Source organism: Pseudomonas sp. B21-040 (genome assembly GCF_024748695.1).
Taxonomy (GTDB): Bacteria; Pseudomonadota; Gammaproteobacteria; order Pseudomonadales; family Pseudomonadaceae; genus Aquipseudomonas.
In genome coordinates this window covers 520,538-578,208 of the sequence record NZ_CP087176.1, presented here as the reverse complement: position 1 = coordinate 578,208, position 57,671 = coordinate 520,538, and the positions used below count along the sequence as shown (strand labels likewise).

General features: G+C 60.2%; 48 protein-coding genes, 1 tRNA gene, 2 pseudogenes and 1 riboswitch (2 of these 52 running past the window's edge). Of the genes and pseudogenes, 18 read left to right on the top strand and 33 right to left on the bottom strand.

The genetic code is table 11. The features are described 5' to 3' along the window. The 3 genes from LOY55_RS02575 to LOY55_RS02565 all read left to right on the top strand — a co-directional run. Positions 1 to 42, top strand: a tRNA-Leu gene (locus tag LOY55_RS02575); it begins 45 nt to the left of the window's first position. 351 nt (positions 43 to 393) lie between these two features. Then, a complete protein-coding gene (locus LOY55_RS02570; protein WP_109785443.1) occupies positions 394 to 1,404 on the top strand; it encodes an extracellular solute-binding protein in 1,011 nt (336 codons plus the stop codon). Further along, positions 1,404 to 2,966 (top strand): iron ABC transporter permease, encoded by a 1,563-nt coding sequence (locus LOY55_RS02565; RefSeq protein ID WP_223525410.1) that lies wholly within the window; start codon positions 1,404 to 1,406, stop codon positions 2,964 to 2,966. The genes LOY55_RS02570 and LOY55_RS02565 overlap by 1 nt, the downstream gene beginning before the upstream one ends. A 118-nt stretch (positions 2,967 to 3,084) precedes the next feature. Here LOY55_RS02565 and LOY55_RS02560 read toward each other — a convergent pair whose 3' ends face one another. From LOY55_RS02560 to LOY55_RS02505, 12 genes are all read right to left on the bottom strand, one after another. Next, positions 3,085 to 5,019: a methyl-accepting chemotaxis protein gene (locus LOY55_RS02560; protein WP_046028410.1), complete on the bottom strand. Its 1,935-nt coding sequence runs from the start codon at positions 5,017 to 5,019 to the stop codon at positions 3,085 to 3,087. Between the two features lie 150 nt (positions 5,020 to 5,169). Then, on the bottom strand, positions 5,170 to 6,462 hold the full coding sequence (locus tag LOY55_RS02555; protein WP_010464193.1) for an adenylosuccinate synthase: 1,293 nt from the start codon (positions 6,460 to 6,462) through the stop codon (positions 5,170 to 5,172). A gap of 53 nt (positions 6,463 to 6,515) precedes the next feature. After that, positions 6,516 to 7,703, bottom strand: a complete 1,188-nt coding sequence (locus LOY55_RS02550; RefSeq protein WP_223525411.1) for an ATP phosphoribosyltransferase regulatory subunit — start codon at positions 7,701 to 7,703, stop codon at positions 6,516 to 6,518. Between the two features lie 314 nt (positions 7,704 to 8,017). Then, entirely contained in the window at positions 8,018 to 8,887 is an 870-nt protein-coding gene (gene hflC / locus LOY55_RS02545) for a protease modulator HflC (RefSeq protein ID WP_046028408.1), read from the bottom strand. Further along, complete coding sequence (gene hflK, locus LOY55_RS02540) at positions 8,887 to 10,056, bottom strand: FtsH protease activity modulator HflK (RefSeq protein ID WP_046028406.1); 1,170 nt, start codon at positions 10,054 to 10,056, stop codon at positions 8,887 to 8,889. Before hflK ends, hflC begins: the two co-directional genes overlap by 1 nt. A 96-nt stretch (positions 10,057 to 10,152) precedes the next feature. Next, positions 10,153 to 11,454 (bottom strand): ribosome rescue GTPase HflX, encoded by a 1,302-nt coding sequence (gene hflX, locus LOY55_RS02535; protein ID WP_077432371.1) that lies wholly within the window; start codon positions 11,452 to 11,454, stop codon positions 10,153 to 10,155. Between the two features lie 12 nt (positions 11,455 to 11,466). After that, positions 11,467 to 11,727 carry an RNA chaperone Hfq gene (gene hfq, locus LOY55_RS02530; protein WP_007902656.1) on the bottom strand — a complete coding sequence of 87 codons (261 nt, stop codon included), beginning with the start codon at positions 11,725 to 11,727 and terminating at the stop codon, positions 11,467 to 11,469. 93 nt (positions 11,728 to 11,820) lie between these two features. Then, positions 11,821 to 12,792 (bottom strand): tRNA (adenosine(37)-N6)-dimethylallyltransferase MiaA, encoded by a 972-nt coding sequence (gene miaA, locus LOY55_RS02525; RefSeq protein WP_109785439.1) that lies wholly within the window; start codon positions 12,790 to 12,792, stop codon positions 11,821 to 11,823. Further along, positions 12,792 to 14,702, bottom strand: coding sequence for a DNA mismatch repair endonuclease MutL (gene mutL, locus LOY55_RS02520; protein WP_263295768.1), 1,911 nt, complete (start codon positions 14,700 to 14,702; stop codon positions 12,792 to 12,794). The genes miaA and mutL overlap by 1 nt, the downstream gene beginning before the upstream one ends. Next, positions 14,699 to 16,141, bottom strand: coding sequence for an N-acetylmuramoyl-L-alanine amidase (locus tag LOY55_RS02515; protein ID WP_109785437.1), 1,443 nt, complete (start codon positions 16,139 to 16,141; stop codon positions 14,699 to 14,701). Before LOY55_RS02515 ends, mutL begins: the two co-directional genes overlap by 4 nt. After that, positions 16,142 to 16,612, bottom strand: coding sequence for a tRNA (adenosine(37)-N6)-threonylcarbamoyltransferase complex ATPase subunit type 1 TsaE (tsaE, locus tag LOY55_RS02510; RefSeq protein ID WP_109785436.1), 471 nt, complete (start codon positions 16,610 to 16,612; stop codon positions 16,142 to 16,144). It lies immediately after the preceding gene. Further along, positions 16,600 to 18,099, bottom strand: a complete 1,500-nt coding sequence (locus tag LOY55_RS02505; RefSeq protein ID WP_223525412.1) for an NAD(P)H-hydrate dehydratase — start codon at positions 18,097 to 18,099, stop codon at positions 16,600 to 16,602. Before LOY55_RS02505 ends, tsaE begins: the two co-directional genes overlap by 13 nt. A 63-nt stretch (positions 18,100 to 18,162) precedes the next feature. Between LOY55_RS02505 and queG the strand changes: the two genes are divergently transcribed. After that, positions 18,163 to 19,227 (top strand): tRNA epoxyqueuosine(34) reductase QueG, encoded by a 1,065-nt coding sequence (queG, locus tag LOY55_RS02500; RefSeq protein WP_258667592.1) that lies wholly within the window; start codon positions 18,163 to 18,165, stop codon positions 19,225 to 19,227. Positions 19,228 to 19,334: 107 nt separating this feature from the next. Here queG and LOY55_RS02495 read toward each other — a convergent pair whose 3' ends face one another. Both LOY55_RS02495 and orn read right to left on the bottom strand, forming a co-directional pair. Then, entirely contained in the window at positions 19,335 to 19,946 is a 612-nt protein-coding gene (locus LOY55_RS02495) for a trimeric intracellular cation channel family protein (protein ID WP_027921991.1), read from the bottom strand. A gap of 181 nt (positions 19,947 to 20,127) precedes the next feature. Then, positions 20,128 to 20,670, bottom strand: a complete 543-nt coding sequence (orn, locus tag LOY55_RS02490) for an oligoribonuclease (RefSeq protein ID WP_046028395.1) — start codon at positions 20,668 to 20,670, stop codon at positions 20,128 to 20,130. A 108-nt stretch (positions 20,671 to 20,778) separates the two neighbouring features. Between orn and rsgA the strand changes: the two genes are divergently transcribed. From rsgA to LOY55_RS02470, 4 genes are all read left to right on the top strand, one after another. Further along, on the top strand, positions 20,779 to 21,810 hold the full coding sequence (gene rsgA, locus LOY55_RS02485; protein WP_046028394.1) for a small ribosomal subunit biogenesis GTPase RsgA: 1,032 nt from the start codon (positions 20,779 to 20,781) through the stop codon (positions 21,808 to 21,810). 212 nt (positions 21,811 to 22,022) lie between these two features. Further along, on the top strand, positions 22,023 to 22,430 hold the full coding sequence (locus tag LOY55_RS02480; RefSeq protein WP_223525413.1) for a TIR domain-containing protein: 408 nt from the start codon (positions 22,023 to 22,025) through the stop codon (positions 22,428 to 22,430). A 2-nt stretch (positions 22,431 to 22,432) separates the two neighbouring features. Beyond that, positions 22,433 to 23,392, top strand: a complete 960-nt coding sequence (locus tag LOY55_RS02475; RefSeq protein WP_046028392.1) for a caspase family protein — start codon at positions 22,433 to 22,435, stop codon at positions 23,390 to 23,392. Beyond that, positions 23,392 to 23,877, top strand: coding sequence for a toll/interleukin-1 receptor domain-containing protein (locus LOY55_RS02470; RefSeq protein ID WP_223525414.1), 486 nt, complete (start codon positions 23,392 to 23,394; stop codon positions 23,875 to 23,877). Before LOY55_RS02475 ends, LOY55_RS02470 begins: the two co-directional genes overlap by 1 nt. Positions 23,878 to 23,919: 42 nt before the next feature. On the opposite strand, the gene motB is transcribed toward LOY55_RS02470, so the two are convergent. Both motB and motA read right to left on the bottom strand, forming a co-directional pair. Then, a complete protein-coding gene (gene motB, locus LOY55_RS02465; protein WP_223525415.1) occupies positions 23,920 to 24,954 on the bottom strand; it encodes a flagellar motor protein MotB in 1,035 nt (344 codons plus the stop codon). 3 nt (positions 24,955 to 24,957) lie between these two features. After that, on the bottom strand, positions 24,958 to 25,809 hold the full coding sequence (motA, locus tag LOY55_RS02460; protein WP_046028389.1) for a flagellar motor stator protein MotA: 852 nt from the start codon (positions 25,807 to 25,809) through the stop codon (positions 24,958 to 24,960). A gap of 166 nt (positions 25,810 to 25,975) precedes the next feature. Between motA and LOY55_RS02455 the strand changes: the two genes are divergently transcribed. The 3 genes from LOY55_RS02455 to asd are packed head-to-tail and all read left to right on the top strand — an operon-like array spanning position 25,976 to position 29,250. Then, the gene (locus LOY55_RS02455; protein ID WP_046028388.1) at positions 25,976 to 27,514 is read left to right on the top strand and encodes an HDOD domain-containing protein; all 1,539 of its coding nucleotides are present in this window, start codon (positions 25,976 to 25,978) and stop codon (positions 27,512 to 27,514) included. A 42-nt stretch (positions 27,515 to 27,556) separates the two neighbouring features. Further along, a complete protein-coding gene (locus LOY55_RS02450; protein WP_046028386.1) occupies positions 27,557 to 28,372 on the top strand; it encodes a rhodanese-like domain-containing protein in 816 nt (271 codons plus the stop codon). A 17-nt stretch (positions 28,373 to 28,389) separates the two neighbouring features. Then, positions 28,390 to 29,250, top strand: coding sequence for an archaetidylserine decarboxylase (gene asd / locus LOY55_RS02445; protein WP_046028385.1), 861 nt, complete (start codon positions 28,390 to 28,392; stop codon positions 29,248 to 29,250). Positions 29,251 to 29,401: 151 nt separating this feature from the next. Here asd and serB read toward each other — a convergent pair whose 3' ends face one another. Next, entirely contained in the window at positions 29,402 to 30,616 is a 1,215-nt protein-coding gene (gene serB / locus LOY55_RS02440; protein WP_046028383.1) for a phosphoserine phosphatase SerB, read from the bottom strand. 135 nt (positions 30,617 to 30,751) lie between these two features. On the opposite strand from serB, the gene LOY55_RS02435 reads away from it, so the two are divergent. After that, on the top strand, positions 30,752 to 32,287 hold the full coding sequence (locus LOY55_RS02435; protein WP_223525416.1) for an AhpA/YtjB family protein: 1,536 nt from the start codon (positions 30,752 to 30,754) through the stop codon (positions 32,285 to 32,287). Positions 32,288 to 32,598: 311 nt separating this feature from the next. Here the strand turns inward: LOY55_RS02435 and LOY55_RS02430 are convergent, their stop codons facing one another. The 10 genes and pseudogenes from LOY55_RS02430 to LOY55_RS02385 form a co-directional block, all read right to left on the bottom strand. Then, positions 32,599 to 33,312 (bottom strand): membrane integrity-associated transporter subunit PqiC, encoded by a 714-nt coding sequence (locus tag LOY55_RS02430; RefSeq protein WP_046028381.1) that lies wholly within the window; start codon positions 33,310 to 33,312, stop codon positions 32,599 to 32,601. Positions 33,313 to 33,488: 176 nt separating this feature from the next. Continuing rightward, a complete protein-coding gene (gene parC / locus LOY55_RS02425; protein WP_258667581.1) occupies positions 33,489 to 35,756 on the bottom strand; it encodes a DNA topoisomerase IV subunit A in 2,268 nt (755 codons plus the stop codon). A 7-nt stretch (positions 35,757 to 35,763) separates the two neighbouring features. After that, a pseudogene (locus LOY55_RS02420) lies at positions 35,764 to 36,289 on the bottom strand (TIGR02281 family clan AA aspartic protease). Next, complete coding sequence (locus LOY55_RS02415; RefSeq protein ID WP_223525417.1) at positions 36,286 to 37,275, bottom strand: esterase-like activity of phytase family protein; 990 nt, start codon at positions 37,273 to 37,275, stop codon at positions 36,286 to 36,288. The pseudogene LOY55_RS02420 and the gene LOY55_RS02415 overlap by 4 nt, the downstream one beginning before the upstream one ends. Next, complete coding sequence (gene parE, locus LOY55_RS02410; protein ID WP_109785429.1) at positions 37,275 to 39,179, bottom strand: DNA topoisomerase IV subunit B; 1,905 nt, start codon at positions 39,177 to 39,179, stop codon at positions 37,275 to 37,277. The genes LOY55_RS02415 and parE overlap by 1 nt, the downstream gene beginning before the upstream one ends. A 41-nt stretch (positions 39,180 to 39,220) precedes the next feature. After that, a complete protein-coding gene (locus LOY55_RS02405) occupies positions 39,221 to 39,829 on the bottom strand; it encodes a YqiA/YcfP family alpha/beta fold hydrolase (protein WP_046028375.1) in 609 nt (202 codons plus the stop codon). A gap of 187 nt (positions 39,830 to 40,016) precedes the next feature. Then, positions 40,017 to 40,238: pseudogene (locus LOY55_RS02400) on the bottom strand (DUF6124 family protein); the annotation flags it as partial. A gap of 965 nt (positions 40,239 to 41,203) precedes the next feature. Next, complete coding sequence (cpdA, locus tag LOY55_RS02395; protein ID WP_223525418.1) at positions 41,204 to 42,019, bottom strand: 3',5'-cyclic-AMP phosphodiesterase; 816 nt, start codon at positions 42,017 to 42,019, stop codon at positions 41,204 to 41,206. 99 nt (positions 42,020 to 42,118) lie between these two features. After that, a complete protein-coding gene (locus LOY55_RS02390) occupies positions 42,119 to 42,571 on the bottom strand; it encodes a DUF1249 domain-containing protein (RefSeq protein WP_046028368.1) in 453 nt (150 codons plus the stop codon). Next, a complete protein-coding gene (locus LOY55_RS02385) occupies positions 42,562 to 43,179 on the bottom strand; it encodes an NUDIX domain-containing protein (RefSeq protein ID WP_109785427.1) in 618 nt (205 codons plus the stop codon). The genes LOY55_RS02390 and LOY55_RS02385 overlap by 10 nt, the downstream gene beginning before the upstream one ends. A gap of 228 nt (positions 43,180 to 43,407) precedes the next feature. Between LOY55_RS02385 and LOY55_RS02380 the strand changes: the two genes are divergently transcribed. Next, positions 43,408 to 44,154, top strand: coding sequence for an RsiV family protein (locus LOY55_RS02380; protein ID WP_046028364.1), 747 nt, complete (start codon positions 43,408 to 43,410; stop codon positions 44,152 to 44,154). Here the strand turns inward: LOY55_RS02380 and cytX are convergent. Both cytX and thiC read right to left on the bottom strand, forming a co-directional pair. Beyond that, on the bottom strand, positions 44,123 to 45,415 hold the full coding sequence (gene cytX / locus LOY55_RS02375; RefSeq protein WP_223525419.1) for a putative hydroxymethylpyrimidine transporter CytX: 1,293 nt from the start codon (positions 45,413 to 45,415) through the stop codon (positions 44,123 to 44,125). The genes LOY55_RS02380 and cytX overlap by 32 nt on opposite strands. Positions 45,416 to 45,574: 159 nt before the next feature. After that, positions 45,575 to 47,464 carry a phosphomethylpyrimidine synthase ThiC gene (thiC, locus tag LOY55_RS02370; protein ID WP_046028360.1) on the bottom strand — a complete coding sequence of 630 codons (1,890 nt, stop codon included), beginning with the start codon at positions 47,462 to 47,464 and terminating at the stop codon, positions 45,575 to 45,577. Positions 47,465 to 47,627: 163 nt separating this feature from the next. Further along, positions 47,628 to 47,733, bottom strand: a riboswitch (TPP riboswitch). A 193-nt stretch (positions 47,734 to 47,926) separates the two neighbouring features. Here thiC and LOY55_RS02365 point away from each other — a divergent pair. Further along, complete coding sequence (locus LOY55_RS02365) at positions 47,927 to 49,369, top strand: TolC family outer membrane protein (RefSeq protein ID WP_046028358.1); 1,443 nt, start codon at positions 47,927 to 47,929, stop codon at positions 49,367 to 49,369. Positions 49,370 to 49,405: 36 nt separating this feature from the next. On the opposite strand, the gene waaA is transcribed toward LOY55_RS02365, so the two are convergent. Together waaA and LOY55_RS02355 are read right to left on the bottom strand one after the other, a co-directional pair. Beyond that, a complete protein-coding gene (gene waaA, locus LOY55_RS02360) occupies positions 49,406 to 50,683 on the bottom strand; it encodes a lipid IV(A) 3-deoxy-D-manno-octulosonic acid transferase (RefSeq protein WP_223525420.1) in 1,278 nt (425 codons plus the stop codon). Between the two features lie 11 nt (positions 50,684 to 50,694). Next, the gene (locus tag LOY55_RS02355) at positions 50,695 to 51,591 is read right to left on the bottom strand and encodes a LysR family transcriptional regulator (protein ID WP_046028353.1); all 897 of its coding nucleotides are present in this window, start codon (positions 51,589 to 51,591) and stop codon (positions 50,695 to 50,697) included. A gap of 103 nt (positions 51,592 to 51,694) precedes the next feature. Here LOY55_RS02355 and LOY55_RS02350 point away from each other — a divergent pair, with 103 nt between their 5' ends. The 4 genes from LOY55_RS02350 (at position 51,695) to LOY55_RS02335 (ending at position 55,185) form a co-directional block, all read left to right on the top strand. Then, entirely contained in the window at positions 51,695 to 52,027 is a 333-nt protein-coding gene (locus tag LOY55_RS02350) for a multidrug efflux SMR transporter (protein WP_008027887.1), read from the top strand. A gap of 171 nt (positions 52,028 to 52,198) precedes the next feature. Then, a complete protein-coding gene (locus LOY55_RS02345; RefSeq protein ID WP_223525421.1) occupies positions 52,199 to 53,374 on the top strand; it encodes an FAD-binding oxidoreductase in 1,176 nt (391 codons plus the stop codon). Further along, the gene (locus LOY55_RS02340) at positions 53,371 to 54,183 is read left to right on the top strand and encodes an aldo/keto reductase (protein WP_223525422.1); all 813 of its coding nucleotides are present in this window, start codon (positions 53,371 to 53,373) and stop codon (positions 54,181 to 54,183) included. Before LOY55_RS02345 ends, LOY55_RS02340 begins: the two co-directional genes overlap by 4 nt. A 33-nt stretch (positions 54,184 to 54,216) precedes the next feature. Continuing rightward, positions 54,217 to 55,185 (top strand): metal ABC transporter ATPase, encoded by a 969-nt coding sequence (locus LOY55_RS02335; protein WP_077432358.1) that lies wholly within the window; start codon positions 54,217 to 54,219, stop codon positions 55,183 to 55,185. 37 nt (positions 55,186 to 55,222) lie between these two features. Here the strand turns inward: LOY55_RS02335 and hldE are convergent, their stop codons facing one another. Further along, positions 55,223 to 56,644 carry a bifunctional D-glycero-beta-D-manno-heptose-7-phosphate kinase/D-glycero-beta-D-manno-heptose 1-phosphate adenylyltransferase HldE gene (gene hldE, locus LOY55_RS02330; RefSeq protein WP_046028345.1) on the bottom strand — a complete coding sequence of 474 codons (1,422 nt, stop codon included), beginning with the start codon at positions 56,642 to 56,644 and terminating at the stop codon, positions 55,223 to 55,225. A 296-nt stretch (positions 56,645 to 56,940) separates the two neighbouring features. Next, positions 56,941 to 57,671, bottom strand: partial view of a lipid A export permease/ATP-binding protein MsbA gene (gene msbA, locus LOY55_RS02325; RefSeq protein ID WP_109785422.1) — the 3' end only. 1,072 nt of this gene lie beyond the right edge of the window; the window shows 731 of its 1,803 coding nt (coding positions 1,073-1,803); its start codon lies beyond the right edge, outside the window — the gene reads right to left on this strand; its stop codon occupies positions 56,941 to 56,943.

The window sequence follows — 57,671 nt, the reverse complement described above, 5'->3', positions numbered from 1 at the left end:
GACCGCAAGGTCGTGGAAGTTCGAGTCTTCTTCTGGGCACCAATTCAAATTCAAGGTTACGACCTTGGATTTCACAAAAACCCGCGAAAGCGGGTTTTTGCGTTTCTGGCCTTTGAAAACCAACACTTCAAACCGCGTCAGGCCTGTAGCAGCTGGCGAAGCCTGCGTCCGACTGCGAAGCGGTCGTCAAAGCTGAGCTCACGTTATTTCTGGTGCACCGCATCGATTGATTTCACGACTGCTTCGCAGCCGGACGCAGGCTTCGCCAGCTGCTACAAGTGCTGAGACAGCCGCTCTAGCAGCCACTTCCCAGCACCGCAAGGCGCACTTGAGAAACAATATCGTTTATCATTGTTGCAAGATTTTGCAATGCGACAGTGAGGAACCCTGCGAATGATGTTTCAAAATACCCTGCGCCGCGGCCTGACCTTCACGCTTCTCGGCCTGGTACTCGCCTCTCCTCTCACCCAGGCTGCCGACCCGGTTTCCCTGACACTCTATAACGGCCAACACAAGGAAGTCGGTGACGCCATAGCCAAAGCGTTCGAAGCCAAGACCGGTATCCACGTCAATGTGCGCAAAGGCAGCAGCAACCAGCTCGCCAGCCAGATCATGGAAGAAGGCGATCGTTCCCCCGCCGACGTGATCTATACCGAAGAATCGCCGCCGCTGAACAAACTGGGCGAACAAGGCGTGCTCGCCAAGGCCGACGACGCCACGCTGGCGGTTTTACCCAAAGACTACGTCGCCGGCAATGGCACCTGGATTGGCATTACGGCCAGAGTCCGGGTCGTTGCCTACAACCCCAAGCTGATTGAAGAGAAGGACCTGCCAAAGTCGGTAATGGAATTCTCCAACCCGAAATGGCAAGGCAAAGTCGGCTTCGTGCCTACCAGCGGCGCCTTTCAGGAACAGGCCGTCGCGATCATCAAAGTGCACGGCATGGATGCAGCCGAAGAATGGCTGACCGGCCTGCGCGCATTTGGCAAGACCTACAGCAACAACATGGTCGCCCTGAAGGCCGTGGAGAATGGCGAAGTCGCCACCGTACTAGTGAATAACTATTACTGGTTCGCGCTGCAACGCGAGAAGGGTCAGCTCGATTCGAAACTGTATTACTTCACCGGCGGCGACGTCGGCGGGCTGATCACTGTTTCCAGCGCTGCCGTATTGAAATCCAGTAAACACCCCAAAGAAGCCCAGCAACTCCTTGCTTATATGGCCAGCGAAGAAGGTCAGCGCGTGATCACCCAGACCACCGCCGAATACCCGCTGCACAAAGGCATGGAATCGGATCGCGGCCTCAAGCCCTTCAGCGAACTGCAAGCGCCCGACGTCACGCCAGCCGACCTCGGCAACGCCGAACAGGCGCTGGACCTGGAACGTGATGTTGGCTTGAACTGATGAGCGCATCGCTATCCAGCCCCACCTCCGAGGGCTACGTACCCCGGCGCAAACGGCCGTCGATCTGGCTGCTGCTACCGGTTCTGCTGCTGGTAGCGCTGAGCCTGCTGCCGCTGATGTACGTGGGACTCAAGGCCTGGCAAGCCGGTTGGGCCGAGGCGTTACATTTGCTGTGGCGGCCCTATGTGTTCGGACTGTTGCGCAATACGCTGGCACTGATGGCTGGGGTGACGCTGTCATGTGGCGTGATCGGTTTGTCACTGGCCTGGTTGCTGGAACGCAGCAATCTACGCGGGCGGCGAGTGTGGGGCGTGATTCTCTGCTTGCCGTTCGCCGTGCCGGCGTTTGTCAGCAGCTTTACCTGGGTCTCGCTGAGCGCTCACTTCGAAGGGCTGGGCGGGGCAATCCTGGTGATGACCCTGTCCAAGTATCCATTGGTATTTTTGCCGGTGGCGGCAACCTTGCGCAATCTCGACCCCGCTCTGGAGGAGTCCGCACGAACCCTGGGACAGAATCGCTGGGGGGTGTTTTTCAGAATCACCCTGCCACTGCTCTGGCCCTCGCTACTGGCGGGGGCCTTGTTGATTGCGCTGCACATGCTGGTGGAGTTCGGCGCCCTTTCAATCATTGGCCTGCAAACCTTTACCACGGCGATTTATCAGCAATTCGAGCTGGAGTTCAGCAATGCCAATGCCGCCATGCTCTCCGCCGTATTGCTGGCGCTGTGCCTGGTCTTGCTGTGGCTCGAACTGCGAGTGCGCGGCAAAGGTCGTCACGTGCGCACCGGTCAAGGCGCGGCGCGGCATGCGGAACAGGTCCGACTGGGGCGCTGGGCAGGTGCTGGACAGCTTTATTGCTTGACGCTGGCGATCATCGGCAGTGGCATTCCGCTGGGAATGCTTGCGTATTGGCTGGCGGTCGGCTCATCGGCCGCATTCCCGGTGGCGGCGATCGGCGAAGCCCTGCTCTCATCCCTGGCACTCTCTCTCGGTGGCGCCGCACTGTGCCTGATGCTGGCAGTACCGGTCGGACTGCTGGTGGTGCGCCATAAAGGGCAATTGGCAATCTGGGCCGAGCGCTTGCCGTACTTGCTGCATGCGCTGCCAGGGCTGGTGATTGCGCTGACGCTGGTGTATTTCGCCCTGCACTATGTGCCGGCGCTGTACCAGACATCGGCATTGTTGCTGATCGCTTATGCGCTGCTGTTTCTACCACTGGCTCAAGCGCCGATCCGCACGGCACTAAACAAGGCCGCACCACAACTGGAAGAAGCGGCACGCACCTTGGGGGCGTCGTCCTTCAGTGCGTTTTGTCGGGTGACCTTGCCGATTATCTTCCCGGCGCTGGGCGCGGCATTTGCGCTGGTGTTTCTGGACGCCATGAAGGAGCTGACGGCGACGCTGCTGCTCAGCCCGACCGGGCTTAATACGCTGGCGACAGAGGTTTGGGCGCATACCGCGAACGTGGAGTTTGCGGCAGCGGCGCCTTATGCGGTGCTGTTGATTGTTGTGTCGGGATTGCCGGTTTATCTATTAACAACCCGGATGTATCTGAGCCGCTGAAATCGTTATCGCGGGCAAGCCCACTCCCACAGGTACTTCTGAGAACACACATGTTGTGCACAACAGATGACACCGCGGGAGCGGGCTTGCCCGCGACGGGGTCAGCCCAGACAACCCATCACGCCCTGAACTGCCCCAGGCTCGCCTTCAACTGTGCCGCCAGCCCATCCAGCACTTTGCCACTGGCCGTGGTTTCAACCACCGCTTGAGCCGCTTTCTCAGCCTGCGCATGGATGGTTTCAACTCGACCACGCACGGCCTGCGCCCCTTGCGCTTGATGGGCCGCGGCCTGAGTGGCCAGGCCAATCGCGGCATGCACCTGTTCGACTGACGCCTGCACCGACTGCTGCAACCGCGCACTGTCGCGCAACACCAGCAACCCTTCGCTGGCCTGACGCCCCGCCTGGCCAATCGCAGCCACCGCCTCACGCGCCCCCTGCTGCAAGGCAACGATGTGCGCCTGAATGTCGCCAGTCGAGCTCTGCGTTTTGCTTGCCAGCGCCCGTACTTCGTCTGCCACCACAGCAAACCCGCGACCGGTCTCGCCCGCACGCGCCGCTTCGATGGCGGCGTTCAGTGCCAGCAAATTGGTTTGCTCGGCGATCCCGTGGATCACCGTCAACACCACTTCAATCTGCTCACTCTGCTGCGCCAGCCGCTCGATGACTTTCGCACCGGTGTCGACCTGCCCGGCCAGCGCCTCGATCAGACTGCCGACTTTCGCCGAGGTCCGGGTGTTTTCATCAGTGGCCGAACGGATGTCCACCACCTGCTGCAAAGCGGCCTGCATGGCGTGACTTTCAGACTGGGCTTCATCAGCCATTTGCGACAGCGCCCGCAGGCTCTCGGCCACTTCATCGCGCTGCATGCCTGCGGCCTTGTCCGCCCCGGCGTTACGCAGGGTCATGGCGCCGATTTCCACACCGGTACGCTGAGCGACATCACCCGCCTCGCGCACAATCGGCTGCAACTTATCCACAAAGCGATTGACCGCCGAAGCCATGTCACCGATTTCATCTTTGCTGTTGATCTGCACACGCTTGGTCAGGTCACCCTCGCCCGCCGCCAGGTCATCCATGGCACTGATCAGCATCTTCAAGCGGTTGACCACCCGACGCCCGAGCACCACGGCCAGTAACAGCAGCACACCGCAACCGACCAGCGCCAGGAACATGCCGATGCGCCAGCGCAAGGTCGCTGCCGCTTCCTGCACCGTATTGGTGGTATTGGCTTTCATTTCGGAGGCGGTGGACTGAGCCGACTGCAATCGTGCACGCATGGCCGCCGCACTGTCTGCGGCCGCACCTTTGAGGCTGTCGCCGACCAGTTGATCACTGCTGGCAATCAACGCCGAGAAGCGCTTGTCCAGGGCTGTCAGGTCGGTTTCCACCGAGGCGGTCGAAACCCCCATCACAACCTTGCCGATTTCCACGCCATTGGGATTGATCGAGGCTTCGAGGTAGTAAACCGAAGGATCGTTCTTCGCCGCATCCAGCACCTTGTCCAGCGCCCGCTCGCCCTGCCCCTTTTCCAGCAAGGCCTTGTTGATCGGGTTTTCACGGTTGAGGTAGCGCGTCAGGTGCTGCCCCGTTGCATCGTCGTAAACCACGAACAACACATTGGGATTACGCTGGGCCCGGCGGGCGAATTCAGACAGGGTTGGAACGTCGCTGTCCCACATTGCGCGGGGAGCGACCGAGGCCAGAAGCTGCGCCATGTCATTGGCGGAGTCCTTCAGATCCTTTTCCAGCGTCGCGCGCAACTGCGCCTGCTCCTCCTCCAAACGCGAGGACAAACCGGCCGTGAGACGCTGACGTGTGCTGGTCGAGAGGCTGTCGAGGCTCGACGTGACTTCACGCCCCGCCTGCTCGAGCTCGCCAGAAAGTTTTTGACTGTCGGCCCCCAGACGCACACCCAAATCGGCTTCCAGCGCGGTCACTGTGCTCCGGGTCAGGGCAACAGCCACCAGCACCTGCACCAAAAGGGCGATACCAAGGGTAACGAACACGGGCCGCAACAAACGGCTTTGTAACAGTGAGAGAACGGCTGACACTTATAATCCCTCTGCTTTGGCGCCATTAAATTGATGGCGCGCTGGAAGCGATGCTTTTAATCAACATCACAGCAAAGGTCATGCCGTCCCACAGGCAGAAACGACAAAGGGTCCTATTAAGGACCCTTTGTGTTTCACTTCAATGACTTATCAAGCAAACGGATGACGCAGAACGATGGTTTCGTTGCGGTCCGGGCCCGTCGAAATAATGTCAATCGGCGCACCGACCAACTCTTCAACGCGCTTGATGTAGTTACGAGCGGCTTGCGGCAGCTCTTCCAGCGTCTTGGCACCGACGGTGGATTCGGTCCAGCCCGGCATCTCTTCGTACACCGGCTCCAGGCCGATGTAGCTGTCGGCGTCAGTCGGTGCGTCGATCACTGCACCATCCTGGTTCTTGTAGCCAACGCAGATGTTGATGGTTTCCAGACCGTCCAGCACGTCCAGCTTGGTCAGGCACAGGCCCGAGATGCTGTTGACGTCGATAGCGCGACGCAGGATGACGGCGTCGAACCAGCCGCAACGACGGGCACGGCCGGTAGTCGCGCCGAACTCGTGACCACGCTTGGCCAGGAAAGCACCCACGTCGTCGAACAGCTCAGTCGGGAACGGACCCGAACCCACGCGAGTGGTGTAGGCCTTGGTGATGCCCAGGATGTAATCCAGGTACATCGGACCAAAACCCGAACCGGTGGCGATGCCACCTGCGGTGGTGTTGGAGCTGGTGACGTACGGGTAGGTACCGTGGTCGATGTCCAGCAGGGAGCCTTGGGCGCCTTCGAACATGATGTCTTTGCCAGCACGACGCAGTTCGTGCAGCTCAGCGGTGACGTCGAGCATCATCGGCTTGAGCAGCTCGGCGTATTCCATGCACTCGTCCAGCGTCTTCTGGAAGTCGATGGCCGGCTCTTTGTAGTAATTGACCAGTACGAAGTTGTGGTAATCCAGCAACTCGCCCAGCTTGGCGGCGAAACGCTCACGGTGGAACAAGTCACCGATGCGCAGACCGCGACGTGCCACCTTGTCTTCGTATGCCGGGCCGATGCCGCGACCGGTGGTGCCGATCTTCAGCTCGCCACGGGCCTTTTCACGGGCCTGGTCCAGCGCTACGTGGTAGGACAGGATCAGCGGGCAGGAAGGGCTGATACGCAGGCGCTCGCGCACCGGCACGCCTTTCTCTTCCAGCTTGATGATTTCCCGCAGCAGAGCGTCGGGTGCAACCACCACGCCGTTACCGATCAGGCACTGCACGCCTTCGCGCAGCACGCCCGAGGGGATCAGGTGCAAGACGGTTTTCTCGCCGTCGATCACCAAGGTGTGACCAGCGTTGTGGCCACCTTGGTAGCGCACTACGGCGGCAGCATGTTCGGTCAGCAGATCAACGATCTTGCCTTTGCCCTCATCACCCCATTGGGTGCCCAGGACTACGACATTCTTACCCATAACACTTGTCCTCATTCGCGCAAACTTGGTGCCGGCAGCGCCGGCGGGAAAACTCAAGAGGCCAGTGGCGATACTTGCCAAAGCCCGTTCTGCAGAATCAATTGCCGGTCGCAGTCCGCTTCACGGGCGGCGGCCAAAGGTTGTCCAGGCAACGCCTGAACGACACGCTGACCCTCACTGCGCAACTGACAAACCTGCTGCCAGAGTGCCGCATCCGTACTGTCAGGCATCCAGATACCGCCAGACGGTAGCTCGATTTCAGCACGCCCCAGGGTCACCAGGGTTTTCAAATCAGTAGAGAAGCCGGTTGCCGGACGAGCGCGACCGAAGTCGGCGCCGATGTCGTCGTAACGACCGCCCTGGGCAATGGACTGGCCAACACCCGGTACAAATACCGCGAACACCACACCGGTGTGGTAGTGGTAACCGCGCAACTCGCCCAGGTCGAAGTACAGCGGCAGTTCCGGGAAACGCACGGACAGACGCTCGGCAATCGCCAGCAGGTCGTCCAGAGCAGCCAGAACTGGAGCCGGCGCATGCGCCAGACGCTCGCGGGCAGCGCTCAACACTTCACGGCCGCCACACAAATCAACCAGTGCACGCAGCATGCCCGACAAATCGGCAGGCAGGCCTTCGGTCAAGGTAATGACCTCATCGATGGCCTTGCGTTGCAACGCATCGAACAACTGCTGCTCGACTTCACCGGACAAACCGGCGGCGCGGGCCAGGCCACGGTAGATACCGACATGACCGAGGTCCATGTGCACATCCGGCACGTCGGCCAGTTGCAGCATAGCCAGCATCAGACTGATGACTTCCACATCGCTGCTCGGGCTGCCATCACCATACAACTCGGCACCCAACTGAATCGGGCTGCGAGAGGACGACAAGGCGCGAGGCTGAGCATGCAGCACGCTACCGGCGTAGCACAGACGACTCGGGCCTTCACGACGCAAGGTATGCGCATCAATGCGTGCCACTTGCGGCGTGATGTCGGCACGGAAACCCATCTGCCGGCCCGATTGCGGGTCGATGACCTTGAAGGTACGCAGATCGAGGTCCGAGCCCGCGCCGGTCAGCAGGGATTCCAGGTACTCGATATGGGGAGTCACGACAAACTCGTAACCCCAGCTCTGGAACAGATCCAACACCTGACGACGCGCTACTTCAATGCGCGCCGCTTCTGGTGGCAGTACTTCTTCGATGCCATCTGGCAGCAGCCAGCGGTCTACCGTCGCCATTACGCCATTCCCCTATGATCCGGGCGGCCAGCCCTCGGCCGAGCCTTGAGTGAAGCAGAAAATGATTGGCTCGTTGCACAAACCACGCGCATGAACAACGAAGCGAAAAGCCTTTTACCGGCTTCGCTAACCACTTTCCTCGAAAAACTGTCGAGCCATTCGACTCGGCGCCTGCCTAAAAACAGCAATCAAACGTGCAGACGCAAAAAAGCCGGGAATTTCCCGGCTGCCGCATCATACACACGTTTTCCCAAAGGATCACCCCGCCAGAGGCTTTAGCCGCCAGGCGGGGGACGATTCAGGTCAACGCGGTATCAAGGCTTGGCTTTTTCCAGGTAACGGAAGAAGTCGCTGCTTGGGTCCAGGACCATGACGTCGGATTTGTTCGCGAAACTTTCACGGTAGGCACGCAGGCTACGATAGAAACCGTAGAACTCCTGATCCTGGCCGTAGGCCTTGGAGTAGATCGCAGCGGCCTGGGCATCACCGTCACCGCGAACCTCTTCAGATTCACGATAGGCTTCAGCCAGCAGCACGCGGCGCTGACGATCGGCGTCGGCACGAATGCCTTCTGCCAGCTCGTTACCCTTGGCGCGATGCTCGCGAGCTTCACGCTCACGCTCGGTGCTCATACGCTCGAACACGCTGCGGTTCACTTCTTTCGGCAGATCGATGGCCTTGACCCGAACATCGACGACTTCGATACCCAGTTCTTTTTCCGCCATCTTGTTCAGCGAAGCAGTGATGTCAGCCATCAGCGCGTCACGCTCACCAGAAACCACTTCATGCAGCGTGCGCTTACCGAACTGGTCACGCAGGCCCGATTCCAGACGACGGGACAGACGCTCGTCGGCGATCTGCTTGAGGCCGGATGTTGCAGTGTAGAAGCGCTCGGCATCTTTCACGCGCCACTTGGCGAAGGCATCCACCATGACGGCTTTCTTTTCCAGCGTCAGGAAGCGTTGCGTCGGTGCATCCAGCGTCATCAGGCGTGCGTCGAATTTGCGCACCTGGTTAACGTAAGGCACTTTCACATGCAGGCCCGGCTGAACATCAGCCTGGACCACGCGACCGAACTGCAGCAACACCGCACGCTCGGTCTGAGCCACGATGTAGAAGCAGTTCCAGGCAGCGATTGCCACGACGACGCCAACAATAAGGGCGATCAGCGATTTATTGCTCATCAGCGGGTCTCCCTTGTGCGCGTTTGCGGCAGGTCAGTGACATGCGGCGTGACATCCGTGTTGCTGGAGGCTGCGGCCGAACCGGTTACCGGCGCATTACCGCCCGAACTGTTTTGAATCATCTTGTCCAGCGGCAAGTACAGCAGATTGCTTTGGCCATTCTTGTTGCCGGTCACGAGAACCTTGCTGGTGTTGCTGAAGACTTCCTGCATGGTGTCCAGGTACAGACGCTCGCGGGTGACTTCAGGGGCCTTGCGATACTCGGCAACCAGTTTGGTAAAGCGATCAGCCTCACCCTTGGCACGCGAGACGGTTTCGTCACGGTAACCATTGGCATCCTCGAGGATACGCTGGGCCTGGCCACGGGCTTCCGGCACGACGCCGTTGGCATAGGTTTCAGCCTGGTTACGCGAACGCTGCTCGTCTTCACGGGCACGGATCACGTCATCGAAGGCTTCCTGGACTTCACGCGGTGCCGCTGCGTTCTGAACGTTGACCTGCGTTACGGTGATACCGGTGCGATAGGTATCCATGAAGCGTTGCAGACGCTCCTTGATCTCGCTGGCCATCAACTCACGACCTTCAGTCAGTACCTGGTCCATGGCGGTAGAACCCACCACGTGGCGCAAGGCACTATCTGTCGCTTGCTGCAGGCTGACTTCCGGTTGATCCACATCCAGCACGAAATCCTGCAGGTTGCTGATCTTGTATTGCACGGTCAGCGGCACTTCGACGATGTTCTCGTCTTCGGTCAGCATCTGCCCCTGCTTGGTGTACGAACGCTCTCGCGTAACGTTTTCCAGGTACTTCTTGTCGATCGGCGGGAAATAGATATTCAGGCCCGGGCCGACGGTTTCGTAGTACTTGCCGAAGCGCAGCACCACGGCTTGCTCCTGCTCGTCGACGACGTAAACAGCGCTGTACAGCCACACGGCCGCTAGCACGACAAGGCCGATGCCGAGCAGGCCGCCAAAGCCGCCACTCTTGCCCGGACCACCGCCGTCATCACCACGTTTTTTACCACCACCGAACAACCCGTTCAGGCTTTCCTGCAGCTTTCGGAAGGCCTCGTCGAGATCCGGTGGTCCCTTGCGGTCGCCGTTATTACGACGCTTGCCACCCCAAGGATCCTGATTATTCGAGTTGCCACCCGGCTCATTCCAAGCCATAGCGCTCTCCATCTGATAAAGCAAAGACGCACCCACGGCGCGCCGACCAATGCTACAGAATGCCTGTCACCACGACACAACCGCTTTCTCAGGCTTTTATTGCAAAGTGTGTTGCTCGATGAAGTCATTGGGCTGCAAACCTTCGCGGCTCACCAGTCGATTCAACTCGGCTCGTGGCAAACGAACGGCCAGCAAACTGATGCCTTCGTCATCGTGTTCTTCTTTCTGTACCGCACCGAGTTCGAAAAACTGTGCCCGCAGTCGAGCAAAGCGGCTCGGCAAGCGCAAGGTACCGATAAACAATTCACTGCCGAGTAACTCGGCAATGGCTTGTTCAAGCAATTCCAGACCAGTGCCATCACGCGCCGACAGCCAGACCCGCTGGGGTTTGCCGTTTTCGTCGCGCTGGATTTGTGGCTCAACGCCTTCAAGCAAATCGAGTTTGTTATAGACCTCGAGTATCGGCAAGTCCTGGGCACCAATCTCACCCAGCACCACCATCACCTGCTCGATCTGCAACATGCGATCTGGTTCGGCCGCATCGATCACGTGCAACAACAGGTCGGAGTTGCTCGACTCTTCGAGGGTAGACCGAAATGCCTCGACCAGCTTGTGGGGCAAGTGGCGAATGAAACCTACAGTGTCCGCCAGGACAATCGGCCCCAGATCGTCTAAATCCAGACGGCGCAGGGTCGGGTCCAGCGTGGCAAACAATTGGTCAGCCGCGTAGACGTCGGATTTCGTCACGTTATTGAAGAGCGTGGATTTACCGGCGTTGGTATACCCCACCAGTGACACGGTAGGGATATCCGCACGCATGCGGCCACGTCGAGACTGTTCACGCTGGCTGCGCACTTTCTCCAGCCGGCCCTTGATCTGTCGCAGGCGAACCCGCAGCAAACGGCGGTCGGTTTCCAGTTGCGTTTCACCCGGGCCACGCATGCCGATACCGCCACCTTGGCGTTCAAGGTGGGTCCAGCCACGAACCAGCCGGGTACTCATGTGGTCAAGCTGGGCCAGTTCTACCTGGAGCTTGCCTTCATGGGTACGGGCGCGTTGGGCGAAAATATCGAGAATCAGACCGGTACGGTCGATCACGCGACACTCGAAAACACGTTCGAGGTTACGTTCCTGACTGGGCGTGAGGACGTGATTGAAAATCACCAGATCGGCCTCTTCGGCCTTGACCAGGTCGCGTAGCTCCTCGACCTTGCCGCTGCCAATCAGGAATTTGGCGGTTGGCCGATGACGCGGCACGTTAAAAAACGCAACGGTCTCGGCGCCCGCCGAATTAGCCAATTCCTGAAACTCCTGCGGATCTTCGCGCGCCTCAGGGTCCTGTCCATCCAAGTGAACGAGGATTACTCGCTCACCACCACCGTGGCGCTCAAAGAACAAAGGAGACTCCTATCAGGCGTTACCTGGCTCAGCGTCACCCGCTTCGGATTCGGTTGCGCTTGGCAGACGAATTGGACGAACCGGTACCACTGTCGAGATAGCGTGTTTGTAAACCATTTGGCTAACGGTGTTTTTCAGCAGGATAACGAACTGGTCGAAAGACTCGATCGTGCCTTGCAGTTTGATCCCGTTGACCAGGTAGATGGACACCCCAACTTTCTCTTTACGTAAAGTATTCAAGTAAGGGTCTTGTAGCGAATGCCCTTTTGACATGTGCCGCACTCCTTTAAGGATTCAATATAAAAAATAGGTAAACAGATGGCTTTAGCCGTCACACCCCCAAGGATAGACGGCAATTGCAAGGACTCAGCTCAATATGGAGATGGTCCCCAAGTATTTCAAGGCGCGCGGCAGATTGTCGCAATCGAGGCTGTCCAACCAATGTAAATCAGCCCAACTGCGCAGCCAGGTGAACTGACGCTTTGCCAATTGGCGCGTGGCAATGATTCCACGCTCCTGCATCTCGGCTTGTGTCAGCTTGCCATCCAGGTAATCCCAGACTTGTCGGTAGCCTACCGCACGTATAGACGGCAACCCTGAATGCAGGTCACTTCTCTTACGCAGGGCTACGACCTCGTCAATGAATCCCTGTTCCAACATTAAAGTGAATCTTTGTTTAATTCGCTCGTGCAATACCTGACGATTTGCCGGTGCAATGGCCAAGTTCGCGACAGTATAGGGCAATTGTTGCAGTCCCGAGGCGGCTGCTTCAGTACTTTGCACAGATTGTCGCAACCTGAGCTCAGTCATGCTCTGACCACTGACGCGATAAACTTCCAGTGCGCGACTGAGTCGCTGCGGATCGTTTGGATGAATACGCGCAGCGGACTCGGGGTCGATGACTGCCAATTGCTCATGCAGCGCTTGCCAGCCAAGGCGTGCAGCCTCTTCTTCGATTTGCGCACGGACGTCCGGATCGGCAGCGGGCATGTCCGCAAGACCTTCCACCAACGCCTTGTAATAGAGCATGGTGCCGCCCACCAGCAGCGGAATTTTTCCGCGCGCGGTGATCTCGGCCATGGCTTGCAGGGCATCCCGGCGGAAATCAGCCGCCGAATAGCTCTCAGCCGGGTCAAGAATGTCGATCAGGCGGTGTGGGAATTCGCTCAGGATTTCTTTCGACGGTTTAGCCGTGCCAATGTCCATGCCACGGTAAACCAGCGCCGAATCGACACTGATCAACTCGCAAGGCAGGACTTTGGTCAGTTCGATGGCCAGGTCGGTCTTGCCCGCTGCGGTCGGGCCCATCAGGAAAATCGCAGGAGGGAGCTGGCTCATCAACGACCGCGCAAGAACAGTTTGTCCAGATCGTCCAGGCCCAATTGGGTCCAGGTCGGTCGGCCATGGTTGCATTGACCGCTGCGCTCGGTGTTTTCCATGTCGCGCAGCAGGCCGTTCATTTCCGGGATCGCCAGGCGTCGATTCGCCCGAACCGCGCCGTGACAGGCCATCGTCCCGAGCAGCTCGTTCAGATGCGCCTGAATCCGGTCGCTGGTGCCGTATTCCATCAGATCAGCCAAGACATCACTGACCAAGCGATTGGCTTGCGCTTGCTTGAGCAAAGCAGGAATCTGCCGGATGGCCAGGGATTCCGGCCCCAGACGCTGCAATTCGAAGCCCAGGCGCTGGAACCACGCGATGTGCTCTTCGGCACAATCGGCCTCACGCTGGCTGACGGCCAGCGATTCCGGCACCAGCAGCGGCTGGCCGCTCAGGCCTTCGCTGGCCATGGCTATTTTCAAGCGCTCGTACATGATCCGTTCATGGGCCGCGTGCATGTCCACCAGCACCAGCCCTTGAGCGTTTTCCGAAAGAATGTAGATCCCTTTGAGCTGCGCCAGTGCATAACCCAGCGGCGGAATATCGTCTTGCCCGGCCGGCAGGGCGACCGCATTGGCCTCGGGCAATGGCGCGAAAAATTCACGATAGGCAGCCTGGGCTTCCGCGACCGGCACGCCGGACTGAGTCCGTGGCGTGTATTGGTACTGATAACCGGCGCCGGCGCCCGAGCCCGCCGGGGGATTGAACGATGGCTGCGCCTGCGGCTGCTCCAGCAGCGCATTGGCGGCCAGACGCATTTCACCCTGCGGGCCGAACTCGCCGGCGTCGAGGCCGGTAGGTCGAACGATGGCCGTTTCAACCGGTGCGGCCAGATGGTCTTCCGGCCGCACATCGCCCAAGGCGCGGTGCAAAGTGCCATAGAGGAAGTCGTGAACCATGCGCCCGTCACGAAAGCGAACTTCGTGTTTGGTCGGGTGCACGTTGACGTCGACGCCCGCCGGATCCACTTCAAAAAACAGCACAAATGTCGGATGCCGGCCATTGAACAGCACGTCGCGATAGGCCTGGCGCACTGCGTGAGCCACCAGTTTATCGCGCACTGCGCGGCCATTCACAAAGAAGTACTGCAAGTCGGCCTGGCTGCGGTTGAACGTCGGCAGACCGACCCAGCCCCACAAATGCAGGCCGTTGCGCTCGATTTCGATCGGTAATGCCTGCTCCAGGAAACCCGAGCCACAAATGGCTGCCACACGCCGGGCACGGGCCGCATCGTCGTGGGCTTCGTGCAGACTGAGAATGGTCTTGCCGTTATGGCGCAGATGAAAGGCAACATCGAAACGCGCCAACGCCAGACGCTTGATCACTTCTTGCAGATGATCGAATTCGGTTTTTTCGGTCTTGAGGAATTTGCGCCGCGCCGGGGTGTTGAAGAACAGATCGCGCACTTCCACGGACGTGCCCACCGGATGGGCTGCCGGCTGCACGCGAGGCGCCATGTCCCGGCCTTCGGTTTCGACCTGCCAGGCCTGATCGGCGTCGCGGGTGCGGGACGTCAGTGTCAGGCGCGCCACGGAGCTGATCGAGGCCAGTGCTTCACCGCGAAAGCCCAGGCTCATGACCTGTTCAAGGTCTTCCAGGTTACGGATCTTGCTGGTGGCGTGTCGGGCCAGTGCCAGCGGCAGGTCATCGGCAGAAATGCCGCTACCGTCATCGCGCACCCGCAGCAGCTTGACGCCGCCCTGCTCGACATCGACATCGATGCGCTTGGCGCCGGAGTCGAGGCTGTTTTCCAGCAATTCCTTGATCACCGAAGCCGGGCGCTCAACCACTTCACCGGCGGCAATCTGGTTCGCCAGTCGCGGGCTGAGCAGTTCGATGCGAGCGCTGTTGATCACGACCTGATTCATTCTTTGGCCGCCAACTCAGTGCCAGGAATGGTCAGGTGCTGACCGATCTTGAGCTCATCACTGGACAGGTTGTTGGCGCTGCGCAGCGTGGCCGGCGAGACCTGATAGCGTACGGCGATCATCGCCAGGGTCTCACCCGGACTCACCCGGTGATCACGGGGGCCCTGGGCGATTTTGCCGGAGTCACGCAGCCAGGCAATGTAGGTGCCCGGTGGCGGATTCTGCTGGAAGAACTGGCGCACGCCGCTGCTGATCGAACGCGCCAGCGCCTGCTGATGATTCGAGGAGGCCAGTTTGGAAGCTTCGTTGGAGTTGGAGATGAACCCGGTTTCCACCAGGATCGACGGGATGTCTGGCGACTTCAGCACCATAAACCCGGCTTGTTCCACACGCTGCTTGTGCAGTGGCGTGACCCGCCCGATGTTGCTCAGGACTTTCTGGCCGACGTTCAGGCTGGACGTCAGGGACGCGGTCATCGACAGGTCAAGCAGAACGCCTGCGAGCATGCGGTCCTTGTCATCGAGGCTGACGTTGCCGGCACCGCCGATCAAGTCGGAGCGGTTTTCACTGTCCGCCAGCCAGCGGGCCGTTTCCGAAGTAGCGCCACGATCAGACAGGGCAAACACCGACGCACCGAAGGCGGCGGCCGACGGCGCGGCGTCGGCGTGGATCGAAACGAACAGGTCGGCGCCTTTCTTGCGGGCAATTTCAGTACGTCCGCGCAACGGGATGAAGTAGTCGCCGGTACGGGTCAGTTCGGCACGGAAGCCTTTCATGCCATTGACCTGACGCTGCAACTCACGGGCGATGGCCAATACCACGTCTTTTTCCTTCTGGCCGCGAGAGCCTGAAGCGCCCGGGTCTTCACCACCGTGGCCGGCGTCAATCACCACAAGGATGTCGCGCTTGCCAGCCGGTGCCGGTGGAAGCTTGATCGCAGGCTCAACCGGCGTGACTGGCACTGCCGGCATCGTGGCGACCGAAGGGGTTGGAGTCGGTGTCGGCGTGGGAGACGGCGCGGCATCGCCGGCGCTATCAAACAGATCCACCACCAGTCGGTTGCCGTACTGAGCGTTCGGTGCCAGGGAGAAGCTTTTCGGGGTCACGGCCTTTTTCAGGTCGATGACCACCCGCAAGTCGGTCGGCGTGCGTTGAGCCGAGCGCATGGCAGTGATCGGAGTATTGGAGGTGTTGACGTTCAGCGGCGCGCCGAGTGTCGCACCATTGATGTCGATTACCAGTCGATCCGGGGCAGTCAGCGTGAACACGCTGTGTTGCACGGGCCCTGTCAGGTCGAACACCAGCCGTGTGTTGTCTGGCGCCCGCCACAGGCGAACACTGTTGACCTTCGCATCGGCCAAAGCGTCGACGGTCACCGCCAAAAACAACAATCCTACGGCAGCTACCATCGCGCGAAAGCGCATACCTGACCCCATCATTTAATTGGATTCCAATGCCAAAGCGGCACACCAAATCTCGCCACGCGAGCCTTGGGATAAAATTTTCAGCGAACGCCCGCTGTCTTGCGGGCTAATGGTAATGGTCAGGTCGGGCTTTGGCAAAAAGCCTGCACCTTTATCGGGCCATTCGATCAGGCACAGGGCGTCGTCGTCGAAATAGTCGCGAATACCGAGGTACTCCAGCTCTTCCGGATCGACCAAACGGTACAAGTCGAAATGGAAGGCACGAATGTCGCCGATCTCATAGGGTTCAACCAGGGTAAAGGTCGGACTTTTCACGGCGCCTTCATGCCCCAAACCGCGAATGATGCCCCGTGACAGCGTGGTTTTCCCCGCCCCCAGGTCCCCTTCCAGAAAAATCAGACCGTGCCCTTCGGTGGTTTTTGCGATACGTGCGCCAAATGCAGTCATCGCCTCTTCATCAGCCAGGTACAGGGTTACTTCAGACACGGTGCTTGCTCCTCCAACAACTGACGAATGGCCGGGATCAGATCACTGGCCGCCAGCCCACGGCCGAATTTACCTTGTTGCTCACCCGCATTGGCATGCAACCAAACCGCCAGACAGGCGGCATCGAACGCCTGCATGCCTTGAGCCAGCAACGCGCCCACCAGACCGGCCAGCACATCGCCCAACCCGGCGGCGGCCATCGCCGGATGCCCCTGATGACACAACGCCAAACGCCCATCGGGGCTGGCGATCAGACTGCCGGCGCCCTTGAGCACCACGACAGCTGTATATTTTTTGCTCAACGCATGCGCCGCCGCCGGGCGATCAGCCTGCACCTGGGCGGTGCTGATCCCCAGCAATCGCGCCGCTTCGCCCGGATGCGGGGTGATCACGCAATCCTTGGGCAGTCTCACGTGCTCTTCGGCCAGAAGGTTCAACGCATCGGCGTCCCAGACTTGCGGCAACGGCGCATTGGCGGCCGCCGACAGCAAACTGCGCCCCCAGGCAACCTGCCCCAAGCCCGGACCGACCACCAGCACGGACACTTTTTGCAGCAGTTCCATCAACTGATTGGCCGACGAAGTGCCCAACACCATGGCTTCCGGAATTCTCGCCAGCGCGGCTGGCACATGTTCACTGCGGGTTGCCACCGAGACCATGCCGGCACCGCTGCGCAGCGCGGACTGCGCGCTCAGCAGGATCGCGCCACCCAAACCGCGATCACCACCGATCAGCAACACATGGCCGAATTTACCTTTATGAGAAGTCGGGGATCGGGGCGCAGGACGCGGCAGGTTACCGGCCGTCAGACGACGAGCGCTGATCGCCGCAACTTCAATGAGCTGTGGATCGGCGTGCAAATCATTGAAAACCAGGTCGCCGACCACATCCGCGGCATCGCCGGTGAACAGCCCCAGCTTTAATCCAATGAAGGTGACGGTGAGCTCGGCTTGTACTGCAATACCGAGGACGCGACCGGTATCGGCGCACAGACCGGAAGGGATATCCACCGCTGCCACCGGCAACCCACAGGCATTGATCGCCGCGATGGCGTCGGCGTAAGGCGCTCGCACCTCACCCGTCAGACCGGTGCCCAGCAATGCGTCCAGCACGATGCCGCTCAGTTGGGCTTGTGCCGACCAGGCGTCGATAGAGACGCTCTCGGACACTGCCTCGGCATGCGCCAACGCCGCATCACCCTGCAATCGCTGGGGATCACCCACCGCCAGGATGCGAACCAACCAACCCGCACGCTTGGCCAGCACCGCGACCAGATAACCATCGCCAGCGTTATTGCCGTGACCGGCCAGCACAGTGAGTTCATTGGCCGACGGCCATTGACGGACCAGCGCACGCCAGGTCGCCCGTGCGGCGCGCTGCATCAATTCGAAGCCCGGTGTGCCGGCCGCGATCAGGCTCGCATCGAGCCCTCGGACCTGCGCTGCGCTGTACAGCGCGTCGGGTAAATCATCTTTAGTGTGCGGCATGCGTCTTCAGGCTCCGATGTCTGGCAGAATTATACGCACCTCAGCTCCGGTTTCTCTCGCCTCATGCCCGCAATTACTACAGACCTGCCCGCCCTCGCCCAATCCATCAAGGACTGGGGCCGCGAGCTGGGCTTCCAGCAAGTCGGCATCAGCGGCCTCGACCTGGCCGAGCATGAGCAGCACCTGGAGCGCTGGCTCGCCGCCGGCTACCACGGCGAAATGGACTACATGGGCGCCCATGGCAGCAAACGCTCGCACCCGGAAGAGCTCGTCCCTGGCACCTTGCGCGTGGTTTCCCTGCGCATGGACTACCTGCCGGGTGACACCCAGATGGCGCAATTGCTGGGAAAACCGGAAAAAGCCTATGTGTCGCGTTATGCCTTGGGCCGCGATTACCACAAGTTGATCCGTAAACGCGTGCAACAACTGGCCGATAAAATTCAGGCCCAGATCGGCCCGTTTGGTTTCCGCGCCTTCGTCGACAGCGCCCCGGTGCTGGAAAAAGCCATCGCCGAACAGGCCGGTCTTGGCTGGATCGGCAAAAACACCCTGGTCTTGAATCGAAAAGCCGGCAGTTACTTCTTCCTCAGCGAACTCTTTGTCGATCTGCCGCTGCCGGTCGATCCGCCCCATGCCACCGAACATTGCGGCCGCTGCACCGCGTGTCTCGACATCTGTCCGACCAATGCGTTCGTCGGCCCCTACGTGCTGGACGCCCGGCGCTGCATTTCCTACCTGACCATCGAACTGAAAAGCGCGATCCCGGAAGATTTACGCCCCTTGATCGGCAACCGCGTGTTCGGTTGCGATGACTGCCAGATCGTCTGCCCGTGGAACCGCTTCGCCCGCTCCTCCGGCGAAAGCGACTTCAAGCCACGGCACAACCTGGACAACGCCGAACTGGCCGAACTGTTCATGTGGGACGAAGACAAATTCCTCAGCAGCACCGAAGGCTCGCCTTTACGCCGGGCCGGTTACGAGCGCTGGCTGCGTAACCTGGCGGTGGGGTTGGGCAATGCGCCGTCGAGCATTCCGGTGCTGGAGGCACTGAAGGCGCGCAGGGATTACCCATCGGAGTTAGTGCGCGAACATGTCGAGTGGGCGCTCAAGCAACACGGACTCCTGTAGCAGCTGCCGAAGGCTGCGTCCGGCTGCGTAGCAGTCGCCTTCCCGGAAAGCGAGTCCTGCGGCCTCGGACGCAGCCTTCGGCAGCGGCTACAGGGACCGTGTAGGCCTTAAGCCTCGTCGTTGTAGACGAACTTCGGCATTTCCCAATGAAAACGAATCGCCAGCAATCGCAGCAGGAAGCCACCAAACAGCGTGATCAAAATCGCCTGCTCACCGGGTAATTGCAGGTAGATGCAGAGCATGTAGCACCACGCTGCCGCGAACGAGACGCTGGCGTAGAGCTCGCGGCGAAAGATCAGCGGGATGTCGTTGCAGAAGATGTCGCGCAGGATGCCGCCGAACACCCCGGTAATCACGCCGCTGACCGAAGCCACCAGCATGCCGTGGCCCATTTCCAGCGCGGTCATGCAGCCGATCAGGGTGAACGCCACCAGGCCCACGGCGTCGAGCACCAGGAACAGGGAACGCAGGTGGCGCATCCAGCGCGCGGTGAACACCGTGACCATGGCCGCGACCGAGGTCAGCACCAGGTATTCCGGGTGCTTGACCCAAGTCAGCGGGTAGTGCCCGAGCAATACGTCACGCACCGAACCACCGCCCAGCGCCGTGATGCAAGCGATCAACACCACACCAAACCAGTCCATACCGCGACGGCCGGCAGACAGCGCGCCCGTCATGGCTTCGGCGGTGATGGCGATCAGGTAAAGCATCAGCAACATGGCGGCGGTCCTTGCAGAAAGGCGCGCAGTCTAGCCATTTCGTGGCAGCACCAAAAGAGGGCAATCATGGCGTTGGACCGCGTCGCCTGCATCGCGGGCAAGCCTTGCTCCTACAAAATCAGCGCGGACGACGCACTTGTAGGAGCAAGGCTTGCCCGCGATGGCGTCACCCGAGACTCAATCAGAACTTGATGAAGTTCTTGCGGTAGTGCTGCAACTCGGCAATCGATTCGCGGATGTCGTCCAGCGCCAAATGAGTGCTACCTTTTTTGAAGCTGTCGCGCACGTCCGGCGCCCAGCGTGCGGCCAGCTCTTTGAGGGTCGATACGTCGAGGTTGCGGTAGTGGAAGTAGCTTTCCAGGGATTTCATGTGCGTATAAAGGAAGCGGCGGTCCTGGCAGATGCTGTTGCCGCAAATCGGCGACTTGCCTTTCGGCACCCACTGTTCCAGGAAGGCGATGGTCTGGGCTTCGGCTTCGGCCATGCTGATCCGGCTGTCACGAACGCGCTGGGTCAAGCCCGAGCCGCCGTGTTGGCGGGTGTTCCACTCGTCCATGCCGGCGAGGATTTCGTCGCTGTGGTGAATGGCGATCACCGGACCTTCGGCCAAGGTGTTCAGGTCACTGTCGGTGACGATGGTGGCCATTTCGATGATGACGTCGGTATCAGGGTTCAGACCGGTCATTTCCAGGTCGATCCAGATCAGATTTTGCGAGTTTTGCATGTGTCGGCTCCTAGGCAATGCTGCGCAGTTTAGCCTAGGCAACCGGCGGGGCGTGCTAAACTCGCGGCCGTTTTACCTAATCGCTGCATTCTTTGATACGGAACACCCATGGCCAAACGCCAACTCAATCGTCGTCAAAACTGGCGCATCGAAAAGATTCAGGGCGAACGCGCTGCCCGCGCCGCCAAACGCGAGTCCTCGGCTGTCGAGGCACTTGAGGGTGGCGACCTGGGTCCGGAACAGACCGGCCTTGTGATCGCGCACTTCGGTGTGCAGGTCGAAGTCGAGGCGCTGGATGGCGAACTGGCTGGCCAGGTGTTCCGCTGTCACTTGCGTGCCAACCTCCCGGCTCTGGTAACCGGCGATCAAGTGGTCTGGCGCGCCGGCAACCAAGGGATCGGCGTGATCGTGGCGCAACTGCCGCGTAAAACCGAACTCTGCCGCCCGGACAGCCGTGGCCAGCTCAAGCCTGTTGCCGCGAACGTCGACATGATCGTCATCGTTTTCGCCCCGCTGCCCGAGCCTCACGCCAACCTGATCGACCGGTACCTGGTCGCCGCCGAGCACGCCGGTATCCGGCCGTTGCTGCTGCTGAACAAATTCGACCTGATCGACGAGCAGAACGCCCCGGCGCTGAATGCCTTGCTGGCGGTCTACCGCACGCTCGGTTACCCGGTGCTGGAAGTATCGGCGCACCACGGCAATGGCATGGAGCAACTGCAGGAACAACTGGACGGACGCATCAGCGTGTTCGTCGGCCAGTCCGGTGTCGGCAAGTCGTCGCTGGTCAACAGCCTGCTGCCGGAAGTCGAAGCCCGTGTCGGCCCGCTGTCCGAGTTGTCCGGCCAAGGCACCCACACCACGACCACCGCGCGGTTGTTCCACTTCCCCGGTGGCGGTGAGTTGATCGACTCCCCGGGTATTCGTGAATTCGGCCTGGGCCACGTCAGCCGTGCCGATGTCGAAGCCGGTTTCATCGAGTTCAACGACCTGATCGGCACCTGCCGCTTCCGCGACTGCAAGCACGACCGCGAACCGGGTTGCGCCCTGCTCAAGGCCCTCGAAGAAGGCCGCGTGCAGCAACAACGGATGAACAGCTACCGCTCGATCATCGCCAGTTTGCCTGAAACCAGTTACTAAACAGACGTATCGGCAGCCTCACGCCTGAGAGGCTGTCGATTACAAATCCTCGCCCTACAAAACTCCCCGCGTTTTAAACGTCAGACCTTTCGGTCAGCCTGGCGCCTACCTGCTTGCAGGATGTTTCTCTTTATCCGCGCAGGTCTTGCGGGGGCAATTCAGACGCCTAAATTCGGTTCCTCTTCGCACTGTCGCGATACCGAGGGACAACCATGCAAACCTACCATTTGTTCATCAGCCATTCGTGGAACTACTCTGACGCGCACGACAATCTGGTGCGACTGCTCACTGCGCAACCATCGTTCCAATTCAAAAATTTCTCAGTTCCGCCGCACAACCCGATTGTCGGCGCACAAACCGACAAACAACTTGAAGAAGCCATCGAGAACAAGATCCGCCCCTGCTCGGTGGTGCTGATCATGGCCGGCATGTATTCCACCTATAGCCAGTGGATCAACAAAGAAATCGAGATCGCCAAGCGCATGGGCAAGGTGATTATCGCGATCAAACCATTTGGTGCCGAGCGGATCTCCACGGTGGTGCGGGACGCAGCACATGCTGAATGCGCGTGGAACACCAACAGCATCGTCAGTGCGATTCGCCTGCATACGGCGGGGTGATCATGCGCAAGGGACTGTTTATCGGCATCAATCATTACACGCATGTCGCGCCGCTCACCGGCTGTAACAATGACGCCATCGCCATGGCCTCGATATTGGAGCGGCATGCGACGGGCAAACCCAACTTCAAAAACCTGGTGCTGACATCTGCCGAGGAGTACCTGAGTCGCCAGATGCTGGAAGAGAACATCAAGCAATTGTTTTCCGGCGACTGCAATGTGGCACTGCTGTACTTCGCCGGACATGGCCACTTCGAAAGCGGTATCGATGAAGGCATGCTGATTCCCCAGGATTATCGCTGCAGCAACGATGGGATTCGCATCAGCGACATCCTTCAGTGGGCGAACGCCGCCGACAAGATCAAAAACAAAGTCATCATTCTCGATTGCTGTGAAGCGGGTGCTGCGGGCGAAATGCGCAGTCTGCGCGGGGGCGCCAGCATGATCGGCGAAGGCATGACGATATTGACCGCCTGCAAGAAAGCCCAATCAGCCCTGGAAGAATCCGGCCACGGCGTGTTCACCGGCCTGCTGCTGCAAGCGCTTCACGGCGGTGCCGCCAACGTATTGGGCCAGATTACGCCCGGCAGCCTGTATTCGTTCGTAGACAACGCGCTGGGCGCCTGGGATCAACGTCCGGTGTTTAAAACCAACGTGTCGCAATTCATCGCCCTGCGCGACGTCCCGCCGCTGATCCTGGAAGAAATACTGAGCCAGTTACCCGAATGGTTTCCCGAGGCCCAGTCTGTGTACGCCCTCGACCCCAGCTACGAGCCCACCGAAGCCACGTATGACCCGGACCACGGTCACATCTTTAAGCAGCTGCAAAAGTGCAATCGCCATAGCCTGATCGAACCGGTGGATGCCGAACACATGTACTACGCGGCCATCAACGCCACCGGATGCCGCCTCACCGCCCTCGGTGCCTATTACCGCGAACTCGCGCTCAAAGGACATTTCTGATGCCCGTGTTTATCAGCTACCGCCACACCGACCGCGCCTATGCGATGGCCATTAACACGCGCCTGACACAAGCGACCATCAAGACCTACCTCGACGTGCTGGACCCGGAGTCGCAGACCACTGAAGACATCACCACTGTGATCACACGCAATATCACCGAATGCACGCACCTGATGGCCGTGGTCTCGGAGCAGACTGCACAGTCGTGGTGGGTGCCGTTCGAAATCGGCGAGGCCACCATCAGCAATCGAAGAATCTGCTCGTACAAGATCGGCCCCAGCGCACTGCCGCAGTACCTCGATAAATGGCCGAAATTGAGCGGCGAGAACGACATCAACTTCTTTATCGATGCCTATCGCGAGGAGTTGCTCTCCAAGCGCTCGATGGGGATGGAGTCGTTCAGCGAATCCGTTCGCGGCACCTACCGGCGCGATGCCGAGCTGTTCCATGACCAGCTCAAGAACCGCATTCGACGGGGTTTTTGACTGGCACAAAAAAGCCGACATCGCTGTCGGCTTTTTTGTGGGTCACTGCTTCGGCGGTTCCGCCGGTTTCGGTGGCGGGTTTTCGAAGAGATTCAAACGTTCGCGAAGCTCATGGGCCGGCAGCGGTTCTTTATCCGCCGGCAATGCGATTGGATCGACCGGTTTGGCCGGCACTTCGCCCGGGCCGCCCTGCCCTTGGGCTGGCGCCTGCTCTGGCGCAGGTTCTGCACCTTGCGAACCTTCAATGGCCTTTTGGGCTTTCTTGGTCAGCACCACGATGTCGATCCGGCGGTTGACCGGATTGAACGGGTTTTCGCGATCGAACAGCGCCGACGAGGCATAACCGACTACCCGCGCCACTTGCTGATCGGGATAGCTGCCGGCCACCAGCGCACGGCGAGCGGCGTTGGCACGGTTGGCCGAGAGTTCCCAGTTACCGAAATCACCGGTGCCCGAGTACGGTTTGGCATCGGTGTGGCCGCTGATGCTGATCTTGTTCGGCACCGCTTTGATGGTGTCGGCCATGGCCAGCAGGATGTCTTCGAAATACGGCTTCAGGCGCGCACTGCCGGAATCAAACATCGGCCGGTTTTCGGCGTCCATGATCTGGATGCGCAAACCGTCCGGTGTGATCTCGAACAGGATCTGGTCCTTGAATTTCTGCAGCTGCGGATTTTCATCGACCTTGTTCTGCAATTCTTGCAGCAACAGTTCCAGGCGCTCCTTTTCAACCATCTCGGCCATCCCTTCGATCTGCTCGGTGTCGACGGTGACTCTGTCTGGCTGAGGCTGGGACTTCACCTCAGGGTTGAGGGTCTTCTCCGGCGCCAGGGTGGGCGAACCACCCAGATCAATGATGAACGGGGTGCCACTTTCGGTGAAGCCGACCGGGTCCTTGAAGTAACCGGCGATGGCAATCTTCTGTTCTGGTGTTGCGGTGGAGAGCAGCCACAGCACCAGGAAGAACGCCATCATCGCCGTCGCGAAGTCCGCGAAAGCGATTTTCCAGGAACCCCCGTGATGCCCGCTCGCGTATTTCTTGACGCGCTTGATGATGATCGGCTGGTTATTTTCCATGACTTAGCGACCGCGAACCGCTTGTTCCAGCTCAGCGAAGCTAGGACGGTGCGCCGGATACAGAACCTTGCGACCGAATTCCACGGCCAGCGATGGCGGCATGCCGGATGCCGAAGCCACCAGCGACGCCTTGATGGCCTCGTAGACGTTCAGCTCTTCCTTGGCATCGTGGGCCAGGGCGTGGGCCAACGGGCCAAAGAAACCGTACGCGGCGAGAATACCGAAGAAGGTACCGACGAGTGCCGCACCGACGTGCACACCGATCATTTTCTGATCGCTTTCGCCCAGGGAGGCCATTGTCACCACGATACCCAGTACCGCCGCCACGATACCGAAACCCGGCATGGCGTCGGCAATGCCGTTTACCGCGTGGGAAGGGTGATCCAGGTCTTCCTTGAGGCTGGTCAGTTCCATGTCGAACAGGCCTTCCAGCTCATGGGGCGCCATGTTGCCGGACGACATGATGCGCAGGTAGTCGCAGATGTACGCCGTCATGCGGTCATCTTTGAGCACCGCCGGGTACTTGGCGAAGATCGGGCTCGCCGCGGCATCTTCGATGTCGCCTTCGATGGCCATCATGCCTTCGCGGCGGCTTTTGTTGAGGATCTCGTAAATCAGCCCCAGCACTTCAAGGTAGAAGGTGTGGTTGAAACGCGAGCTGAACATCCCGAAAGCTTTCTTGAGGACGTGCTTGACCATATGGCCCGGGTTGGCCTGCAGGAATGCGCCAAGTGCCGCACCACCGATAATCATTACCTCGAAAGGCTGAATAAGGGCGGCAATCTTGCCGTGGGAGAGCACGTATCCGCCGAGCACGCTCGCGAATACGACAATGATGCCGAGAATTTTAGCCATAGGTAGGAGAGCACTTACTGAGTCGGGTTCAAGGTCATATTCGGAGGTCGAAAAATCTCTTCTTCTCCTTATCGGCAAAACTGCGCCAGACTATAGCCCGTTCAAGCGAAAAGCTAATTTAGCCTACTCCGGGCATAGGTAATGCAGACGAAGATTGCGTCCAACCATGGCTAACCAAACGAACATTCCAACGCAAAAACCGACCACGCTTGAAGGCTGGGTCAAGCTGCTCGATGGCGTGCGACTGCCGGTTCCGCAGGACAGTCACGACCGTGTGTGCAGGGCCATAACTGACAGCCGCAGCTCGCTTCGCGACATTGCGGAATTGATGCAAGACAGCCCGGCCCTGGCCTTGAGCATCATTCGTGAAGCCAATCGGCACACCCACGGCAGCATGACCGAGCCTGCGGAAAACCTTGAAGTGGCGATCAATCGCCTCGGCTTGAAACGCACCGAAGAACTGCTCGCCCGCCTGCCCGCGGAGCCGCAATCGCAGATTCCGGTTGCCTTGCGCCAACTGCAATTGATCAGCCAGCACGCGACGCAGCAGGCCAATGGTTTTTTTGCCGGTCGACTGGCGCGGCTGTGGCAGGACATTCACTGGGGCAGTCTGCTGTTTCTCTCGCCGCTGTGGCCGATGGCACTGACCCATCCGCAGTTGCTTGAAGAGTGGGAACTGCGGGTCATCCATCAAGGTGAATCGGCGCGAAAAGTCGAGAAGCAGTTGTTCGGCGTGCGTTTGCTGGAGATTTGCCAGGCACTGGTGAGCATCTGGCGCCTGCCGATCTGGGTGGAACAAGGTTATCGCCTGCTGCTGACCGAGCAGCGCGAACTGGTCCAGGTCTTGCGCATTGCCCGCGACAGCGATCATCCGTTGCGCCAGCAAAACCGCCTGGATGACGATCCGACGCTGCGCCGCTGGCTCAATCAGCCGGCCAATACCGTGCTGCTGGCCAACGGCCTGGCACTGTCGGCGCAACAGGCGTGGGACAGCCCTCACAGCGAGCGCTGGCAGTACCTGACCAGCCTTTATCTGCAAATGCCGATGGCCGAGGTGCAGCAGCAATTGCACCAACAAGCCGCCAACAGCGCCCGACTGCATGCCATGCCGGACCTGTGGCACCCCGCCGCCTCGCTGCTCTGGCCAACAGGCACGAATCGTGTCCACGCCAGGTTGCTTCCGGCAGCGGCACCGACCACCGAAGACCTGGCGAAGTGGCGCAGCCAATGTGCCGAGTTGCTGGTAGAACCCAGCCCCTTCACCAACGCCATGCACTTGACCACCTCTGCTCGGGACGCCCTCGTCGCGTGCGGGATGCGCCGAGTGATGATTTTGATGGCCGACCGCACGCACGCCAATCTGCGGGCGCATCAGATCGCCGGGTTGCCAACAGAAACGGCCGGCCTGAACCTGATGGTCAGCCAAAGCTCGGTGCTGCAACGGCTGCTCTCGCAACAGGCTCAGGTGCGCCTGACACCCGCCAATAACGCCCAGTTTTCGGCCTTGTTGCCGGCCAGCCTGCGTGCGCAATTCCGTGGCGAACACCTGTTGCTGCGCTCGCTGGTCAACAATGGGCGGGTGATCATGGTGGTGGTGGCGGATCAGGGCGGCGGGCCGTTCTCGGAAATCACCGTGCAAGCCTTCGGCAAAACCGCGCAATGCATCGAGAAAGCCTTGAACACCTTTAGCCACCGCGGCCAATGACGCTGCGCTACAATCCACACTTTTGTGCTCTGGAGACCTCACATGTCTGACTTCTCTGGCTTGCCGCTGGTGATCGAGCCGAGCGACTTGCTCCCTCGCCTCGAGGCCCGCGACCTGATTCTGGTGGACCTGACCAGCAGCGCTCGCTATGGCGAAGGGCACCTTCCCGGCGCGCGCTTTGTCGACCCCAAGCGCACGCAACTCGGCCAGGCGCCTGCGCCGGGGCTGATGCCTGCGCAAGCGGCACTCGAAGCGTTGTTTGGTGAGTTGGGACACAACCCCAATGCGGTCTACGTCGTTTATGACGACGAAGGCGGCGGCTGGGCCGGGCGTTTTATCTGGCTGCTGGATGTCATTGGCCACCGCAACTACCACTATCTGGACGGCGGACTGCCGGCCTGGCTGGCTGAAGGTTTGCCGATGTCGATCCAAATCCCGCCTTCGGTTGGCGGCCCGGTGGCATTGACCCTGCACGACGAACCTACGGCCACCCGCGAATACCTGCAAAGCCGTCTCGGCGCCGCCGACCTGGCGATCTGGGATGCGCGCGGACCGCTGGAGTACTCCGGCGAGAAAGTGCTGGCGGCCAAGGGCGGGCATATTCCCGGCGCGGTCAATTTCGAATGGACTGCGGGCATGGATAAGTCGCGCAACTTGCGCATTCGCACGGACATGCCGCAGATCCTCGAACAGCTCGGCATCACCAAAGACAAAGAAGTGATTACCCACTGCCAGACTCACCACCGTTCTGGCTTCACCTATCTGGTGGCCAAATCCCTCGGTTATCCGCGGGTCAAAGGCTACGCCGGTTCCTGGGGCGAATGGGGCAACCATCCCGACACCCCCGTAGAGATTTAAGGTTTTAAGGACAGTTAATGAATAAGCGTCTGTTTATCCTCAGCCAATACCTGCTGCCCCATCACTTGCTCTCGCGACTGGCCGGCTGCATTGCCGAATGCCGCGTGCGCTGGTTCAAAAACGCCTTTACCGCCTGGTTCGCCAAGCGTTACCAGGTGGACATGTCCCAGGCGCTGGTCGAAGACCTGACCGCCTACGAACACTTCAATGCGTTCTTCACCCGTGCCTTGAAAGACGGGGCGCGTCCACTGGACGAAACACCGGGCGCGATCCTCAGCCCGGCCGACGGTGCGGTCAGCCAACTTGGCCCGATCGAACACGGCCGCGTGTTCCAGGCCAAGGGTCACAGCTTCAGCGTGCTGGAACTGCTGGGTGGCGATGCGGCGAATGCCGCGCCGTTCATGGGCGGTGATTTCGCGACCATTTACCTGTCGCCGAAGGACTACCACCGCGTGCACATGCCGCTGGCCGGCACCTTGCGCGAGATGGTCTACATCCCGGGCCGCCTGTTCTCAGTGAATCAGACCACTGCTGAAAACGTCCCGGAACTGTTCGCCCGCAACGAGCGCGTCGCGTGCATTTTCGACACCGAGCGCGGGCCGATGGCCGTGGTACTGGTGGGCGCGATGATTGTCGCGTCGATTGAAACCGTCTGGGCAGGATTGGTCACGCCGCCGAAACGCGAGCTGAAAACCTTCCGCTACGACGAAGCCGCCCGCGCACCGATCCACCTGGAAAAAGGTGCGGAGCTGGGTCGCTTCAAACTGGGTTCGACCGCTGTTGTGCTGTTCGGGCCGGATCAAGTGCAATGGTCGGAAGAAATGACCGCTGGCGTCTCGGTGCAGATGGGCCAGGGCATGGGCCAGCCAAAGGCCTAAAGGCCAAACTGCATCCCTGTGGGAGCGGCGGTGCGGCGATCCGACTTGCCCGCGAAAGCGTCGGCACAGACAACATAGATGTTGGATGTTCCGGCCTCTTCGCGGGCAAGTCGGATCGCCGCACCGCCGCTCCCACATTTATTTGCGCTGCCTAGAGCTGACCGTCGCGATCGCGAAAACCCAACAGGTACAGCACGCCATCCAGCCCCAGGGTGGAAATCGCCTGCTTCGCCGACTGTTTCACCAGTGGCTTGGCACGGAACGCTACGCCCAACCCGGCAATCGCCAGCATCGGCAGATCGTTGGCGCCATCGCCGACCGCAATGGTCTGCTCCAGACGCAAACCTTCCTTGTGCGCCAGCTCACGCAGCAAGTCGGCCTTGCGCTGTGCATCGACAATCGGCTCGACCGCGACACCGGTGACCTTGCCGTCAACCACTTCCAGTTCGTTGGCAAACACGTAATCGATCCCCAGCTTGGCCTGCAATTGCTTGGCGAAGTAGGTGAAGCCGCCCGACAGGATTGCCGTTTTGTAGCCTAGGCGCTTGAGTTCGGCAAACAGGGTTTCGGCGCCTTCGGTCAGACGCAGTGAGGCGCCGATCGAATCCAGCACGCTGACGTCCAGGCCTTGCAGCAATGCCAGACGCTCCTTGAAGCTGGCGCGAAAATCCAGTTCGCCGGCCATGGCCCGCTCAGTGATGGCTGAAACCTGTTCACCCACGCCAGCGGCCTTGGCCAGCTCGTCGATCACTTCGGCTTCGATCAGGGTCGAGTCCATGTCGAACACCGCCAAGCGACGGTTGCGCCGGAACAGCGAATCCTCCTGGAAGGCGATATCGACGTTCAGCTCCTGAGCAACGCTCAGGAACTCGGCACGCAGTGCCTGTGGATCAGCCGCTTCGCCGCGCACCGAAAACTCGATGCAGCCCTTGCCCTTGTCGGCCGGAGTGTCCAGCGGCATGCGCCCGGACAGGCGATCAATGTGATCGATGTTCAGGCCATATTTGGCCGTGATCGAACTCACGGCCTGCAACTGTTCGGCGGTCACTTTGCGGGTCAATAGCGTCACGATGTGGCGTTTCTTGCCCTGATTGCCGACCCACTGCTGGTAATCCTCTTCGGACACCGGCGTGAAACGGACCTGTTGATCGAGCTCGTACCCCTTGAACAGGATGTCCTTGAGCACCGACTTGCCTTGCTCGGTACCCGGAATTTCAACCAGGATGCCGAACGACAGAGTGTCGTGGATCACCGCCTGACCGATGTCGAGAATGTTCACACCACCCTGGGCCAGAACGCCGGTAATGGCAGCAGTCAGACCCGGACGGTCGACTCCCGTGATGTTTATCAGGACGATTTCGCGCAAGGCGCACCCCCGCAAGTGGAAAAAAACCGCATTCTACCCACTTTCAGTGACCATCGGGCACCGTGAGCGCTTTGACGGCCTAGGGCCTGTCGCTATACTGCGCGTCAACTTCACGGACAAAAGAGCCGAGCGCAAGTGAACCGGCCCACGCCAGTAAAAACCGATAACTTCTTTCTGCTGATCTTCCGTGCACTGCGCCACCGCCGTGTACCGATTGCATTGCGCATCGCCAGCCATAACGTGATCCTGGTCGCCTTGGCCCTGGTGATCTACGCCTGTGTGATGGGTTTGCAGTTCAAGCAGGCCATGCATGAGCAGGCCGATGCGCTGGGCGAAAGCCTGACCACGCAGACGGCCACGTCCGCCACGGAGCTGTTGGTGTCCAACGACATCCTCAGCCTCAACGTGCTGCTCAACAACCTGACCAAAAACAAGCTGGTGGCCCACGCGGCCATTTATAGCGTGGATAACCGCATCCTCGCCGAAGCCGGTCAGCGTCCCAAGCACAGCCTGCTGGGCGAAGCCGAGGGCATGTACCAGAGCAAGATCACCTTCCAGGACGTGACCGCCGGGCAACTGCGCATCAGCCTGGACATGGATCAGTTCCAGCAGCCGATGACCATCAGCCTGCAAAGCATGGGCATTTTGAGTGCGATCCTGCTGGCATTGTCCCTGGCCCTTAGCCTGCGTTTGGGTCGGCACATTTCCACACCACTGCTGCAATTGCGCGTGTGGCTGCGCAACATCGACGAATACACCCCGGCCACCGAGCGTCAGGATGAGATCGGCGATCTGGCCCGTCAGCTGCACGCCAATTTCGCTCCGGAGCCCGCCGAGCCGGAACCGCAGCCCGAGCCTGAAGACGACAGCGATTACGAAGACGCGGACGACAACGAGCCGACCTTCGAAGTACGCAACCTGCGTGATCCGAGTTTCGATGAAACCAAACCGGTAGCCAGCCTCAAACCGGCGCCACGACACATTGTCAGCACCGTTGAAGACGACGATGACGATGACGATGACGCGTTCGCAGACCTGCGTGATGAGTCGGTCGCCAGCGCGCCGAAGCCGGCAGCAAAACCGGTAATTTTCAATGTGCCGCAACACAGCGCCGTCCTGGCCGTGCAACTGGGCGCTCAGGATCAACTGCGTCGCCTGCCACGCACTCGTCTGGAAGAGCTGCTCAAACGCTATCGCGACTGTCTCGACCAGGCCGCTTCGCTCTATCAGAGCGAACTGCACACCCTGAACGATGGCAGCACGCTGATGCTGTTCCACACCGAAGACAGCGGCGATGACTACCTGACCAACGCGATCTGCTGCGGCGAGCTGCTGCGGGCGCTGGGCCATCAGTTGCAAATCGAGGTCGCGGACAGCGGCATTACCCTGCAATTGCAGCTCGGGCTGACGCTGGGCGAGGAATTGTTCGGAATGAGTCAGATCGACCTGCTGCTGACCGAATCCGCCCAGGATGCCCTGGCCCTGTCGCAACACAGCCGCAACCTGCTGCTGGTGGAGCGCAAGATCAGTGACGACGTGCTGATTCGTCAACGCGCGCGGATTCGTCCGATTGCCAGCCCCGAGGGTGCTTGCTGCGTGGAGCGACTGATGGAACCTTATCCATCGATGCTGGAGCGACAACTGGCGCGGATGCATGAGCGCCGGGCGTAAGCCTTAGCCTGTAACAATGAAGCCCGCAGATGAGTGATCATCTGCGGGTTTTTTGTGGGTGCCATGTAGCAGCTGCCGAGCCTGCGAGGTTGCGTTCGCCTCGACCCGCGCTCGGGCTTGGGCTTGGGCTTGGGCTTGGGCTTGGGCCCAACAGGCGTAAGGGCAATGGGCTTATTCAGTCAGACTGTACTCACAGGATTTGCGAGGACTTCGTCCTCGAACGCAGCCTCGCAGGCTCGACAGCTGCTACACGCTCATTCAGAAACAACAAAGCCCGCACAGGGCGGGCTTTGCTTTGGATCAATCCAGGCTTAGAACCTGAACACTTCCATATCGGTCCGGATTGGCGATGCCATCGGGATTTTCGGCTGTTTCTCTTGCTCGGCCGCTGGAGCCACAGGCTTGGCAGCCGGTTTTTTTGGTGCTTCAGCGATTGGCGGCTGATTGGCCAATGGTTTGAGCGCCACCGACAATTGCTCGGCCAGGCGCTGCAACAACACGCCTTGGGCCTGTACCTGCGCTGCCGTACCACCCGCGTGCTGCTCTTGCAGGTGAATGATGCGGTTATCGCGAACCTGACCACGACGGTCGATCAAACGCCATTGCGCATCCAGGATGGCCGGTTGCGACGCGCCCGAATCCAGGCGAGTAATCGTCAGCAGTACCTGGACATCTGGCGTGAAACCGGTTGTGGCGGGCGCCAGCACAACACGCTGACTGTCCAGATGACCGGCGACCTGACGCAGCAACAGCTGATCAATGTCAGAGGACAAGCTACCCGCCCAACGACCATCCGTCGACGCTTGCAGACTGCCATCGGGCTGACGCTGCAACAAGGTTTCACGTTGCAGGTAATCGGCGACCGTTACCGGGCCCAACAATACCGCCATACCCGCGCTTTGCGCAGGTGCAACCGGGCTTCCGCTGTCCAGTTGATACAGCGACACCGGCTGGTGAACGCTGCAACCCGCCAGGCCAAGAACGCCGGCGAGCATCAAAATAAAAGGAAGGCGCAGAGCAGTCATCGTCCCATCCAGGTGATTGCCACAAGGCTAACCACAGTGAAAATACTCAATAAATATGAAGAACGCTCGACCACGCCGGCGCTTGAAAGGCCATATCATCCGTGAATATGCGTTCCGACTCCAGCGCCAAAGCGTCGATCTACGCGTTAAATCGTAGATCGAGGCCTCTAGGACGCTTAATTGAGGTTTTCGACGAGCAGCGCATCTACCCTCTGAAAGCCCCGTGGCAACTTGTTACCACGACGCCCACGCTCACCTTTGTAGTGTTCGAGGTCGTCCGCTTTCAGTGACAAGGTACGTTTTCCAGCCTGCAGCACCAAAGTGGCACCCTCCGGCAGAACGGCGATGTCCGTCACATATTCTTCGCGATTGGCCACACGCTCACCGGTGATCCCGATGATCTTGTTGCCTTTGCCCTTCCCTAATTGTGGCAGGTCGCTGATCTTGAAGATCAGCAGGCGACCTTCGGTCGTCACCGAAGCCAGCCAGTTGTTCTCGCGATCGGCCACCGGGCGCGGAAGAATGACCTTCGAGTTGCTCGGCAGGCTCAAGAGTGCCTTGCCGGCCTTGTTCTTGGCCTGGAAGTCTTCACCTTTGACCACGAAGCCATAACCGGCGTCGGAGGCAATCACGTACAGCGAATCATCTTCCGGCATCAGCACGCATTCGAAGCTTGCGCCTGGCGGTGGCGTCAGACGACCGGTCAGCGGTTCGCCCTGGCCGCGAGCCGACGGCAGGGTGTGCGCCGCCACTGAATAACTGCGCCCGGTGGAGTCGATAAACACCGCAAACTGGTTGGAGCGACCGGCCGCCAGCGCCTTGAACCCGTCCCCGGCCTTGTAGGAAAGCCCCGTGGCGTCGATTTCGTGCCCCTTGGCCGAGCGAACCCAGCCTTTTTCCGACAGCACGACGGTCACTTTCTCGTTCGGCAGCAGATCGTGCTCGGTCAGGGCCTTGGCCTCGGTCCGCTCGATGATCGGTGAACGACGGTCGTCGCCATAGGTTTCGGCGTCCTTGATCAGCTCGGTGCGCACCAGCTTTTTCAGCTTGGTTTCGCTGCCCAGCAGGGCTTGCAGCTTGGCTTGCTCCTTGAGCAACTCATCCTGCTCGTCACGCAGCTTCATCTCTTCCAGTCGTGCCAACTGACGCAAACGGGTGTCGAGGATGTAGTCGGCCTGGATTTCGCTCAGGGCGAAACGCGCGATCAGGGCGGCTTTTGGATGCTCCTCGGTCCGGATAATGTGAATCACTTCATCCAGGTTGAGGTAGGCAATCAACAAACCGTCCAACAGGTGCAGGCGACGTTCGACCTTGTCGAGGCGGAATTGCAGGCGACGACGCACGGTCTGAACCCGGAACTCCAGCCACTCGACCAGCAGCGCGCGCAGGTTTTTCAGCTGCGGCTTGCCGTCCAGGCCGATGATGTTGATGTTGACCCGGTAGCTCGACTCCAGCTCGGTGCTGGCGAACAGGTGCTGCATCAGTGCGTCGTGGTCAAAGTTTTTGCGTGCGCCCGGAATGATCACGATCCGGCACGGGTTTTCGTGGTCGGATTCGTCGCGCAGGTCAGCGATCTGCGGCGCCTTGGACGGCTTGGCCTGCATCATCGCGGCGATCTGTTCCAGCACCTTGGCACCGGAGACCTGATGCGGCAGCGCGGTCACGATGATGTCGCCATCTTCGATGTGGTACACGGCGCGCATACGCACCGAGCCCTTGCCGGTTTCGTACATTTTCAGCAGGTCGGCGCGCGGGGTGATGATTTCCGCTTCGGTCGGGTAATCCGGGCCCTGGATGTGTTCACAGAGCTGTTCGACCGTGGCTTTGGGCTCATCGAGCAAACGCACGCAGGCTGTCGCGACTTCGCGCAGATTATGCGGCGGCACGTCAGTGGCCATGCCCACGGCGATGCCGGTGGTGCCATTGAGCAGGATGTTCGGCAAACGTGCTGGCAACACCAGCGGCTCGTCGAGGGTGCCGTCGAAGTTCGGGCCCCAGTCCGCAGTGCCCTGGCCCAGTTCGCTGAGCAGCACTTCGGAGTAACGGGACAGGCGCGCCTCGGTGTAACGCATGGCCGCGAACGACTTGGGATCATCCGGCGCACCCCAGTTACCCTGACCGTCGACCAGCGTGTAGCGGTAGCTGAACGGCTGGGCCATCAGGACCATGGCTTCGTAGCAGGCCGAGTCGCCGTGCGGGTGGAACTTGCCGAGCACGTCACCGACGGTACGCGCCGATTTCTTGTGTTTGGAATCGGCGTCCAGCCCCAACTCGCTCATCGCGTAGATGATGCGCCGCTGTACCGGTTTCAGGCCGTCGCCGATATGCGGCAAGGCACGGTCCATGATCACGTACATGGAATAATTGAGGTAGGCATTTTCGGTGAAGTCAGCCAGTGACCGGCGTTCTACACCGTCCAGGCTGAGATCAAGGGAGTCGCTCATGCGGGCCTCATCGGTTCGTTGTCTGGCGCAGCAACATGGTGCCACCGCGCTGGGTAAATTCAAGTTTGTTCAGTGCACTCATGCCGAGCAGCACCTGTTTGCCTTCCAGTCCTGGCGCGACCAGCGCGCGAACATCACGCAGCACAATATCGCCCAGTTGCAGCCGGTCGATGCGGGTGCGGTAGCCCTCGCTCAGACCATTGGCCGTGCTCAGGGTCACCCCGAAGCCTTGTTCCAGTTTCAGCCCTTCGGCCACGCTGGCCGGAATCGACACATCCGTCGCCCCGGTATCGAGCATGAAATCCACCGGGTGGCCGTTGATTGCGCCGCTGGCCACAAAATGCCCTTGGCTATTGCTGACCAGCTTTACTTCGATAAAACCTTCACCCTGTTCCGAGCTGACCACCACATTGGGGTTTTGCTGGCGCTCCTCCCATTGCCCGAAAAAACCGTGTCGCCAGAAACAGCGCGGCACACCAGGCCAGCACCAACATGACCCGGCCGGCGCGTTTGCCCGGTGTTTGCTGGCTCACGGCTTGGCGCTCCAACCACCTTCAGGCGCGGCGAAGCGCCAGACCACCGGGCGACTTTCGCCATCGGCGCGAGCACCGTTGTTGTTGTCGACACCGATCCAGACACCGTCAGCGTCCACGACCAACGCTTCTTCCAGCCCATAGTTCTGTGGATAACGACGGTTGGCCTGCAGCAGTTCTGCCGCATACGACCAGCAACGCTCGACTTTCACCGTTTGCAGATCGCGGCGGCAAATCTGGTACGCGTTGCGCTCAAGGGTGAACAGTTTGCCGTTGAACAACGATATATCGGAAAAATCCCGAGATACCGGTTTGGCATTGGGAAATTGCGGCGGCTGCATTTCCATGCCCGCCTCGCTCAGCAGCACACAGCCACCGTCGCAGTCCCATACCGTTTGTTTGCGCTTGATCGTCAACAATCCGCGGCTTTGGCGCTCGGCAGCGAACCACATCTGTTCACCCGCCGGATTGATCGCCAAACCCTCGAACAGTGCATTGAATTGCAACAGCATGCCACTGGCCCGCGCTTCGCGAACCAGCATCGGCGAAATGTTCAGCCAGGTCGCCGGCCCCGTGAGCGGCACTTGCAGGACGGCCGCATGGCTTTCGCTGACAATGTAGCGATTGCCGGCGCCGTCACAGGTAATGGCTTCGAAATCCAGGTCGCCGCCACGTACGAAAGACGCCGCCCAGGCCCGCGAACGCAAGCCCCAGGGCAAACCGCTGTCCGGCACCGGCGGCACACCGATGCGCACGGTTTCAGCCTGCCAGACCGTGTCGCGGGTATCGAGACGGTAGATTTGATCGTCGTCGCGATCGGAAACTGTCCACAGGTCTTTGCCGCACTGAGCCAGCCCCGACAGGTTGCCGCCGGGCATGCCGTCAATCGGATGCTCGGCGACCACGCGCAACTCTGGTGCCGGTTCGGCAGAAGCCAAAACCGGGGTCAGCAGTAACGCACACGCCAGGGCAAAGCCAAGCCGCATCAACCAAGAACCTCGGCCAGGTTGCCCTTGGATTCGAGCCAGGACTTGCGGTCACCGGCGCGTTTCTTCGCCAGCAGCATGTCCATCATTTCCGAGGTCGCCTCGAAGTCTTCCAGCGTCAGTTGCACCAGGCGCCGAGTGTTCGGGTCCATGGTGGTTTCGCGCAACTGCGGCGGGTTCATTTCACCCAGGCCTTTGAATCGGGTGACCTGCGGCTTGCCGCGTTTCTTCTCGGCGACCAGACGATCAAGAATGCCATCGCGCTCGGCTTCGTCCAGGGCGTAGTAAATCTCTTTGCCCAAGTCGATACGGTACAGCGGCGGCATGGCGACGTAGACATGGCCGGCATCGACCAGCGGGCGGAAATGCTGGACGAACAAGGCACACAGCAACGTGGCGATGTGCAGACCGTCGGAGTCGGCGTCGGCGAGAATGCAGATTTTGCCGTAACGCAGCTGGCTAATGTCTGCGGCGCCCGGATCGACGCCAATGGCCACGGCGATGTTGTGCACTTCCTGGCTGGCCAGCACTTCGCTGCCGTCGACTTCCCAGGTGTTCAGAATCTTGCCGCGCAACGGCAGGATCGCCTGAAACTCTTTGTCCCGTGCTTGCTTGGCAGAACCGCCGGCGGAGTCACCTTCCACCAGGAACAGCTCGGAACGCATCGGGTCCTGCCCAGCGCAATCGGCCAGTTTTCCCGGCAGCGCCGGCCCTGCGGTGATGCGCTTGCGTTCGACCTTCTTGCTCGCCTTGAGACGACGGCCGGCGTTGTTGATCGCCAGTTCGGCCAGCAGCATGCCGGTTTCCGGGTTGGCGTTGAGCCACAGGCTGAAGGCGTCCTTGACCACACCGGAAACGAACGCCGCCGCTTCACGGGACGACAGGCGTTCTTTGGTCTGGCCGGAAAATTGCGGTTCCTGCATTTTCATCGACAGAACGAAGGCGATGCGCTCCCACACGTCTTCCGGCGCCAGCTTCACGCCGCGCGGCAGCAGGCTGCGGAATTCGCAGAACTCACGCATCGCATCGAGCAAGCCCTGACGCAAACCGTTGACGTGGGTGCCGCCCTGGGCCGTCGGAATCAGGTTGACGTAGCTTTCCTGAACCGCGTCGCCACCTTCCGGCAGCCACAACAGCGCCCAGTCGACCGCTTCTTTATTACCGGCCAGGCTGCCGCAGAACGGTTCGTCCGGCAGGCGTTCGAATTCGCTGACGGCGTCTACCAGGTAGGAGCGCAGGCCATCTTCGTAATGCCATTCGACTTTTTCACCGGTGGCTTTGTCTTCAAAACTGACCAGCAACCCCGGGCACAGAACAGCCTTGGCCTTGAGCACGTGCTTGAGGCGGCTGATGGAGAATTTCGGCGAATCGAAGTATTTCGGGTCCGGTGCGAAGAACACGCTGGTCCCGGTGTTGCGTTTACCGACCGTGCCGATCACTTCCAGCTCGGTTTTCTTGTAACCATCGGCGAACGTCATCTGGTATTCGTTGCCGTCACGCTTCACGCGTACCCGGACTTCGGTCGACAAGGCGTTGACCACCGAAATACCCACCCCGTGCAGACCGCCGGAGAACTGGTAGTTCTTGTTGGAAAACTTGCCGCCCGCGTGCAGCTTGGTGAGGATCAGCTCGACCCCGGAAACACCCTCTTCAGGGTGAATGTCCACCGGCATGCCACGGCCGTCGTCACTGACTTCCAGGGAATGATCGGCGTGCAGGATGACTTGCACCGAGCTCGCATGCCCGGCCAAGGCTTCGTCGACGCTGTTGTCGATGACTTCCTGGGCGAGGTGGTTCGGCCGACTGGTGTCGGTGTACATGCCGGGGCGTTTGCGCACCGGGTCGAGGCCCGAGAGGACTTCGATGGCGTCTGCGTTATAAGAGCTAGCGCTGGGAGTGGCCATGGGGTCTCGTCGTCAAATGTTCGTGAAATAGAGGCGACGGTTCACAGTGCTGTGAAATCGATCGCCTGATACAAATCTGCGCCGATACCGGCAAAACTCAACATTGCCGGCAGTTGTGCGGCAAAGCCCTGGAAACTATGGTCGCCGCCGGCCTGAATGCGCAAGGCACAGGCTCGGTAATACTGTTGGGCCAGGCGATAGTCCAGCGTTTCGTCGCCGGTCTGCAACCACACCTGATACCGCTGCGGGTCTTGGGGCGCCGGCACTTCCAGCTCGGCCAGGGCCGTCACGTGGTCGTGGGTCATTTCCCAAGTCTCATCGGTATACAGGTTTTTCTGCGTTCCCAGGAACCCGTCGAACATCCGGTGCGGACTGACGGCAGGGTTGATCAGCAAAGCCTTGAGGCCATGGCGCTCGGCCAAGTGAGTGGCATAGTAGCCGCCGAGTGAGCTGCCGACCAGCAGTGGCCGCCCCAGCTCTTCAATCGCCTGCTCCAGCTGACCGATGGCTTCGCGTGGGTGGTGGTGCAAGGCCGGGACACGCAGTTGATCGCTCAAGCCCAGCCGGTCCATCACTTGCATCAACTGCGTAGCCTTTTTTGAGGCCGGCGCGCTGTTGAAACCGTGGATATAAAGGATCGAACCGGACATTTGAGCTCCCTGTGCGTCGGGTAAAGAGGCGCAGTTTACAGGGAGATGGGGGGATGGGGGATATCCTCGGATTCGAGGTGTTTGTACTGACGCCTTCGCGAGCAAGCCCACTTCCACATTGGATTGGTGTCGTAGACAAATCCCCTGCGGGATCCTGCTCGCGAAGAACGATGACTCGGTCCAACAGTTACGTCGGATCGACGTTATCCAGCGCCCGATTCACCGCCAGTTCGGCCAGCATGACCAACTGCTGAATTGCCATCGCCGTATGCCGGTCAGGCCCAAGCAGACGCGCCGCAAAATCGCCGGCCATCACACTCGCCGAAGCCAGTGATTCACAGGAATGGGCCAAAAGACTTTCTGTGTCCATGTCGGGGACGATCATGTACATCGTGCTGGGTTTGCGGGTGGGGGATTGGGAGTTGGTTTGAACATAGCAGTACTCCAGAGGAAGAGTGGAGCCACTTACAAATTACCGCGAAGCCATTTGGGTGGCAGCTGTACGCAGGTTCGCGGACCGATCCTCTGGCAACTCGGCATACCCGAAGGTATCCCGCGCACAGCCGCCATGACACGAAACGACAGACAGCCAAAAGCGCTGTCGTTAGGCGGGGGCGAATATGCCTGAGAAACGGGCCGCGAAGCCCGATCGCTGAATATGCCAGCGACAGGCAAAAGGCTAGAGATGCCACGTCCGACGGGCACCTGAAAACTTCGTGGGAAGGTTCTGAAATTTTTGCTGACCATTAAACAGCGCCGCCAGTGAGCCCGCCTTCGCGAACAGGCTCGCTCCTACAGGGAATGATGTACATCGGCTAGAAATTGGTCGGCTGTCAGGCCGCCATCGCTGGCAAGCCAAGCTCCCACAGGGGATTGGTGTACATCAGCAAGATATCGGTCGGCTGTCAGGCCGCCATCGCTGGCAAGCCCGGCTCCTACAGAGAATGGGTACATCTGCAAATGACTGGTCGGCTGTCAAGCCGCCATCGCTGGCAAGCCATGCTCCTACAGGAATGAGTACACCGGCCGCTTCTCACCACTCATCAGGCCGAGCGTTAGCTCGCCTACAGCTCTTGATCTTGATCCACCCGCCCCTTCGGGAGGCTGAGTGGAGGTGTTCATCCGGGGAGTGGCGCGCAGCGCCGTTCGACGCAGTCGAACACGCTGCATGTAGGTCGAAGCGAAGCCGACCGGAGGGCAGTGTCCCCGGATGGATACCGGAGCGAAGGAACGCCGAGCCCTAGCGAGGGGCCGGACGCTCGGGGCGAGCCTTTTTTTGCTTACTTTTTTTTGGCGTTTGAAAAAAAAGTGAGTCGCCGTAAGGGCGAAACCATAAGCCGCCGTTACCGCAGCAACGGATATGCACCCAAAAACTCAGTAGCCGTTGGAGCCGTAATCAACCTGAAAATCAAACCCGGTGACTCGTTCGACACCGGTTTCGATCCGCCCATCGGGCAACAACCGCAACCAGCGATACCCCGGCGCCTGCTCCCCGACCTTGAAATCATCGCTCCCCGGCTCGAACTGAATGCAGGTCGAAGGCGAGGCGATCAGCCGAACACCGTTACGCAGTTGATCGATCTCTTGATGCACATGCCCCCACAAAACCGCCCGCACCTGCGGAAAACGATCGAGCACCGCAAACAACGCCTCAGGGTTGCGCAACCCGATCGGCTCCATCCAGGCACATCCGATCGACACCGGATGATGGTGGAAGCAGACCAGATGATGCCGATCCGGCGCCTCACTCAGTGATCGAACCAGCAACTGCAACTGCTCATCCTGCAAATACCCCGGCACTGAACCCGGCACGGCGGAATCCAGCAGCGTGACCCGCCAACTGGCGACGTCCACCACCGGCTCCAGCAATGCGCTCTGCACTGCGGCCTCGGCCATGATCATCGGTTCATCGTGATTGCCGGGAATCCAGCGCGCCGGGGCGTCGAGTTGCCGTGTCAGGTCGCGAAATAGCTGATAAGACTCCAGCGTTCCGTCCTGGGAGAGATCGCCACTGGCAATGATCAAGTCGATATGCGACTGCTGAAGCTGCACCAATTCGATCACTTTTTGCAGGCTGTCCCGGGTGTTCATGCCCAGCAATGTCCCGTCCGCTTCGGCGAACAAATGGCTGTCGGAGAGTTGCACCAGCAACGCCGGATCGGCGGTGGTCAATGTGGATACGCTCGGCAAGGCGTTCTCCCAGGGCTGAATCACGGGGGTGGATAGGTGCCGCAATTATGCTGGGGGACGCTCAAAAGGGGAAACTTGTGAACCTGACGCAGTTCACAACTACCGCACAACAGCGTACTCGTGCCCACAGGCCAGGCAATGGCTCAGCCATTCGCCCAGAAACATATTCAACTGGGCTTTTTCGTCCGGCTGATGCATCGAGGCGTTCGGGTAAGGATAGACACCACGAAATCGCCGGGCATGCTCGGCGCTGACCACTTCGGCCATGCAGGCATCGTGATAGACCTGCACTTCCAGTTGCGGTACCGGCAGCCAGGGCAGGCTGTGTTCCTGGCGCACTTGCAGGGTCGTGGTGTACGGACAGACCTGCACCACTTCCAGCGCCAGCACGCCGAGCATCTGTTCACCGTGAGTCACGGCAATGCGCCGCGCCGCCGGCTCGTCGCGCATGTCTGGCAACAGTCGCATCAAGCGTGCGTAGTTGGCCTCGCAGGAAGCTTGCAGCCCCGCAAGGTCCACCCGATAACGATCGCGCAGCTTGTTTACGACCATAACCCCCTCACTTCAGCGCGGTTTAAAGCTAACCATTGCAAGGCAATGATGCTGGCCGCGTTGGCAATTCGTCCGTCACGCACGGCTTGCAGGGCATCTTCGAACGCCCAGACCGTGACGCGGATATCTTCAGCTTCTTCCTCCAGCCCATGCAGGCCGCCGACCCCGGTGGTTTCGCAGCGCCCCAGGAACAGGTGCACAAACTCGTTACTGCCGCCCGGCGACGGGAAATAGTTGAGCATCGGCCAGAGCGCCCCGAACACAAGCCCAGCTTCCTCCTGCCCCTCACGGTGAGCAACTTCTTCCGGCACTTCTTCCTTATCGATCAGACCAGCGACCAGTTCGATCAGCCACGGGTTGTCGGTCTTGCCCATGGCGCCGACGCGAAACTGCTCGATCAGCACCACTTCGTCGCGCTGCGGATCGTACGGCAGTACGCATACCGCATCGTGGCGAACAAACACTTCACGATCGATTTCGCGACTCATGCCACCGGCGAATAGTTCGTGGCGCAAATGCACACGGTCGAGCTTATAAAAGCCTTCGTAGCATTTTTCGCGCCGCACGATATCCACGGCGGTCGGAATGGCGTTGGCAAAATCAGTCATGACAATCCTCTTTACTGCAAATCCGTTACGAGGTTCCTTTTTGTTACTTGCAACCTCGACTTCGCGCCATCCTAACGCGCCCGCGACATTTGATGCAGCCCCTTTCCCGTCAGCGGGATAGACGGTGAGGGCGAAACCAACTCTAATTAGCTTAGTGGCGAACTGACTGCTTCGTTGATAGTCGAAGCGGATAACTTTTTGCCTTCCCCTGTTTTACAAAGGACGCCCATGTCGCTTTTTAAAATCGCCTCCGTGGCCGCAATCGCCCTGACGCTGGGCGCCTGCCAGAGTCTGTTTCAGCCCAACTACCGGGCGCCGCTGGAAACGACCCGCGATGCCGCCGAAACCCTGAAACCGGGTTGCACTACCCCCGATTGCCCGCTGGTGAACATCGATACCGTGCACTTTCCCGCCGAACCGCAATTGGACGGCATCGTCGAAAAACGCTTGCTGCTATTGACGCGCACCTCACCGGACGCCCCGGTGGCACCGACGCTGGCAGCCTATCGCGATGAGTTTTTGCGCACGGCCAGCCCGCGCACCAGCAGTTACTTGCAAGCCAAGGTACGTGAGCAGCATGACGGCTTGGTGATCGTCGAGTTTTCCAGCTACCTGGACACCGGCGGCGCACATGGCACGCCGGGCCGCAGCTTTATCAACTATTCACGCCAGCAGCACAAAGTGCTGACGCTGTCGGACATGCTGGTTCCGGGTCAGGAAGAGGCGTTCTGGAAGGCGGCACAAGTCGCGCATAACAGCTGGTTGATCAGCACCAAGCTCGATCAGGAACCGGAGTTCGTGAAGAGCTGGCCGTTCCAGAAAACCCAGAACGTGGCGCTGACCTACGGCGGGGTGATCCTCAAGTACGAAACCAGCACCATTGCGCCTTACGCGCTGGGCCATATCGAACTGAAGATCCCTTACCCACGCCTGAACGGCATCATCAAGCCCGAGCTGTTTCCCGGCCGTAACTGAAGGCCCGGCCCAATACCAGTTGCAGCAGCCCTGCCAGAATCAATGACGGCAGGGTTGCGCCGATGTCCGGATACAGATTGGCCAGCAAATGATAGGTGCTCACCCCGCCCAGCCAGGCGAGCAACGCCGGCCAGCGCAATGCGGCTGACGCGACTTGGGCACTGCGTTTGCGCAGGATGAAGTGATCCACCAACACCACGCCGAACAGCGGCGCAAACACCGAACCGATCAACAGCAGGAAATTCTGGTACTGGGCCAGCGGCGCCAGGCAGGCGATCAGCGTGCAGATCACGCCGATGGCCAGCGCCAGATGCTCGACTTTCAAGCGCAACAGAATCCCGCTGGAAACGGCCGCCGAGTGAATATCGGCGAAGGCGTTTTCCGACTCGTCCAACAGGATAAGCAGCAGCGGAATACCCAGGCCGGCACCGGCCAACGCCAACAGCAAGGCATTCACTTCACCACTCGGCGCGAACGCCAGGGTGTAAGCCACGCCCAGGCTCATCAGCCAGAAATTACCAATAAAGAAGCCAATGGCCGTGCCACCGAACACGTTTTTCGCACGCTTGCCGAAACGCGAGTAGTCGGCAATCAGCGGTAGCCACGACAGCGGCATCGCGATAGCGATGTCGAAGCCCACGGCGAACGGCATCGAACCATCGCCGGCCTGCGCCCACAAAGCGGCCAGATCGGCTTTGGCGAACAGGTTCCAGGTCAGCCAGATGCACGCCGCCAGCAACAGCCAGATACCCCACTTGCGCAGGATTTGCCGTACGAATGTGAGTGGCCCGCTGACCGCCAGCAAGGTCGCCAAGGCGCCGAAGAACAAAGTCCAGAGCAGTGGATTCGACAGCAGGCTGCCTTCGCTGAACGCCCGCGCACCCAACAGGCTGGCGGCGTCGCGCATGACGATGATTTCGAACGAGCCCCAACCGATCAGTTGCAGCAGGTTCAGCACGGCCGGCAGGCTCGCGCCACGCTTGCCGAGGCTGAGCTTGAGCGCGGCCATGGACGACAGGCCCGTGTCGCAGCCGATCACGCCGACCGCAGCCAGCAGCAGAACGCCGACCAGCGTGCCGAGGAAGATGGCCAGTAACGAACCGGACAGACCCAGGCCTGGCGCCAGCAGCGCACCGGTCTGGAGCACCATCAGGCCAATGCCGAGGGAGAACCACAGGGAAAACAGATCGCGCCCGCCGAAGACACGCTTGTCGGTCGGCACGGCGATATCGGGAGAATAGGTACTGGGTTGAATGCTCAAGGGTGTTATCTCAGAGGGACATTTGTTGTTGTGTTGACCATCGAACCTGTAGGAGCAGGGCTTGCCGGCGATGGCGATCTCGAGGACGTGATCGCGGGCAAGCCTTGCTCCTACAAAAAAAACAGCGCCAGCCTTGAGAGACCGGCACTGCCGGTCAGATCAAACCTTCTTGTACAGCTGACTGCCTTCCTGCTTGAACCGCTCAGCCTGATCCGCCAACCCTTGGGCGACGTCGGCATCAACGGTGTCGATCCGCTGGTTGGCCGCGTATTCGCGGACTTCCTGAGTGATCTTCATCGAGCAGAATTTCGGCCCGCACATGGAGCAGAAGTGCGCGACCTTGGCCGAATCCTTCGGCAGGGTTTCATCGTGATACGAACGGGCAGTGTCTGGATCAAGGCCCAGGTTGAACTGGTCTTCCCAGCGGAATTCGAAACGCGCCTTGCTCAAGGCATTGTCGCGGATCTGTGCGCCCGGATGCCCCTTCGCCAGATCGGCGGCATGCGCGGCAATCTTGTAGGTGATGATCCCGGTCTTCACGTCATCCTTGTTCGGCAGGCCCAGGTGTTCCTTCGGCGTGACGTAGCACAGCATCGCGCAACCGAACCAGCCGATCATCGCCGCACCGATACCCGAAGTGATGTGGTCATAGCCTGGTGCAATGTCGGTGGTCAGCGGGCCGAGGGTGTAGAACGGCGCCTCGTCGCAGCATTCCAGCTGCTTGTCCATGTTCTCTTTGATCAACTGCATCGGCACGTGGCCCGGGCCTTCGATCATGCACTGCACGTCGTGCTTCCAGGCGATTTTGGTCAGCTCACCGAGGGTTTCCAGCTCTCCGAATTGCGCGGCGTCGTTGGCGTCGGCAATCGAGCCCGGACGCAGGCCATCACCCAGCGAGAAGCTGACGTCGTAAGCCTTCATGATTTCGCAGATGTCTTCGAAATGGGTGTAGAGGAAGTTTTCCTTGTGGTGCGCCAGGCACCACTTGGCCATGATCGAACCGCCACGGGAAACGATGCCGGTCACACGCTTGGCGGTCAGCGGCACGTAACGCAACAGGACGCCGGCGTGGATGGTGAAGTAGTCAACGCCCTGCTCGGCCTGTTCGATCAAGGTGTCGCGGAACAGCTCCCAGGTCAGGTCTTCGGCAGCGCCGCCGACTTTTTCCAGGGCCTGGTAAATCGGCACTGTACCGATCGGCACCGGCGAGTTGCGGATGATCCACTCGCGGGTTTCGTGAATGTGTTTGCCGGTGGACAGGTCCATGACCGTGTCCGAACCCCAGCGAATGCCCCAGGTCAGTTTCGCCACTTCTTCTTCGATGGACGAACCCAAAGCGCTGTTGCCGATGTTGCCGTTGATCTTCACCAGGAAGTTACGGCCGATGATCATCGGTTCCAGTTCGGTGTGGTTGATGTTGGCCGGAATGATCGCGCGACCACGGGCGATTTCGTCACGCACGAATTCGGGAGTGATGATTTTTGGCACGCTGGCACCGAAGCTGTGGCCGGCGTGTTGCTGGTCCAGCAGGCCGGCAGCGCGGGCCACTTCCAGCTTCATGTTTTCGCGGATGGCGACGTATTCCATCTCGGCGGTGATGATGCCTTTGCGGGCGTAGTGCATCTGGCTGACGTTGGCGCCAGCCTTGGCGCGGCGCGGGTTGTTGACGTGAGCAAAACGCAGCTTGGTCAGCTCGGCATCGGCGAGGCGTTCCTGACCGAAGTTGGAGCTCAGGCCCGCCAGGCGCTCGGTGTCGCCACGGGACTCGATCCATGGCGAGCGCACATCGGCCAGGCCTTTGCGCACGTCGATGATGACGTTGGGGTCGGTGTACGGGCCCGAGGTGTCGTACACAACCACCGGCGCGTTGATCTCGCCGCCGAAGTCCGTCGGGGTCACATCAAGGCTGATTTCGCGCATCGGTACGAGGATGTCCGGACGAGAGCCCTGGACATAGATTTTTTGCGAGCGGGTAAACGGCTGAACCGATTGTTGATCGACTTGGGCCGAATCACTCAGGTTCGTTATGTTTTTTGGTTTTATCGTCATCACGGGCTCTCCGAACACATCCAGGCAGTGGATTTTTGTCGGAGCGAACCTGTAAACGAATGGACGCACGTGCGCTGGGAAAACCAGCTGTGCTGTGCTCAGTGCTCGAGGGGTGTTCGATTGTCGAACAACATCCCGGACGAAGCACAAGAGGACTCGCCGGGTGACGAGAAATCTTGTTCCCTACGCAGGCGCTAACCTGATCAGGTTCAACGGGATCCGAAATTATTCGATCTCAGCCTCATAGCAAGGCACCCCGACAAGAACCCGGCCAGTCTAGACACAACCGGCAAAGAACGCCAACACCGCTGCAAACACCGTGATGAATGGCGCATACAGGATTGTTGCCGCCCTCGTGCACAACTACACTCGCTACGCCGAGCCATGCATTGACGTGGTACGAGCCGCGCCTCAGACTTGGCGCTCAAATTACTTATGTAATATTAATTCTAGGGAACGCCTATGCTGCGCAAACTTTCACTGGCCCTTGCCGTGTCTTGTGCGTCTTATGGAATGGCCTGGGCAGCAGAAGCGCCCTTATCGACCAGGAACGACCTGGTCAGCGTCTACCAGGAAGCGAAGAACAACAACGCCGACCTTGCGGCGGCCATCGCTCAATACGGTGCCCAGAAAGAAGTCGTGCCCCAGGCGCGTGCCGGCTTGCTGCCCAACCTCTCGGGCGGCGCCGACGTTGCCAATGTGCGCACGGCAATCGATCAGCCTTCGTCGACGGCCAACCGCAATGCACGCTCGTATCAGGCCACCCTGGCACAGCCGCTGTTTCGTGCCGATCGCTGGTTCCAGTTCCAGGCAGCCAAGGAAGTCAATGAACAGGCCGCCCTGCAACTCTCGGCCACCGAGCAAAACCTGATCCTGCAAACCGCTGAAAACTACTTCAATGTGTTGCGCACACAGGACAACCTGGCGTCGACCAAGGCAGAAGAAGCGGCGTTCAAACGCCAGCTCGACCAGTCCAACGAGCGTTTTGACGTTGGCCTGTCGGACAAGACCGACGTGCTGAACTCACAAGCCAGCTACGACACTGCACGCGCCAACCGAATCGTTGCGCAGCGTCAGGTGGATGACGCGTTTGAAGCGCTGGTCACCCTGACCAACCGTCAGTACAACTCGATCTGGGGCATCAGCCATAAACTGCCGATCCTGCCGCCGGTACCGAACGACGCCAAAGCCTGGGTCGAAACGGCGGCTCGGCAGAACCTGAATTTGCTGGCCAGCAACTACGCCGTCAGTGCCGCCGAAGAAACCCTCAAGCAGCGCAAGTCCGGTCACTTACCGACCCTCGACGCCGTGGCGAAATATGAAAAAGGCGACAACGACGCGCTGGGGTTCAGCAACCCGAACAACCTTCCCCAGGCCTACGGTGGCGACGTCGAGCAAACGACAGTGGGACTGCAACTGAGCATCCCTATCTACAGCGGCGGCCTGATCACCTCGCAAGTGCGTCAATCGTACTCACAGCTGGACCAGACCGAGCAGCAACGCGAATCCTTGCGTCGGCAAATCGTCGAAAGCACCCGCGACCTGCATCGCGCGGTGAATACTGACGTTGAGCAGGTACAGGCGCGCAAGCAGTCGATCATCTCCAACCAGAGTGCGGTGGAAGCGACCGAGATCGGTTATCAGGTGGGGACACGCAACATCGTCGACGTACTGGATGCGCAGCGCTCGCTGTACACCTCGGTGCGCGACTACAACAACACCCGCTACGACTACATCCTCGACAACCTGCGCTTGAAGCAGCAGGCCGGCACGCTGAACCCGGGGGATCTGGAAGACTTGAAACGCTTCCTCAAGGCTGACTACAACCCCGACAAGGATTTCTTGCCGCCCGACCTGGCCAAGGCAGCGGAAGAGCAACTCAAGTCACGACCGCCCACCCAGTAATACTTGCGGCGAGGGGGCATGCCCCCTCGCGACACATTAGCGGCCGATCAAACGCCCCAACCCATCCAGCAAACGCTGCAACGCGCCTTGATTGGTGCGCATCACTTTCAACCCCGCCTCTGCCATCCGCTGCGCATCGCGCGGCAACTCGAACAGCCGCTGCACCGCCAGCGCCAGACCTTCAGCATCCTCCACCTCCTGCAACGCCCCGGCATTGCGCAATTGCGCGGCGATTTCGAGGAAGTTGAACAGGTGCGGGCCACTCAGGACAGGTTTGGCCAGTGCTGCCGGCTCCAGCAGATTATGCCCGCCATTCGGCACGAGACTGCCGCCCACAAAAGCACTGTCGGCCAAGGCGTAGAGAAACAGCAACTCGCCCATGGTGTCGCCCACCAGCACCGATGTCGCCGAGGTCACCGGCTCGCCGCTGGAGCGACGCAGCGCTGTAAAGCCCTGTTGCTGACACAGGTCGAACACCGCGTTGAAACGCTCCGGGTGGCGCGGTACCAATATCAGCAAGGCATCGGGATGATTGGTCAACAGCTGACGATGAGCCGCAAGGACCACCTCGTCTTCGCCTTCATGGGTACTGGCGGCAATCCATACCGGTCGTTCCTGGGCGTGCCATTGCGTGCGTAGCTCGACGGCACGTTGCAGCAATTGCGGGTCGATGGTCAGGTCGAACTTGATCGAGCCAGTAACTTCCACGGTGTCCGGGCGGGCGCCCAACTCGCGAAAGCGCTGGGCTTCGGCCTCGGTCTGTACCGCGAACAGGCTCATCTCGGCGAGCATCGGTTGGGTCAGTTTGCTGAAACGGCCATAGCCCTTGGCTGAGCGTTCAGACAGTCGCGCATTGGCCAATGCCACGGGAATATTACGTTTGGCACATTGGTGAATGTGGTTGGGCCAGAGTTCGGTCTCCATGATCACTGCCAGCGTAGGCCGGACCCGATCAAGAAAACGCGCCGCCGCACAGGGCAAATCGTAAGGCAAATAGCAGTGCTGGATGCGCGGCTCATTGGCGAACAACGCCTGGATGCGCTCGGACCCGGTCGGGGTCATGCAAGTCACGGTAATGGGCAACTGTGGATAACGTTGCAACAGGGCGCGAATCATCGGCGCCGCGGCGATGCTTTCGCCCACCGACACCGCGTGCACCCAGATACCACCCGGCTTCATCGCTGGCAGTCCGATGGAAAAGCGCTCGCCAATGCGCTTGGCGTACGCTGGCGCCTTACGCGCTCGCAGCCACAGCCGAATTGCTACCAGTGGCAGCCCCAGATAAAACAGCGCGGTGTAGAGAGTTCTATTCATGGCGGCGGAGTTTATCGGCTTTTCTCGCCGATCGTCTGCAAGTGCACGGCAAAACGTTCCGCTAGCCAACGCGCCGCCGGGCCGAGCGGCTCATCGCGACGCCAAACCAGTTCCACCACCAGCGCCGGCGGTGTCCATTCGCTGACCAGTTCAACCATCAGGCCCTGATACGCCGGGTACTGCACCACATGCCGTGGCAACCACGCCCAACCGAGACCGCGCACCAGCCATTCGGCCATCACGTAGAAGCTGTCGGCGCGCCAGACTTGCGGACTGGCCGGTTCACTGCCGGGATAGACGCTGGACTGTGTGGACATCAACAACTGTCGATGCTGCGCCAGCGCCTGGCAATCAGCTTGAGCCTGTTTGGCGAGTGGGTGTCCGACGCCGCACACCGTGACCATCTCAACGCTGCCCAACACCCGCCGCTCAAGGGCTTCGGGGATCTGGTCGTGATAAAACAGCAAACCCAGATCGGCCCGACGCTCCACCAGTTTGCGCGCCACATCGCCTTGGGCAGCGCTGGTCAGTTGCACTTCAAGGCTGGGAAATTTTTCGGCCAGGGCTTCAAAGCTTTCGATGATCGGCTGATAGGGCATGGCCTCATCCTGGGCCACCCGCAGACGCGCCTCCTGGCCGCGCATCATGGCCAGCGCACGGCCATTGAGGCGCTCACACTGACGCAACACTTCCCGCGCCTCTTCCAACAGGGCATTACCGGCCTCGGTGAGTTTCGGCTGACGGCCACTGCTGCGGTCGAACAGGCTGACACCCAGGTCTTCTTCCAGCAACGCAATAGAACTGCTGACCGCCGACTGCGCCCTGCGCTGAAGACGCGCCACGGCAGAAAACGAACGCTGCTCCGCTACGCTGACAAACAGTTGCAGTTGCTCAAGATTCCATTGCATAGACCAACCCATCTTCGTGGCAGATAGGTAATGACTTTACCGCATCTCAACAGCCTCTAAAATGCCGACCATAGAAAGCAACACTTCACACGAGGATGCACCCATGACCGCTTACTACTACCTGGCCATCGCCATCTGCGCCGAAGTGATCGCGACCGTTTCGATGAAAGCCGTCAAAGGCTTCAGCACCCCACTGCCACTGATACTGGTAATCGTCGGCTACGGCATCGCCTTCTGGATGCTGACTCTGGTGGTGCGCAGCGTGCCGGTGGGCGTCGCTTACGCGGTATGGGCCGGCATGGGCATCGTGATGGTCAGCGTCGCGGCACTGTTTATCTACGGACAGAAGCTGGATGTGCCGGCGATGCTGGGGATGGCGCTGATTGTATTGGGCGTTGTGGTGATCCAGCTCTTCTCCAAGACCGCCGGCCACTGATACACCACTTTGTGTAGCAGCTGCCGAAGGCTGCGTCCGACTGCGAAGCAGTCGTAAAAACTGACAATAGACAATTCAGACAGATCGAAGGCGAGGACTTCGGCAGCTGCTACATAGCGCTTGGCATGAATCTGTATACTGCGACCTCGTCTTGAACACTGAGGTCGCCGCATGCCATCCGTTATTTCCACCGACGTTCTGATTGTCGGCGCTGGTGTCGCCGGCCTCTGGCTGAATGCGCGCCTGCGCCGCCAGGGTTTTTCGACCGTGCTGGTGGAAAGCGCCAGCCTCGGCGGCGGGCAGAGTGTGAAGTCCCAGGGGATTATTCACGGTGGTGCCAAGTACGCGTTGCATGGCGCCCTGACCGGCGCGTCGGAAGCGATTGCCGACATGCCGCGCCGCTGGCGTGAAGCACTGGCGGGCGATGGCGAGCTAGACCTGTCTGGCGTGCGCCTGTTGTCCCACGCCCACTACCTCTGGTCCCCCGGCACGCTCGCCGGCAACCTCACCAGTTTCTTCGCCAGCAAGGCCGTGCGTGGCCGCGTCGATCAGGTCAAGGGCGATCAATTGCCACCGGCCCTGCAAGACAAACGCTTCAAGGGCAAGGTCTATCGCCTGGCCGAATTGGTGGTCGATGTGCCCAGCCTGATCCAGCGCCTGGCCGATCTGGCCGGTGATGGCCTGCTCGCCGGGCAAACCATCGAACCGCTGCTTGAAAGTGGCGTGCTGGTCGGCTTGAAGGTGGACGGCCGCGAGATTCGTGCACAACGCATCGTCCTCAGCGCCGGTGGCGGCACCGCGGCGTTGCTGGAAGCACTGGGGCTGAGCCAACCCGCCATGCAGCGACGGCCGCTGCACATGATCATCGCCAAAGGCCCGGGTCTCAAACCGCTGTACGCCCATTGCCTGGGCGGCGGCACCAAACCACGCCTGACTGTGACCACTCACCCGGCGGCCGATGGTCAATGGGTCTGGTACATGGGTGGCGATATCGCCGAAGCCGAAGGCGTTGCCCGCGAACCCGCCGAGCAAATCGCCACGGCCCAGCATGAGCTCGGTCAGTTGCTGCCATGGATCGACCTGAGCACAGCGCAATGGGCCACCTTGCGCGTGGACCGCGCCGAGCCGCTGCAATCGGGGCTCATTCGTCCCGACAATGCGTTTGTCGCCGAACAAGGTCGGCTGCTGGTGGGCTGGCCAACCAAACTGGCGTTGGCGCCAGACTTCGCCGACCGGGTCATCGCCAGCCTGACGCGTGACGGCATCCAGCCAAGCCAGACCGCCCCGCTGCCGCCACTGCCAAAACCGCCGATGGGCGTGCCGGCCTGGGAGCAACTGCTGCCATGAGCCAACCGACCCTGCACGACCTGCATCGCCCACTGGGCAGCACCGGCCTGCTGGTTTCGCCACTGGGCCTGGGCACCGTCAAACTCGGCCGCGACCAAGGCGTGAAGTACCCCAACGGCTTCCAGATCCCCGACGATGACGATGCACGCAGCCTGCTCAAGCTCGCCCGTGACATGGGCATCAACCTGATCGACACCGCCCCGGCCTATGGCCGCAGCGAAGAACGCCTTGGCCCGCTGTTGCGCGGCCAGCGTCAAGACTGGGTGATTGTCAGCAAGGTCGGCGAAGAGTTTTGTGATGGCCAGTCGAGCCATGATTTCAGCGCTGCCCACACTCGGCTGTCCGTAGAGCGCAGCCTGCAACGCCTGGAAACGGACTTTATCGACCTGGTGCTGGTGCACTCAGACGGTAACGATCTGTCGATCCTCAATGACAGTGAGGTTTATGCGACCCTCGCCGTGCTGAAGGTCGAAGGTAAAATTCGCGGTTTCGGTTTTTCCGGTAAAACCGTCGCCGGTGGTTTGAAGGCTCTGGAGCAAGGTGATTGCGCCATGGTCACCTACAATCTGAACGACCAGTACGAGAAGCCCGTCATTGACTATGCTGCTGCACACGGCAAAGCCATTCTGGTCAAAAAAGCCCTCGCCAGCGGTCATGTGTGCCTGAGTCCAGGTGTGGACCCAGTGCGCGCCAGCTTCGAGTTGTTGTTTGAACATCCGGGTGTTGCCAGTGCTATCGTCGGGACCATCAATCCGCTGCACCTCGCCCACAACGTTGCGACTGTTGCCCAGGTCCTACGTAGAAACTGATGCCGCCCCACGCGGCCTTAAGCAGGAGCCGACATGCCGCGTACGCTCATAAGAAAGAACCCGAGCAACTTCAAGACCCTGCCGTTGTACGTCGAAGCGACTCCCGAAGGCTTGAGCTATCAGAGCGTCGGGATGCCGCTCAATTTCTCCCAGACCCTGCAACGTCGCCGCCCCGTGACGGTGGCCAGCACCGAGCGATTTGCCCTGGAACTGGCCAATCTCGGTGTCTCGGTGCGCCTGACCCTGCATTGGCAGAATCGCGATTATTGGGTGTTGGTGCGTCAGCGTCGGCAAGACCGTGGCGACGTGGTGCTCAAGCTGATCTCCGGGTACGTTCCGGCCCATGAGCTGAACTTGCCGCTGCACACGGCGATCCAGGAAATTGCCGAAGAGTGCCTGCTGGAAACGCCCGAAGGCTGGCTCGGCGGACGCTTCAACAACACCTGGCTGCCGGCACCCTACGCCACGGCCTTGCATTACCGCGAGGCCCTGCCGTTCAGCCTGACGCCGTTGTCCGGCTCGGCGCGGCCCGTGCGCTGCGCCAATCTTCAATTGATTGAACGGCCGCGGGCTTACGTGCATCTGCCTACAGCGTCGCTGCAATTGATCTATGACTTGCGCCTGGACGTGCCGAAAGAAGCCAAGTCCTTGAGCCTGTTTCATGTCGATGAGCGGCTGGAAGGCGATCAACTGGTGGCCCGCCTCGATCGCAAGCGCCCCGACTTGTACCTGATGCCTTTGCAGGACGGTCAGCCGATGGCCGAGTTGTATACCTTGAAAAAAGATCAGTTGTACCCGGCGAGCACTCGCGGGTTGTACCTGGCAGAGAGTTTTGCCCGGCAGGAAGGCTGGCTGGTGCGCGATGAGCGAATTCGCTGGAAGGATTGGGTGCGGCAACAGGGCTTGAGCCCGCCGGGGAAAGATTCAGGTTTGGCGCGGTTGCGTGGGAAGGCAAAGCAATTACTGAGGAAAATCGTGCCGCGTAAAAAAGTCAGCCCTTGATCGTTCCCACGCTCTGCGTGGGAACGATCAAGCCGGGTCAGTTATTGCGGATCTTCTCGACAATCGCCGTGGTCGAGCTGTTTTCCACCAGCCCCAGCACTTTCACGGTCCCGCCGTAAGCGGTCACGATGTCCGCGCCGACCACCTGGTCGATCCCATAATCACCGCCCTTGACCAGCACGTCCGGCTTGACCTCGCGCAGTAGGTTTTCCGGGGTGCCTTCCGCGAAGCTGATTACCCAATCCACCGCGCCCAAACCGGCCAATACCGCCATGCGACGGTCGACGCTGTTGATCGGACGGCCCGGCCCTTTGAGACGGCTGACCGAGGCATCGTCGTTGACGGCAACGATCAGGCGATCGCCCTGGGCCCGCGCCTGTTCGAGGTAGGTCACGTGGCCAGCATGCAGAATGTCGAAGCAGCCATTGGTGAAGACGATCTTCTCTTTGTGCGCACGCGCATCATCGACCGCCAGCAAAAGCTGCTCAAGGCCCAGTACACCGCGCTCCGAACCTTCTTCACGCTGGATGGCGCGACGCAGCTCCGGGGCGCTGATCGCCGCCGTACCGAGCTTGCCGACCACGATGCCCGCCGCCAGGTTGGCCAGGGCTACCGCGTGAGGCAGTTCTTCACCCGCGGCAATGGCGGCCGCCAGGGTAGAAATCACGGTATCGCCGGCACCGGTCACGTCGAACACTTCACGGGCACGGGCCGGCAAGTGCAACGCCGGATGATCGGGGCGCAGCAAAGTCATGCCGTGTTCGCCACGGGTTACCAGCAAGGCGCCGAGGTCCAGGTCGTGCATCAGCTGCGCGCCCTTGCTCACCAGTTCGTGCTCATCGGCGCAACCGCCCACAATGGTTTCGAACTCGCTGAGGTTCGGAGTGATCAGGCTTGCGCCACGGTAGATCGAGAAATCCTTGCCCTTGGGATCCGCCAGCACCGGAATGCCACGGGCACGGGCAGCCTGGATCAGCACCTGATGGTTTTTCAGCGCGCCTTTGCCATAGTCGGACAGCACCAGCACCTTGATGCCTTCGAGCAAATCATCGACCTGCTCGCCCAGTGCCAACGCGTCGGTGGCGAAGGGTTCTTCAAAGTCGATACGCAGCAGTTGCTGGTGACGGCTCATGACCCGCAGCTTGACGATGGTCGGCTGGTGCGCAATACGCTGGAACATCGCCCGAACGCCCGCACCCTTGAGGCTATTGGCCAGGCTGTCGGCCGCTTCGTCGTCGCCGGTCACGCCGACCAGCGAGGCCGGAGCACCGAGCGCGGCAATGTTCAACGCAACGTTGGCGGCACCGCCCGGGCGGTCCTCGATTTGCTCGACCTTGACCACCGGTACGGGTGCCTCAGGGGAAATCCGTGAGGTACCACCATGCCAGTAACGGTCGAGCATGACATCGCCGACCACCAAGACAGGGGCTTGATCGAATCGCGGCATGGACAACTTCATGGAGCAACCCACATACAAAATGAACAGGGGCGCGATATTACCACAGGGTTGGCATTGGCTTGCGCGACGGCTGCAACGGGATGATTTGACGGGGGGATTTGTTCATTTATTGAGCAGGAAATACCAAAAACTGCCAAGCAGGCGCCTGCAAATTCTGTTTCTGCGGTCGATCTTGCGAATTACGGGAGGGTTTCACGCCCGGATCAAACAAAGGCAGCGCACTCGCCGGGGATTGATCGAGAGGGAAAAGTCTGGATACAAATCATCGGGCGCGTTGCGCGCCCGGTGAGCAAACGTCAGGCGATGTCTTCAGCCGGGGCGTCAAGGCCCATGGCATTCAGGCGGGCGTAGTAACCGTTGTGCGCCAGAAGCTCGGTATGGGTGCCGCGCTCGACGATCCGGCCCTGATCCATAACGAGAATCAGGTCGGCCTTTTCGATAGTTGACAGGCGGTGAGCAATCACCAGCGTGGTCCGGCCCTTCATCACTTGATCCAGCGCGGCCTGAATATGGCGCTCGGATTCGGTGTCGAGCGCCGAGGTGGCTTCGTCGAGAATCAACAACGGGGCGTTCTTCAGCAGGGCCCGTGCAATGGCCAGGCGTTGACGCTGGCCGCCGGAGAGCAGCACGCCGTTCTCACCAACCTGAGTGTCCAGGCCTTGGGGCAACTGCGCGATGAAGTCCATTGCGTACGCATCCCTCGCGGCTTTCTCGATCGCCTCACGAGGCGCTCCAGCCAGATCGCCGTAAGCAATGTTGTTGGCCACGGTGTCACTGAACAACGTCACATGCTGAGTCACCTGGGCGATGTGTTTGCGCAGGTTCAGCAGTTTGTACTGTTCCACCTCAACACCATCGATCAGGATCTCGCCCTTATCGTGGTGGTAGAAGCGCGGAATCAGGTTGGCCAGGGTCGATTTGCCGCTGCCCGAGCGCCCGACCAGTGCCACCATTTGCCCAGGCTCGACCGAGAAACTGATGTCATCGAGCACCTGGCGATCGGTGTCCGGGTAGGTGAAGCTCAGAT

Bases quoted from the DNA above. Each gene is read 5' to 3' on its own strand.
- LOY55_RS02570 (WP_109785443.1), top strand. From the start codon at position 394: ATGATGTTTCAAAATACCCTGCGCCGCGGCCTGACCTTCACGCTTCTC.
- LOY55_RS02565 (WP_223525410.1), top strand. From the start codon at position 1,404: ATGAGCGCATCGCTATCCAGCCCCACCTCCGAGGGCTACGTACCCCGG.
- LOY55_RS02555 (WP_010464193.1), bottom strand. From the start codon at position 6,462: ATGGGTAAGAATGTCGTAGTCCTGGGCACCCAATGGGGTGATGAGGGC.
- LOY55_RS02550 (WP_223525411.1), bottom strand. From the start codon at position 7,703: ATGGCGACGGTAGACCGCTGGCTGCTGCCAGATGGCATCGAAGAAGTA.
- hflC (WP_046028408.1), bottom strand. From the start codon at position 8,887: ATGAGCAATAAATCGCTGATCGCCCTTATTGTTGGCGTCGTCGTGGCA.
- hflK (WP_046028406.1), bottom strand. From the start codon at position 10,056: ATGGCTTGGAATGAGCCGGGTGGCAACTCGAATAATCAGGATCCTTGG.
- hfq (WP_007902656.1), bottom strand. From the start codon at position 11,727: ATGTCAAAAGGGCATTCGCTACAAGACCCTTACTTGAATACTTTACGT.
- miaA (WP_109785439.1), bottom strand. From the start codon at position 12,792: ATGAGCCAGCTCCCTCCTGCGATTTTCCTGATGGGCCCGACCGCAGCG.
- mutL (WP_263295768.1), bottom strand. From the start codon at position 14,702: ATGAATCAGGTCGTGATCAACAGCGCTCGCATCGAACTGCTCAGCCCG.
- LOY55_RS02515 (WP_109785437.1), bottom strand. From the start codon at position 16,141: ATGATGGGGTCAGGTATGCGCTTTCGCGCGATGGTAGCTGCCGTAGGA.
- LOY55_RS02505 (WP_223525412.1), bottom strand. From the start codon at position 18,099: ATGCCGCACACTAAAGATGATTTACCCGACGCGCTGTACAGCGCAGCG.
- queG (WP_258667592.1), top strand. From the start codon at position 18,163: ATGCCCGCAATTACTACAGACCTGCCCGCCCTCGCCCAATCCATCAAG.
- LOY55_RS02495 (WP_027921991.1), bottom strand. From the start codon at position 19,946: ATGTTGCTGATGCTTTACCTGATCGCCATCACCGCCGAAGCCATGACG.
- orn (WP_046028395.1), bottom strand. From the start codon at position 20,670: ATGCAAAACTCGCAAAATCTGATCTGGATCGACCTGGAAATGACCGGT.
- rsgA (WP_046028394.1), top strand. From the start codon at position 20,779: ATGGCCAAACGCCAACTCAATCGTCGTCAAAACTGGCGCATCGAAAAG.
- LOY55_RS02480 (WP_223525413.1), top strand. From the start codon at position 22,023: ATGCAAACCTACCATTTGTTCATCAGCCATTCGTGGAACTACTCTGAC.
- LOY55_RS02475 (WP_046028392.1), top strand. From the start codon at position 22,433: ATGCGCAAGGGACTGTTTATCGGCATCAATCATTACACGCATGTCGCG.
- LOY55_RS02470 (WP_223525414.1), top strand. From the start codon at position 23,392: ATGCCCGTGTTTATCAGCTACCGCCACACCGACCGCGCCTATGCGATG.
- motB (WP_223525415.1), bottom strand. From the start codon at position 24,954: ATGGAAAATAACCAGCCGATCATCATCAAGCGCGTCAAGAAATACGCG.
- motA (WP_046028389.1), bottom strand. From the start codon at position 25,809: ATGGCTAAAATTCTCGGCATCATTGTCGTATTCGCGAGCGTGCTCGGC.
- LOY55_RS02455 (WP_046028388.1), top strand. From the start codon at position 25,976: ATGGCTAACCAAACGAACATTCCAACGCAAAAACCGACCACGCTTGAA.
- LOY55_RS02450 (WP_046028386.1), top strand. From the start codon at position 27,557: ATGTCTGACTTCTCTGGCTTGCCGCTGGTGATCGAGCCGAGCGACTTG.
- asd (WP_046028385.1), top strand. From the start codon at position 28,390: ATGAATAAGCGTCTGTTTATCCTCAGCCAATACCTGCTGCCCCATCAC.
- LOY55_RS02430 (WP_046028381.1), bottom strand. From the start codon at position 33,312: ATGACTGCTCTGCGCCTTCCTTTTATTTTGATGCTCGCCGGCGTTCTT.
- parC (WP_258667581.1), bottom strand. From the start codon at position 35,756: ATGAGCGACTCCCTTGATCTCAGCCTGGACGGTGTAGAACGCCGGTCA.
- LOY55_RS02415 (WP_223525417.1), bottom strand. From the start codon at position 37,275: ATGCGGCTTGGCTTTGCCCTGGCGTGTGCGTTACTGCTGACCCCGGTT.
- parE (WP_109785429.1), bottom strand. From the start codon at position 39,179: ATGGCCACTCCCAGCGCTAGCTCTTATAACGCAGACGCCATCGAAGTC.
- LOY55_RS02405 (WP_046028375.1), bottom strand. From the start codon at position 39,829: ATGTCCGGTTCGATCCTTTATATCCACGGTTTCAACAGCGCGCCGGCC.
- LOY55_RS02390 (WP_046028368.1), bottom strand. From the start codon at position 42,571: ATGGTCGTAAACAAGCTGCGCGATCGTTATCGGGTGGACCTTGCGGGG.
- LOY55_RS02385 (WP_109785427.1), bottom strand. From the start codon at position 43,179: ATGACTGATTTTGCCAACGCCATTCCGACCGCCGTGGATATCGTGCGG.
- LOY55_RS02380 (WP_046028364.1), top strand. From the start codon at position 43,408: ATGTCGCTTTTTAAAATCGCCTCCGTGGCCGCAATCGCCCTGACGCTG.
- thiC (WP_046028360.1), bottom strand. From the start codon at position 47,464: ATGACGATAAAACCAAAAAACATAACGAACCTGAGTGATTCGGCCCAA.
- LOY55_RS02365 (WP_046028358.1), top strand. From the start codon at position 47,927: ATGCTGCGCAAACTTTCACTGGCCCTTGCCGTGTCTTGTGCGTCTTAT.
- waaA (WP_223525420.1), bottom strand. From the start codon at position 50,683: ATGAATAGAACTCTCTACACCGCGCTGTTTTATCTGGGGCTGCCACTG.
- LOY55_RS02355 (WP_046028353.1), bottom strand. From the start codon at position 51,591: ATGCAATGGAATCTTGAGCAACTGCAACTGTTTGTCAGCGTAGCGGAG.
- LOY55_RS02350 (WP_008027887.1), top strand. From the start codon at position 51,695: ATGACCGCTTACTACTACCTGGCCATCGCCATCTGCGCCGAAGTGATC.
- LOY55_RS02345 (WP_223525421.1), top strand. From the start codon at position 52,199: ATGCCATCCGTTATTTCCACCGACGTTCTGATTGTCGGCGCTGGTGTC.
- LOY55_RS02340 (WP_223525422.1), top strand. From the start codon at position 53,371: ATGAGCCAACCGACCCTGCACGACCTGCATCGCCCACTGGGCAGCACC.
- LOY55_RS02335 (WP_077432358.1), top strand. From the start codon at position 54,217: ATGCCGCGTACGCTCATAAGAAAGAACCCGAGCAACTTCAAGACCCTG.
- hldE (WP_046028345.1), bottom strand. From the start codon at position 56,644: ATGAAGTTGTCCATGCCGCGATTCGATCAAGCCCCTGTCTTGGTGGTC.